We start from the raw sequence: 57202 nt of genomic DNA on the forward strand, positions 1-57202 counted from the left end.
GGGGGGAGGCGGGGGGGGCGGGGGGCCCCCGCGGGGCGGGGGGGGGGGGGCGGGGGGGTGGTGGGTGGGGGGGGGGGGGGGGGGGCCCCCCCCCCCCAACACTACTGATCGACAATCGAAAGGACACACGTTCCGATGAGCAGACTCGCTGAAGACTTCCTCTGGGGTGGCGCCGTCGCCGCGCACCAACTGGAGGGCGGCTGGGATGCAGGCGGAAAGGGACCGAGCGTCGTCGACGTGCTGACCGCAGGCGCCCACGGGGTGCCGCGCCGGATCACTGAGACCGTGGAACCCGCTGAGTTCTACCCGAATCACACCGCGATCGACTTCTACCATCGCTTCCGTGAGGACATCGCGCTGATGGCCGAAATGGGCCTGAAGTGCTTCCGGACGTCCATCCAGTGGACCCGCATTTTCCCCCGTGGCGACGAGGAGCAGCCGAACGAGGAAGGCCTGCGCTTCTACGACGAGATGTTCGATGAGTTGCTCGCCCATGGCATGGAGCCCGTCATCACCTTGTCGCACTTCGAGCTGCCGCTGCACCTGGCGCGTGAGTACGGAGGCTTCCGCAACCGCACGGTGGTGGACCTCTTCGCCCGCTTCGCGAGGGTGTGCTTCGAGCGCTACCACTCGAAGGTCAGGTACTGGATGACCTTCAACGAGATCAACAACCAGATGGACACCAACAACGCGCTGTTCTTCTGGACCAACTCGGGCGTCGTGCTGGCGCCCGAGGACAACCCGCGCGAGGTGCTGCTGAAGGTCGCGCACCACGAGCTGCTGGCCAGCGCGCTGGCCGTGAAGATCGGTCACGAGATCAACCCCGATCTGAAGATCGGCTGCATGGTCTCCCACGTGCCGATCTACCCGTTCTCCTGCAATCCGGACGACGTGATGGCGGCCCAGATTGCTAATCGCGAGCGCTTCTTGTTCCCCGACGTGCATGTGCGGGGGCGCTACCCCGGCTACGCGCGCCGCGAGGTCGAGCGAGAGGGCTACGACATCGGCTGGCAGGAGGGCGACGACGAGATCCTCGCCGCGGGCACCGTCGACTACGTCGGCTTCAGCTACTACATGTCGACGACGGTCAAGGCCGATGCTCACTCCGACGGCCCCCGCACCGACGGGGGACTGCCCAACTCGGTGGCCAACCCCTACGTGTCCGCCAGCGACTGGGGATGGGCCATCGATCCGGTGGGCCTGCGCTACACGCTGGCCACGCTGACCGAGCGGTACCAGCTGCCGCTGTTCATCGTCGAGAACGGCTTCGGCGCGATCGATCAGGTGGAGGCGGACGGCAGCATCGTCGACGACTACCGCATCGAGTACCTGCGCGCCCACATTGAGCAGGTCAAGCTTGCCGTGCTGGAAGACGGCGTGGATCTGATGGGATACACCCCGTGGGGAATCATCGACGTGGTGTCCTTCACCACCGGTGAGATGAAGAAGCGGTACGGCATGGTCTACGTCGATCGGGACAACGAGGGCAACGGCACGATGGCGAGGTCGAAGAAGAAGTCCTTCGACTGGTTCGCGGGGGTCATCGCCTCCCGCGGCGAAGAACTCTGACAGGCAAGGGGACTACACATATGCCTCGGCGCGAAGGCACCTTGATCAGGGTGCTGAACAACAACGCCGTCATGGTCGAGCTGGATGGCGCGCGCGTCATCCTGCTCGGCCGTGGGCTCGGCTTCGGACGCCGACTCGGCGACCCGATCGACTATGCCGACGCGTCCGAGGTCTTCACCCCCACCAGCCCCGACGGCTTCTTCGAACTGAGCGAGTTCGTCGCGCAGATCCCGCTGGAGGTGTTCAGAGTCTCGCGTCGGGCGGTCGACCTCGCTGCTGAGAAGTCGGGGATCAGGCCGAGCCAGGCTCTGCTGCTGTCCATCGCGGACCATCTCAACTTCGCCGTCCATCGGGCGCGGGAGGGGATCGTGATCGACTTCCCGCTCAGTTGGGAGGTGCGTCAGCTGTATCCGAACGAGGCCGCGCTCGGCGAAGCGACGGTGAAGATCGCCCAGGAGGAGTTGGAGGTCGTTCTCGACCCCGACGAGGCCACGGCATTCGCGCTGCATTTCGTCAACGCCCAGTTCGCCAGCCGCGACATGAGCGGCACCGTCGCCATGACCCGGCTGGTGCAGGGCGTGTTGCAGGCCGTGAAGACCGGGCTCGGGGCGCGCGCGGTGGCCGATCCGATGGCCATGGCCCGCTTCGTCACCCATCTGCGCTACCTTTACGCGCGCGTCGCCGATGAGAAGCAGCATCGCGACGACGGCCCCGTGCTGATCACCGCCAACTATGCGCCGGAGGTGGATGCGGCGGCGACCCTGGTACAGACGGTCCTGGAGCAGGACACCGGGCCGCTCACCCAGGCGGAGTTGAGCTATGTGAAGCTCCATATCGCGCGGCTCAACGCGGTGCAGGCTGATTCCTAATTTGGGAAACACCGACGCCGACCGGTAGAGTTGGCGGTCGGTCATGACGAGATCAGGCTCGGCTCCGGAGAAGGGAATCCTGCCATGAGAACCGAACATCGCCATCCCGACCGTCGCTCACCGTTGGTCCTCGAGACCCACGACGTGGTGCGCCAGGCCGGAACGATGAAGGAACTCACGGCGGTGGTACCGGCTCCTGCCGAACTCGGTACCGGCGTGATCGGAGTACCAGAGGGCTCGGACATCAGCTTGAATCTCAGGCTGGAGGCCGTGGTCGACGGCATCCTGGTGGGGGGAACCGCAGACGTGTTTTTGCACGGCTCGTGTTCCCGTTGCCTGGGCGACATCGATTACGATCAGAGCTTCGACCTCCGGGAACTCTACTTCTACCCCGGTAAAGCGGTGGATGAAGAGGATTCCCAGGTGGTCGAGGAGACGATCGATCTCGAAGTCGCACTGCGGGACGCCGTGGTACTCGAGTTGCCCTTCACGCCGCTGTGCGACGAGGATTGTTTGGGTCTGTGCCCCGATTGCGGGTTCAATCTGAACGACGATCCGGAGCATGGTCACGGGGACAAGATCGATCCCCGTTGGGAGAAGCTCTCGGGCCTCGCCGACGTGCAAGACAATTAGTTAGACGAATCACTCTCGTTCCAAGGAGAAGACCGTGGCCGTTCCGAAGCGGAAGATGTCGCGCAGCAACACCCGTTCCCGCCGTTCGCAGTGGAAGACGTCCGTGGTGCCCACCGTCACCTGCGTGAACCCCGCCTGCCGTGAGCAGCACCTCTCGCACACCGCCTGCCCGAGCTGCGGCCAGTACGGCCCGCGCGGCTCGCGCCGCCAGGTGCTCGAGGCCTGAGTAACACGCTGAAGAACCAGCTGGTTGAGCTGGGCGTCGAGGTCGACGCCCAGCTTTTCGAGTTGGCTTTGACCCACCGTTCCTACGCTTTCGAGAACGGCGGGATTCCCAGCAACGAGCGCCTGGAGTTCCTGGGCGACGCGGTGCTGCAGATCGTGGTGACCGAGCACCTGTACCACTCGTTTCCCGAGCTGGCCGAGGGTCAGTTGGCCAAGCTGCGCGCCAGCGTCGTCAACACCCAAGCCCTGGCGGGCGTCGCCCGCGGCCTTGGCATCGGTTCCCTGATCAAACTGGGTCGGGGGGAGCAGCTCACCGGCGGGGCCGACAAGGCCTCGATCCTGGCCGACACCACCGAGGCGATTATCGGCGCGATCCACGTCTCTCACGGTGCCGAGGTGTCGCATCGCTTCGTGCACGCGCTCTTCGATCCGCTGATGGAGGCCGCCGAGGCGCGCGCCGACTATCTGGATCACAAGACGGCGGTGCAAGAGGTGTGTGCGCGTCGTGGATGGGAGCCGCCGCGCTACGTGGTCGAGGGCACCGGCCCCGATCACATGCGCACCTTCACGGCCGAGGTGATCATCGATGGTGTTCCGCGCGGGCGGGGCGTCGCATCGTCCAAGAAACACGCTGAACAGTTGGCCGCGCGACAGGCCTATCAGAAACTCAGCGATGCCTGAATTGCCCGAGGTGGAGGTCGTCCGTCGTGGACTGACCACCCACCTGGTCGGGCGCCGCGTCGTTGGCACCGAGGTTCTCCACCCCCGCCCCGTGCGCACTCATCCCGGCGGTCCTGCCGGCTTCGTTCACGACGTGAGCGGCCGCGGCGTCGACGAGGTGCGCCGGCGTGGCAAATACCTCTGGCTCGTTCTCGGTGACGACGCCGTCATCGTGCATCTGGGCATGAGTGGGCAGTTCCGGGTCAATCAGCCCGGCGACGAGTTGGTGCCCAACACCCGCGTCCTCTTCCGGCTGGACGACGGCACCGAGCTGCGCTTCGTCGACCAGCGGATGTTCGGCGGATTGGAATGGCGTCCCGGCGAGGCGATCTGCCCGGTGCCGCACATCGCGCTCGACCCCTTCGATCCGGCCTTCGACGCGCGGGCCGCAGCGCAGAGGCTCCGCGCGCGTCGGACCACCGTCAAAAGGGCGCTCCTGGATCAGGGGTTGGTGAGCGGTATCGGCAACATCTACGCCGACGAGACCCTGTGGCGAACCCGCCTCCACTACGACACCCCGACGGCGACGCTGGGCCCCCGCAAGGCGGTGACGCTGCTGCGCACCGCGGGCGAAGTGATGGCCGAGGCGCTCGACCAGGGCGGCACGTCGTTCGATTCCTTATACGTCCACGTCAACGGTGAATCGGGCTACTTCGCCCGCTCGCTGGACGCCTACGGCCGGGAGGGCCTGCCCTGCAACAGGTGCGCCACCCCGATCGTGCGCCGCAGCTTCATGAACCGCAGCTCCTACCTCTGCCCGCGCTGCCAGCGGGTCCAGGAGCCTCGAGGCTTCTAGCTCGGATCCACCGATCCTCGCCTACTCAAGCAGGTAAGCTGCCCGAAACCGGCGTCGTCAAGGCAGGAACCCATGGACACCTCTCGCGCGCCCGCCCTTCTGATCCCCGTCGCAGCGTTGGCGTTCGTGATCGCCCAACTCGTGTTTGAGCATCTCAACGGCGGGGTGAAGACGCACTACCTGCTCGCGAGCGACGGGCTTCCTGGGTTCTCGAACTGGCTAGGACTAGCCATTTTGCCGCTGCTCGGAGTGGTTCTCTTTCTGAGGGTCCGCAGACTGCAGCGCGTGACGGGAGAGCCCCGCTTCCCGGTGTCGCTCCTGATCCCGTTGTTCGGGTCGCTCGCGTATGGAGCGGTTCTCGCGACCTCCTTTCATCTCGGCGCCTCCGACACGGTCCTCCTGGTCGTCGCCGGCTTGCTGGTTCCGATCGCCCTCGCGCTCCCGGTGTATCGCGCGGAGTACATCCTTGGTTTCGTCGTCGGTATGACGCTGGTCTTCGGCCCGGTCATCCCTCTGCTCATCGCGCTCGTGCTGGCCCTCGTATCGTTCGTGATTCGTGGGGCGGCGCGCTTCGTGGCGTCGGTGGTGCGTGGCCGGGCGCGACGACACACCACTAACATCGAGACATGACGATCGAGCTGCGCCCGCTGACCCACGAAGACGCCGAAGCCCACTGCGCCGGCGAGGACGAGGAGACCGTGCGGTGGCTCACCGGCGACTACGGCACCGTCGAGGGCACGCGCGCCTACTTCGATGTTCTGGCAGACAACGCGGCGGCGGGCCGCGGTAAGCGCGGCTTCGGCGTCTGGCGCGACGGGCGTCTCGCCGGGTATGTCGATTTCGATCCCGACAACGGCGACGGACTGGAGCCAGGGGATGTAAACCTCTCGTACGCCGTCCATCCTTGGGCTCGCGGAACGGGCGTGGCGTCCGAGGCGGTCCTGGCCGTCTGCCAGCGTCTGCGGGAGCAGGGGATCGGGAGTCGGGCGGCGATTCGCGTCGAGCCGGACAACGTCCCCTCGGTGCGCGTGGCGGAGAAGTGCGGCTTCCGTTACGTCCACCGCTTCGTATCCTCCACCGACACCCATGCCGACGGATCGCCCGCTCTCCTGAGCCTCTACGTTCTCGACCTCTGAGAGCCCTCCTGGCTGTTGCCGCACCTCCTCCACCACGACGGTTCGTGCGTAGATCGGCCCAAGGTCGGGCCACGAGCTTTTCGTGGTTCCGCTCAACGATGACTACTATTTCGTGGTGGCAAGCCGGCGATACCTCAGCGCGTCGCGGCGTCACGAACCGTCGTTGCTACCTGTGCCGGCGGTGTCACCGAGTCCCGAGGAGCATCCGATGAACGCGTTCGTCGCCAAGTACGGCCGGTCGATGCGCCAGTTCATCAAGTTCGGCATCGTCGGCGGCTCAGGTGTGCTGGTCAACATGATCGTCACCGTCGTGATGAACAAGCTGCACGGCGGGACGATCAACGCGCAGAACATCTTGTTCTCGATCCCCGGCACGCCGTTCAACGTGCGTTTCACAGCGGTGGTGTGGGTGGTCGCCTTCCTGGTGGCCAACCTCTGGAACTTCCAGCTCAACCGCGGCTGGACCTTTCGCTCCAGCAAGGCGGCCGGCTGGTGGAGCGAGTTCTGGCCCTTCCTCGCCGTGGGCAGCGTCGCCGCCGCCGTCGGCCTGATCATCAAGATCCTGCTCACCAACCCCGCCAGTCCGGTGTATCTGCCCGAGCCGTACTTCCACGAGGAGGCGGGTATTCACTCACGGGAGTACTGGTCGCAGCTGATCGCCATCGTGGTGACCATGCCGATCAACTTCGTGGTCAACAAGCTGTGGACCTTCCGCGCCGTGCGCAGCTCAGCGCTCGCGGCCGCAGCTGCGGCTGAGGCCGCGGAGGAAGCGCGCCCCTAACCATGTATCTCAAGAAGCTGACGCTGCGCGGATTCAAGTCGTTCGCCTCCGCGACGACGTTGGTCTTCGAGCCCGGCATCACCTGCGTCGTCGGTCCGAACGGATCCGGCAAGTCCAACGTCGTGGACGCCCTCAGCTGGGTGATGGGCGAGCAAGGCGCCAAGTCGCTGCGCGGCGGCAAGATGGAGGACGTCATCTTCGCCGGCACCTCTACCCGGGCGCCGCTCGGGCGAGCCGAGGTGGAGCTCACCATCGACAACTCCGACGGCGCGCTGCCGATCGAGTACACCGAGGTGACGATCACCCGGACGATGTTCCGCAGCGGCGGGTCCGAGTACGCGATCAACGGGGCGACCGCGCGCCTGCTCGACGTGCAGGAACTGCTGAGCGACTCCGGCATCGGACGCGAGATGCACGTCATCGTCGGGCAGGGGCAGCTCGACGCCATCCTGACCGCCACTCCGGAGAGCCGTCGCGGGTTCATCGAGGAAGCCGCCGGCGTGCTCAAGCATCGCAAGCGCAAGGAGCGAGCGCTGCGCAAGCTGGAGGCCACCAAATCCAACCTGGAGCGCATCGGCGACCTGGTCTCCGAGCTGCGTCGCCAGCTTCGTCCGCTCGGACGACAGGCTGAAGCCGCGCGGAAGGCGGCCGTCATCCAGGCCGAGCTGCGCGACGCCAAGGCGCGTCTGCTGGCCGACGATCTGTCCCAGGCCCAGCGCGAACTGGCCGCGGATCTGGCCGACGAACGCGTTCAGGCCGAGGCGATGGCACGGGCCGAGGCGGCGATGAAGGCTGCCGCGCGGGCCGAGGACGAGGCAGAGGAGCGGCTCAGGGAGTCCTCTCGCGAGTTCGATCGTGCGCAGGAGGGCTACTACGCGATGGCTGGGCTGCGGGAGCGCATCTCGACGACGCGCACCATCGCGGCAGAGCGCGCGCGCCTGGCGGTGGAGCCGGTCCAGGCTGCGACGGGCGGACGTGATCCCGAGTCCCTTGAACGCGACGCGGCGGAGATCCGGGCCAGGGAGCAGGAGCTGCGCGCCGCCGCGGAGGTGGCGCGAGAGCGCTTGGCTCGGGCCACGGAGTTCCGGGCCGAGGCGGAGCAGCGTCATGCCGCAGCGGAGAAGGCGTACAACGCCGCCCTGCGCGCCGTCGCGGATCGACGGGAAGGCCGGGCGAAGCTGGCGGGCCGGGTGTCGTCGGCCAAGTCCCGGGTGGAGGCCGCGGAGGACGAGATCGGCCGGCTCCAGGTGCGTCAGCAGGAGGCGCGGGACCGGGCTGTTCAGGCCGCTGATCGGTATCGCGGCACCGAGACGTCGCTGGCCGACCTGGGCCACAGCGAGTCCACGCTCGATTCCGATTATGAGGCGGCGCTCGCGGTGGCGGAGCGCATCGATGAGGAACTCGCCGCACTGCGGCAGGCCGAGGCGGAGGCCCAGCGGGCCAAGGCAGGGTTGGACGCGCGCGTCGAGGCATTGCGGCTGCTCACTGAGCGCCGCGATGGGGGAGCGGCGCTGCTGGAACGCGACGACGTGCTGGGATCGCTCAGCGGGCTGGTCGCCGTCGAGGACGGCTGGGAGGCCGCCATCGCGGTGGCCCTCGGCGCAGCCGCTGAGGCTGTCGTCGTCAGCGATCGCTCGCGGGCCGGGCGGGCGTTGACGGAGTTGGCCGACGGCGACCTGGGCCGGGCGACGATGCTCGTCGCCGGCCTCGAGGAAGCGCCGGAGCGTGCGGCAGCTGCGGGAGCATCCGCCGTGAGTCGGATCACGGCGCCCGCCGAGCTGAGGGGTGCGCTGTCGTGGCTGCTGCGCGACGTCGTGCTGGTCGAGGATTCAGAGGCCGCCGAAGAGGTGGTGGAACGGCACCCCGAGCTGACCGTTGTCACTCGCTCCGGTGACGTGTTCTCGGCCTGGCTGGTGGCGGGTGGAGCCGTGGAGGGGCCATCGCTGATCGAGGTGCAGGCACAGCTGGCCACGGCCGAGGAGGATCGCGACGCGCTGGGCCACGAGCTGGACCGGATGCGCTTCGCCTCGGAGAAGCTGAGCGACGCGCTGGCCGAAGCCCGAGGCAAGGAACAAGACCTGCTGGCCCAGTTGCACGCGTCGGATGCGGAGCTGGCGGCGGTGGCCGATCGGCTGAACGCGCTGCGCCAGGCCCAGGCCGCCGCCGAGCGCGAGGCCGAGCGTCACGGCACCGCGATCGAGGCTGCTGAGCGCAACCTGGCGTCGGCACGGGAGTCGCTGGCCGAGCTGGAGGCGAGGCTGGTCGAGGTGGAGTCGGAGGGCGAGGTCGCCGAGCCCGATTCGACCGAGCGAGACGAGCTGGCCGTCGGTGCGCGCATCGCCCGGCAGAAAGAGATGGACGAGCGCCTGGCGGTGAGCGCGGCCGAGGAACAGGCCAAGTCGCTCACAGGTCGGGCCGATGCGCTGCTGCGCGCCGCACGTCAGGAGCGCGACGCCCGGGCCAAAGCCAAGGCCAGGGCCGAGCGCCGGAGGGTGGAGGCGCAGATCGCCGAGGCGGTGCGCGAGGCCGCCACGGAACTCGCGGTCCGCGTCGGCGCGGCCGTGGAGCGCGCCCAGGAAGCGCGCGACGCCGCTGATCGCGCTCGAGGAGCGGCCGAGCAGGCGGCAGCCGAGACCCGGAGGGCCGCGAAGACGGCCAACGCCCAGTTCGACGAGCTGCAGCGCGGTGCCCACCGCGACGAGATGGCCCGCATCGAGCGCCGGATGCGCGTCGAGCAGCTCGCCGAGAAGGCGATGGGTGAGCTCGGCCTCGAGCCGGAGGAGTTGATCGCGGAGTACGGTCCCGAGCTGCCCGTGCCGGTGCTCACCCGCCCGGACGGCTCCGCCCTCACCGAGGACGACGAGACGCCAGAGCCCGTGCCCTACGACCGGGCCGAGCAGACCGCGCGGCTGCGTCGCAACGAGAAGGCGCTGGCCCTGCTGGGCCGGGTCAATCCGCTGGCGTTGGAGGAGTTCGACGCGATGTCGGAGCGCCATCAATTCCTCGCCGAGCAGCTCGACGACCTGCACCGCACCCGCTCCGACCTGATGGACATCATCGCCGAGGTCGACGCCAGGGTGCAGGAGGTGTTCGAGACCGCCTACCGCGACGTGGAGATCGCCTTCAACGAGGTGTTCTCGCGCCTGTTCCCCGGAGGCGAGGGGCGCCTGATTCTGACCGATCCCGGCGACTGGCTCACCACCGGGGTCGACGTCGAAGCCCGTCCGGCCGGTAAGCAGGTCAAGCGGCTGTCGTTGCTGTCCGGCGGCGAGCGCTCGCTGGTGGCGGTGGCCTTCCTCTTCGCCCTGTTCATCGCGCGCCCCAGCCCCTTCTACATCCTCGACGAGGTGGAGGCCGCGCTCGACGACACCAACCTCGGTCGGCTGCTCACCATCTACGAGGAGCTGCGCTCCAACTCCCAGCTTCTGGTGATCACCCATCAGAAGCGCACCATGGAGATCGCCGACTCGCTGTACGGCGTCAGCATGCGCGGCGACGGCATCTCCACCGTCGTCAGCCAGCGGCTGTGATCGTCCACGCTCTTTGAGGTGCGGAGGCGTAGGGCGAGGAACGAGCCCCGAAGTCGAAGCCTCGAAAAGAGCGTGGAGGAGGTGTTCCGCGCTCGCCCTGATTGTCGGGTTACTGGACGAAGGTCGGGGCGAGGAGAGGGGCGATCTGGACGAAGATCCAGACTTTGTTCGCCTTTACCACGCCACGCCGTGCGAGGGGTGGAAATCGGGAAAATCTCGGGCAGGATTGTCCCCGCTGTCCCCTCCGTCTCGGTCTCCCCTAGGAGTGAGTGCCATGTTCATGGCCTTCGTCGTACTGTTCTTCACCGTCGCCATCTCCTTGGGTTTGATGGCTGTGGTCGCCGTCTCCTCGGGACGGTTCACCCCCCGCAAGGAGAAGTGGGCGGAGGTCGCCGACAAGGCCAACGAGTACCTGAACGCCCAGGGCGAGACCCCGCGTTTCCTCGAGTCGCTGGACGCCGTCCGGGTGCAGCCGGGCTCCGTCGTCCCGCGGGAGATCCAAGGTCGCGGCCTCGTGCGCGCACTGGATACCCTTCGCGCGCAGCGCCGCTCCGTCTCCGCGGAGTAGTTTCAGCCAGTTTCTGTTCGCTCTAGTGGGAGATGTTCCCCCGTCTACGGGGGAACATCTCCCACTAGAGCGTTGTTCTGTTCAGCAGCCGGTGGCTGGGTGGCGGTGCAGGCCGGGAGAGTGGCTCGCGCGGGTGCCCGTAGAATGCAGCCGTGGAATTCTTCTGGATACTCATGGCCATCGCGGGCGTCGCGTTGCTCGTCGGTGGCATCGTCGTCGTTCGCTCCCGCTCCAACAAGCAGGTCGGCCCGCCGCCGGTCACGCCGGAGCTGCCGTCGCAGCCGAGCGCAGATGGGGATGCCGCAGAGGTCGAGAAGAAGCCCACGCCGGCCCCGAGGCCCTCCTTCGATCAGCCGGAAGCTCCTGCTTCTCGTTTCGCGCGCCTCCGCCGTCGGCTGGCCAACAGCAACAACGGCCTGGCCCGCGCTCTGGCCGATCTCCTGTCCGCCGACAAGATCGACGACGAGGTCTGGGACGACTTCGAGGCCATGCTCATCGCCTCCGACCTGGGCGTCGGCCCCACCACCGAACTCACCGACTCGCTGCGCAAGGAACTCGCCATCGACGGCGTGGCCGATCCGGCCAAGGCCAAGGAGGTTCTCGCGAAGGAGCTCACCAAGCTCGTCGATCCCAGCCTTGATCGTTCGCTCAACCTGACGGGCGAAGAGGGCAAGCCGGCCGTGGTGCTGGTGGTCGGCGTCAACGGAACCGGCAAGACCACCACCGTCGGCAAGCTCGCCCGTGTGCTGGTGGCCGAGGGCAAGACGGTGCTGCTGGGCGCCGCCGACACCTTCCGCGCCGCCGCCGGCGAGCAGCTCTCCACCTGGGGCGACCGGGTGGGCGTCGAGACCGTCCGCGGCCCCGAGAACGGTGACCCCGCCTCCGTCGCCTTCGACGCCGTGTCCAAGGGCACGGACGCCGGCACCGACGTGGTGCTGGTGGACACCGCCGGTCGTCTGCACACCAAGACCGGCCTGATGGACGAGCTGGGCAAGGTGAAGCGCGTCATCGAGAAGAAGGCCAAGGTGTCCGAGGTGTTATTGGTGCTCGACGCCACCACCGGCCAGAACGGCATGACTCAAGCGCGCATCTTCTCCGAGGTGGTCGACGTCACCGGCATCGTGCTCACCAAGCTCGACGGCTCCGCCAAGGGTGGCATCGTGATCCAGGTGCAGCGCGAGCTCGGCGTCCCGGTCAAGCTGATCGGCCTCGGCGAGGGCGTCGACGACCTGGCCCCCTTCGACGCGGACTCCTTCGTCCGCGGCGTCCTGGGGGAGTAGTCCCTCGGATTTCGCTGGGCATTCGGCGCGGCATGTGAAATAGGGACAGGTCGCGCCGGATAACCAGCGTTATCTTTGGCAACCGGGCGTTGGGCCACACCGGAGCGGCTCGGCGGGGGTTCAAGTATCCTTGTCCCCGATCACGCACATCTGCGAAGGGTTCACCCAAGTGTTCGACACGCTGCAAGACCGGCTGGCCTCCGTTTTCAAGGGCCTGCGCTCCAAGGGACGCCTGACAGAGGCCGACATCGACGCCACCATGCGCGAGATTCGCATCGCGCTGCTCGAGGCCGACGTGAACCTCTCGGTGGTCAAGGAGTTCGTTGCCGCGGTCAAGCAGCGCGCGCTCGGGGCCGACGTCAGTCAAGCGCTGAACCCCAGCCAGCAGATCGTCAAGATCGTCAACGAGGAGCTGATCGGCATCCTCGGCGGTCAGGCGCGGCCCATCCGCTACGCCAAGCAGCCGCCCACCGTGATCATGCTCGCCGGCCTCCAGGGCGCCGGTAAGACGACGCTGGCCGGCAAGCTGGCGCGTTACGTCAAGGAGAACCGGCACACGCCGCTGCTGGTCGCGGCCGACCTCCAGCGCCCCAACGCCGTCAACCAGCTTCAGATCGTCGGCGAGCGCGCCGGCGTGCACGTCTTCGCGCCCGAGCCCGGCAACGGCGTCGGCGATCCCATCCAGGTGGCGCGCGACTCCATCGCGCACGCTCGCAACAAGCTCTACGACGTGGTGATCGTCGACACCGCCGGCCGCCTCGGCGTCGACGCCGAACTGATGCAGCAGGCCGCCGACATCAAGGCCGCCGTCAACCCCGACGAGACCATCTTCGTGGTCGACGCGATGATCGGCCAGGACGCGGTCAACACCGCCAAGGCCTTCGACCAGGGAGTGGGCATCGACGGCGTCGTGCTCACCAAGCTCGACGGCGACGCCCGCGGCGGTGCGGCCCTGTCCATCGCGCGCGTGCTCGGCAAGCCCATCATGTTCGCCTCCAACGGCGAGGGCCTCGCCGATTTCGACCTCTTCCATCCCGACCGGATGGCCAGCCGCATCCTCGGCATGGGCGATGTTCTGACGCTGATCGAGCAGGCCGAGAAGGCCTTCGACGCCGAGCAGGCTCGTGTTTCGGCCGAGAAGCTGATGGACAGAGGCAAGTTCGGGCTTCAGGACTTCCTCACCCAGATGCAGCAGTTGCGCAAGATGGGCCCGATGGCCAAGATCCTCGGCATGCTGCCCGGCGCCGGCCAGTTCAAGGACGCCATCCAGGACATCGACGAGAAGGAGATCGACCGCGTCGAGGCCATCATCCAGTCGATGACCCCGGCCGAGCGCGACGACGTCTCGATCCTCAACGGCTCCCGCCGCGCGCGCATCGCCAAGGGCGCGGGCGTCCAGGTCTCCGACGTGAACAACCTGGTCAACCGCTTCGTGGACGCCCGCAAGATGATGGAGTCGATGGCCAAGGGCGGCGGAATGCCAGGTATGCCCGGAATGCCGGGAATGCCCGGCATGGGACGCCGCCCTGCCAAGCAGCAGGCCAAGAAGGCCCCCAAGCGCGGCAAGGGCATCTCCGGCAACCCTGCCAAGCGCCGCCAGCAGGAGGCCGACCGCGCGGCCGGGCTGAACCGCAAGCCGCAGCAGCAGGCGCCGCAGTCGATGGACGACTTCGAGTTGCCGATGGAACTCAAGAAGATGTTCGACCAGCAGCAGTAGACCAGTTCAATGGATGAGGGGCCCTCAAGAGGGCCCCTTACCCTTTGACGCCGCCGGCGCGCGGCCGCGTCAGAACGTGTGGTCGTCGTCGACGAGCGGCTCGAACTTTCCGGGCGACGAGTGCACCCGTCGAGGCGATGGCGTCCGTGTCCGACGGGGAACGTGCTCGATCGGGAGCCCCAGGCGTTCAGCGATCTCGCTCCTGAGCATTCCCGCAGCGTACATCTCGGCGTAGACCCCGAGAAGAGCGCGGTGGGCCTCCTGCCAGTCGGCGAGGAGATCCACCATTCTCAACTCCCGGGCTGCAAGGGCCTCGACGTGCTCTTGCGCCCACGGAGAACACTCACGCTCCTCGTCGCTGGATATGGGAGTCCCTCTTCCTTCCGGTGCCGGCAAAGCCACAGGCTCCCAGGCATTGGATAGGAAGGGATCCCCCTAATTCTCGGGACTAAGGGATCCTGCGGATCAGTCGTCGAGTTCCTCTCGCAGGATGTCGCCGGTGGTGGCGTCGAGCGAGTACTCGACGGAGCCCCGGCTGTCCTGCACCTGCACCTCCCAGGTCACGACGCCCTGCTGGGTGTCGAGATCGAGGTCACGGATCTGGGCGTCGGGCGCAGCGGCGAGGACGGCGTCGATCGCGTCGATGGCGGTCACCGCCGGAGCGGCGTCACGTGCCTCGCTCGGAACGGACTCCGGCTCCTCGCGCAGCACCTCGCCGGTGACGGGGTCGATGTACAGCTCGGTGCCGGCGGCGTCCGCCGTGCGGACCAGGACGCTCCAGGTCCCGTCGTCCTCCGCATCGATCTCGACGACGTCGCCGGGCACAGCGGCCAGAGCGGCTTCGATGGCCTGGGCGGCGGTGCCGGTCGAGGAGGGAGCGGGGGTGGTCGGGGTGTCGGTCGGCGTCTGGGTGGGTTCGACGGACGCCGTCTCCGTGGGGGTCGCCGCCTCGGTGGTCGGAGCGTCGGAGATCTGCGGCGTGGGAGTGTTCTCGGAAGGGGTGCCCGTCGTGTTGGGGCCGCCGCATGCGGTGGCGCCGATGGCGACGATCGCGCCGAAGGACAGGGTGGCAAGAAGTCGGGTCCGGGATGTCATGGGTACTTCTCCTCTATCGTCTGTTGAACCTGCGCTCCAGTCTTGCCAACGCAGATGGGGAGAGCATGAACTCTGCATGAGAGAGCTCTCATGTGAAGTCGGGCCCAAGCTCAAGCGAGGCTATCCTTACCGGTAGCAGGAGAGGCTTCCCGAAAATGAGGGAGGCGCACCGGATGCGTGGGGTGATAGATGCGAGTTGCGCAAGCGGCGCGGCGCGTCCTCGTCGTTGACGATCATCGGGTTCTTGCCGACCTCATCGCCCAAGCCGTCGACGCCAGCGACGACGCCGAATGCGTGGGTGTCGCCGGCGACGTCGACGACGCGCTGGCGCAGGCCAAGGACACCCGTCCCGACACGATCGTCATGGATGCCCAGCTGCCCTCCGGCGACGGAGTGGAGCTGCTGCCGCGGCTGCGGAAGGCGTTGCCCGACGTGCGGGTCATCGTCCTCACCGCTCGCCCTCGACCCGACCGGGAGCGGGTCGCCTTCCAGGCGGGCGCCGTCGGATATCTCGGCAAAGACGCCCCGCTGGCCACGCTGTTGACGGCGATCCGCGATGCCTCGCCGGAGACCCCGGCGCGCGATCCGCAGATGCAAGATCAAGCCGCTGCGGCCCAGCCGCTGGCGCTGTCGCCGCGCGAACGCGAGGTGCTGGCGCTGTTGGCGGAGGGTCGCTACGTGCAGCAGATCGCCGCGGAGCTGGGGTTGAGCGCCTACACCACGCGCGACCACGTGAAGGCCATCCTTGCCAAGCTCGGTGCCAGCTCGCAGTTGGAAGCAGTGGCCATCGCCGCGCGCGAAGGGCTCGTTCGGGTCGGTTGAGGATGAGCGTGTTTCGCCGACCCCTGGTGCAGTTCGTCTCCTCCGCGCTGCTCGTCCTCTTCCTCGTGGTGGGAGGCAGCGTCGCGTGGGTGACCTGGACCGCGAGAGAAGAGGCCCGCGACGATGCCGCCGACGCGGCAACCTCGTTCGCCCAGCTGGTGGTGTCGACGTTGCGCGTCGCGGAGCTGGAGCATCGCCCCGGCGTCGAGCCCGGCGCCCGTTCCCGGCTGGATGACACCGTCGCCAGGCTGATCGACGAGAGCCACCTCTACCGCGTGAAGATCTGGCAGATCGAGGACTCGGACACCGCCCGCATCGTCTACTCCGACCTGCCCGAGATCGAGGGCAAGCGGGTTCCGGTCAGCCGCTACCTGCGGGAGGCGCTCGATACCGGCCGGCCCGTCGTCCTGCCGGTGCCCGACGACGAGGCCCACGCCACCGAGCAGCGCGATGGGGCCGACTCGCTCGAGGTGTACCTCACCTATGAGGATGCCGACGGGGCGATGGCCGTCGCCGAGCTGTACCAGACGGCGCAGACCTCGCAACGGGTCAGAGAGATGCTCGCCCGCACGCTGCCGGTGGCCATCGGCGGCCCTGTTCTCCTGGCGGCGTTGAGCCTTCCCCTCACGTTGCGCTTGAGCCGCCGTCAGGCGAGGGCCGAAGAGGCTCGACGGCAGTCCGTCGAGCACGCTTTGCAGGCATCCGAGCGAGAGCGACGGCGGCTGGCGCGGCTTCTTCACGACGGGCCGGTGCAGGATCTCGCGGCGCTCAGCATGGCGCTCGAGCAGGGCACTGTGCCCGGTGTCGCCCTGGATGGGCGGGCCGCGGCCGAACGCGTCCGGGCCGAGGTGGGCAGGCTGCGCACCCTGCTCGACGACCTGGATCCGGTGGTGGAGAACACCGGTGACCTGCGCAACGAGTTGATCGCCCTGGCCCGAGGCATCGACGGGGGAGAGGTGGGAGTCTCGATCGAGGGCGACGACCTCGCGTGGCTCGATGAACGCACCTCCGGGCTGGCTCGGCGGTGCTCGGAGGAGCTGTTGCGCAACGCCCTCACCCACGCTCGTGCGAGCGAGATCACGGTGCGATGGGGCCTTCGGGGTGACGCCGTCTGCGTCGAGGTCGTCGACGACGGCGTGGGCTTCGATCCCTCGGTGGTGAGCCCGGGGCATCACGGACTCCGGCTCGTGCGGGCCGCCGTCCAGGAGGCGGGCGGCGCGATGTCGGTGGAGAGCGGCAGCCGGGGGAGCATCGTCACGCTCCTGCTCCCCTAGAGATCGCACCCCTCAGATTGGGGATGTCTCATTTGTCGAAACAAAGTGGGGTGGGTGCTTGCGCCGCGACCCCATCTGAGTAAGGTGTGGCTCGCCTTAATAAAAGGTTTTGTTGCGTAAATCGGAGGACGATGTTTCTTGCGTCATTCCTGATCGGGCTCCGTGAGGGCTTGGAGGGAGCCCTGATCGTCGGCATTCTCGTGGCGTTCGTCATCAAGCGCGATCGCCGCGACGTGCTGCGCAAGATCTGGCTGGGCGTCGGTCTCGCCATCGGGGGAGCGGTGCTGCTGGCGGCGCTGTTCACCTTCGGCCGCTATGGACTGAGCTTCGAGGGGCAGGAGCTGATCGGCGGCTCGATGTCCTTGCTCGCGGTGGGCATGGTCACGTGGATGGTGTTCTGGTCGTTGAAGGCCGGCAACAAGATGAAGGGCGAACTGGAGTCCAGCGCCGACGACGTGCTCAAGCTCGGCAGCGGCTGGGGGATGTTCTGGCTGGCCTTCATCTCGGTAGGCCGCGAGGGTATCGAGACCGGGCTGATCCTGTGGGGGTGGGCGATGCAGCCTGCGGCCTTGTTGGGCGCGATCTCCGGCCTGCTCGTCGCCGCCGTCCTCGGCTATCTCATCTACCGGGGCATGATCAGGATCAACTTCGGCGTGTTCTTCGCCTGGATGGGCGGCTTCTTGATCGTGGTCGCCGCGGGCATCCTCGCCTACGGGATTCACGACCTCCAAGAGGCGCGTTTCCTTCCCGGCCCGTTCTCCGGCGCGCCGATCACGCCCACCGACTTCCGCACCGGCGACGTGCTGGTCGGCTTCTTCACCGAACGTCCGTACTGGGGTGCCGCCTATCCCTTCGGCTGGGCCTTCGATCTGCAGGATTCCATCGACCCCGCCGGAGCGGCGGCCGCCTTCCTCAAGGGCACCGTCGGCTTCACCCCGCTGATGACCTGGCTCGAGGTGACCGCGTGGTTCCTCTACATGGCCATCGTGCTCCCGCTGTTCCTGAGCCGAGTGCGCCTCCAGGCCAAGGCGCGCCGAGCGGCCGCTGCGGCCAAGGCCGCGATGGCCACCGCATGACCTTTCTTTTCCATCCCCATCCGAAACCATAAGGAAAACCCATGAATACTCGAGCCAAGTCCTGGTTCATGGCGCTGCCGGTCGGCGCGCTGCTGCTCACCGGATGCGTGGAGAACGCTCCGGCCCCCTCCACGCCGTCCAGCAGTGGTACCGCCTCCCAGGCCGCTCCGGCCACCTCGGCCGCGCTCACCGTGTCCTCCACTGCCGATGGGTGCGCCGTCTCGGCCGCCGAGGCCGTCAGCGGACCGGTGACCTTCTCCATCACCAACGAGGGAGACAAGACCACCGAGTTCTATCTGCTGGGCTCCGACGGCCTGCGCATCGTCGCTGAGAAGGAGAACATCGCTCCCGGCGCCAGCGCCGACCTCAGCGTGACGCTGCAGCCCGGCTCCTACTTCACCGCCTGCAAGCCCGGCATGCGCGGCGCCAACGTCGGCGAGACGGCGTTCACCGTCACCGGCGAGCCCGTCGAGCTGTCCGGCGAGGATCAGGAGCTCTTCGACAAGGTGGTGACCGACTACATCAGCTTCGTGAAGAACGAGGTGGCCGAGCTGCAGCCCAAGGTCGACGAGCTGGTCGCCGCGTACCAGGCCGGCGACGACGCGAAGGCCAAGGAGCTGTTCGCGCCCGTCCGCGTGCACTACGAGCGCATCGAGCCCATCGCCGAGGCCCTTGGCGTGCTGGATCCGCGCATCGACTACCGCGAGATCGACTACCTCGCCGAGGCCGATCTGTTGGCCGAGGACGACCCCACCTTCACCCAGTGGCTGGGCTTCCACCGCATCGAGAAGGATCTGTGGCCGCCGGCGGAGGGCGACGTCCAGCCCGACGGCTCGCCGGCCACCGAGGGCTGGGCCCCGTCGACGCCCGAGCAGCGCAAGGAGATCGGCGACCTGCTCGTCGCCGACATTGCCGCGCTCTACGACGCGGTGCACGCCGAGGACTTCATCGCCACCAACGAGATCAGCATCGCCACCGTGTCCAACGGTGCCTCGGGCCTGCTCGAGGAGATCGCTGTCGGCAAGGTGACCGGTGAGGAGAACTGGTGGTCGCACTACGACCTCTACGACTTCCAGGCCAACCTGGAGGGCGCGCGGATCGCCTTCGACCTGGTGGCCCCGATCGCGGAGCGCAAGGGCGAGGAGGGCGTCGCCCTGGTCGCCGAGATCAACGAGCAGTTCGACGCGCTGCAGGCAGAGCTCGACAAGTATGGCAACCTTGACGAGGGCTTCGTGCTCTACGACACCGTCACCACCAAGCAGCAGCGCGACCTGACCGCCCGCATCGACGCCCTGCGCGAGCCGCTGTCCAAGCTGACCAGCTCGGTGCTCGGCATCGCCTGACCCGACCATCCAAGGAAACAACAATGGCTGAGGTATCTGGTCTCTCTCGTCGCGGCTTGTTCGCATGGACGGGAGGGGCCGGTGCCGTCGGCCTGGCCGCCGGTGCAGGGGTGGGCTTCTTCGGGGGCTCCGCCCTGTCCGGCGGTGGAAACCCGCTCGAGGATCTCGAGTACCCGTTTCATGGGGAGCGGCAGGGCGGCATCGTCACGCCGGCCCAGGACCAGATGCACTTCGCCGCCTTCGACGTCATGGACGGCGAGTCCCGCGAGGATCTGATCGAGCTGCTGACGGACTGGACCTACGCGGCCAGTCGGCTCGTGATGGGCCTCGAGGTGACGGCCAGCGGAGCCTTCGACGGCGACCCGCTGGCACCACCCGGCGACACCGGCGAGGCCGCCGACCACGGTCCGGCCGGGCTCACCATCACCTTCGGCTTCGGTCGCAGCCTCTTCCTCACCGACGAGGGAGCCGATCGCTTCGGCCTCGCCGGCCAGCTGCCTGAGGAGTTCGAGCCGCTGCCGAAGATGGTCAACGACTTCATCGAACCGCGGATCTCCGGCGGCGACCTCTGCGTGCAGGCCTGCGCCAACGACCCGCAGGTGGCGGTGCACGCCATCCGGAACCTCACCCGCCTCGCGTTCGGGCGCGCCCGCCTGCGCTGGTCGCAGCTGGGCTTCGGACGCACGTCGTCCACCTCCACCGAGCAGCAGACGCCCCGCAACCTGTTCGGCCAGAAGGACGGCACCAACAATCTGAAGGCTGAGGAGCCCGACAAGCTGGACGAGCACGTCTGGATCGACTCCGGCCGCGCCTGGAGCCACGGCGGCAGCTATCTGGTGGCGCGCAAGATCGCCATGACCATCGAGGTATGGGACGGCGTCCGCCTCGAGGAGCAAGACCGGGTGCTCGGCCGCGCCAAGGGCACGGGAGCCCCGCTGTCCGGCGGCGACGAGTTCACCGCGCTCGACTTCGCCGCCACCGGGGACGACGGCAAGCCGCTCATCGACGAGCGCTCGCACGTCGCGCGGACCCACCCCGACAACAACGACGGCATCCACATGCTTCGTCGTGGCTATAACTACGTCGACGGCAACGACCAGACCGGACGTCTGGCGGCAGGTCTGTTCTTCATCGCCTATCTGAAGTCACCCGGCCGCTTCGCTCAGGTGCACAAGAACATGGCGCGCGACGACATGTTCATCGAATACCTGAAGACGCAATCCTCTTCGGTGTTCCTGGTGCCGCCCGGCATCGCCGAGGGCGGCTACGTCGGTCAGGCCCTCTTCGAGTCCGAGGCCCCGTAGCGCCACCCCGGCAGGCTACGCTGTGGTCGGCGGGCGGAGCGTCCGCATGGTGGGCCGAGCACCGTTGCTCGGCTTGAGCTAGGGAGTTGCTCATGGGCGCAGACCGGCAAGAGGATCGCCAGGTGCATCCGTCGAGGTTCATTCGACGCGCGTGGCGTCGCGTTGCGGCGGTGGTGCTCGCTGCTGGAGTGGCGCTAGGAGGTGCTGTGGCTCAGACTGCGACGGCGGACCCGAAAGCGATCGTCGAAATAGGCCTGCCTGTTGGCCCTGTCGACGGCACCTCTTGGCTCGTCGGATCGACTGGACTGGCCGTGGAGACGAGCGATGACAAGTGGTTCGCTGCGGAGGACGGCTCCTCGTGGCATGAGGTCGAATTTCCCGGTAGCCGCAAGTATCTCGTTGAGGGTGCTGATGGCAAAGGCTATCTCGCGTACAACGGAGACGATGGTGAAAGGGGTTGGATCTCCTTGGTGAAGGGGGCCAGGCAGCAGCGGGTGGTACGTCCTGATACGGAGTCAGAGCCGGTCTTCCAAGCCTCGGGCTACGCCTATGTGTTGCGCAGCTCTACTGACGACGTGTATTTCCAGCCCTTCGCTGGGGATCCGATCCTGCTCTACGCCCCGGTGGGAAACGAACGTGTCGATGATCTGAGCCATGTCGATAGTTGCAAGATCTCGTGGACGCTTAGGGAGCAGATTCCGAGAGAGGAGGCGGGTGCGTCCGGCACGGAGCGTTTCAAGACTCACATCTACGACACCTGCGCGATGAAGTCCGTCTTCGCCGCAGACGAGGAACTCGATGTCGTCTCTGTCTTCGACGGGGATGTCGCCTACAGGCGTCATGATGATGACGACACGGATGCCGTGTGCCTCCGTCGGCCGGGTGGTGGTGAGGACGACTGCCTCTGGCTGAGCGAGGACGATTGGGGATTGCTCGCCGGGCCCGGGTTGCTCCTGTGGAAGGACTACGTCGGCGGAATCGACAATTGGGAGTACAGGAGCTTCGCCAACGGGAGAGAATGGGAAATCACAGGCGAGTGCCGTGTATCGGAGAACGTGAGAATCGTCTGCACAGATGACTCGGGAGTGATCTACCGCGTCAGCCTGAGCGGGAAGAAGACCAAGATCGGCATGATGCCTGTGGCGCCGTTGCCGAGCGTCCCGACCATCTCGGGTGGAGACCTCATTCTGACCACCACGGCCGACATCGCGTCTTACCGAATCTCGGCTGACGGCAAGAGTCTCGGGAAACCGAGGCCCTTGTGGATACCAGGGCGAGTGACCGCTGTGCTGGGCTCTGGAAGCAGACTGCTTGCGAACACCACGCTCGTGGATGGTGAGAAGGTCGTGACGCACGACCTCTTCGGGTGGTACGACAGAGCGCTGGCGCTCTCAGGTCCCTACTACGCACTGGAGACTGAACGCGGCGACCGTCTCGTGAAGCACATGGATGGGAGGGAAATGCTCAGGACGTCAGATCGGATCGGTGGTCTATTCGGGTCACGCGTCCTGACCAGTACCTGGGAGACGGTCAAGGTTGTTGATCTCGAGAGTGGCAAGACGATTGCCACCCGGGCTCTGGATGCGTTTGTGCTGGGAATGTGGGGAGATGTCGCCTACTTCATGGACTACGCGAACGCAGGTGGGACGAAGCACACGCTCTATGCGTGGAACTACGTGACGGGCACGTTGACGACGAAGCACTTTACGGGCCTCTCCGACGAAGGGCAGGTCACCGACGGGGTGGTGCTGTCGGGGGATCGGCTGATCAATCCCAAAGACTGGACCTCGCGTTGGGTCGGTTCTGTCGCGCCGGCGGACCGGGCCTCGAGCTGGATCGATTCTGTCGCGTCGGTGGAGAACAACAGGCTCGCCTACACGCCTTACGACAAGCGATCTGTCGTTCGGGTGGAGACGCTTGAGTTCGGTGGGAAGTCGGCTCCTCGAATGTTGGGCGTGCTGGCGAAGACGTCGCTGAAGCTGGGGGAGAAGTGGAAGGCCGATATCGACTTCACGAAGCCGCTGGTGAAGGGCACCTTGGAGATCCGCGACGCGAAGAAGCGGCTCGTGCGGTCGATCACGCTTCCGGCGACGGCTGACGGGTCGTATCGCGGTATCACGTGGGACGGCAAGGACAAGAAGGGCAGGCGGGTTGCGGCTGGCACCTACACCTGGACGGTGAACGCGAAGGATGACCCGAAGCGGACCGGGCTGAAGAAGGGCCAGACAGCGAAGGCTCTGGACGGCAAGTCGGCGGCGTCCGGCAAGATCAAGATTCTCAAGAAGCTCACCTCGACGCCGACGCCGAAGATCTCGGGAACGACCAAGGTGGGCAAGAAGCTGACGGTCAAGCCAGGGTCGTGGAAGCCAGCGAAGGTAACGCTGAGCTACCAATGGCTGCGCGACGGTTCGAAGATCAAGGGGGCGACGAAGTCGACCTACAAGCTGGTCAAGGCCGACAAGGGCAAGAAGATCACCGTGAAGGTGAAGGGATCTAAGTCTGGCTACACCTCAGTGACGAAGACCTCGAAGTCCACCTCCAAGGTCAAGTGACCCCGACGACGGCGGCGGGGATCACCACCAGTACGCTGTGCTCGGCGGGCGGAGCGCCCGCATGATGGGCCGAGCGCTGGTGCTCGGCTTGAGCTAGGGAGTTGCTCATGGGGGCAGACAGACAAGAGAGCGGCCAGGTGCGGCCGCTGAGACTCGATCGAGGCATGTGGCGGCGCTGTGCGGCCATGATCCTTGCCGGTGGCGTCGCGCTGGGAGGTGTCCTTACGCAACCCGCGACCGCAGCACCGAAGGCCAAGGTTGACATCCCCGTCGCCCCAGTGCCAGGTCAGGGGATGCCAATCCCGATCAGCGATAAGGCATTCGTGGTCCGGCTTTACGGCGGTAGCTGGATGAGGACAGACGACGGTACCTCCTGGGATAGCGTCCAAGGAAATGGCCGTCTCGTTGAAGGCGCAGATGGCGATGGCTATCTGCTGCGCGAGAACGATCACGGCTGGGAGCGGGTCGCTTTGACTAAAGGCGCAAAGCCGCAGACCTTTACGCTGCCGTACGAGGGCATGTATCCCAGCTTTCAAGCCGACGGCTACGTGTACAGGTCGCAGGAAGCGGATTCAGGTCTGTACTTCCAACCGTTCTCAGGGGCGAAGCAGCTGTTGTATGCGCCGAGTGATACTGAGCGTGTAAACGACCTGACAGACCTAGACAGCTGTCGGGTCTCGTGGACCGTTCGCAAGCGAGAGCCTGTCGAGGAGAACGAAGAAGAGCCCGAGGAGTGGAGCGAAGAGGACGTTGACGAGTGGAGCGAAGAGGATCGCGAGACCTACGAGACTCGGGTCTACGACACCTGTGCAAAGAAACTGCTCATCGCGTTTGACGAGGCCGTTGATGTGCGCGCCGTCCGTGGTGGGGAGATCATATACGCGCGCTATGACGACACTAGCGATCACTCTCGCCCCTGCCGACGGCCCCTTAACGGAGGTCAGGAGACGTGCATTCAAGGCGACTGGTACGCCAACTGGGTTGAGGAAAGCTGGTCCTGGAGCCCGCGCTTCGCTGGATCAGGGCTGCTTCTACAGACAAAGCAGGAGGTCTGGGAGTATCGGGATTTCGAAGGAACCTTGAAATGGGCTGTCGAAGGGCAGTGTGAGGTCTCAGAGGCTGGCAAACTCACGTGTACCGACGACGCGGGCATCATCTATCGGGTGAGTGAAGACGGCAAGAAGAGCAAGGCGGGAATCATGCCGATGCTCGTTCCTTACGCTCGGATCGCATTGGCAGGTGGCAGCGTCTTCGTCGCCTCCGAATCGGGGGCGACGCTCTCGCAGTTGCGGCTGGACGGCAAGAAGGTCGAGAAGACGATGGCCCTTCCCCTGCGCGCCACGTCGGTGAACGCGTCCGCTGGGCGAGCGGTCGTAGACCGGGCACTGCTGGATCGGGGCACGATTGCGGACAAGGGATTTCTCCCGAAGCGGGCCACAGCCGGACGGATGTCAGGACCCTATCTGTCGTTCCGGGCTCCCGAGAGCGATGAGCACTACGTGAAGCGGGCTGACAACAAGATCGTGTTCGAGACCAAGGATGACATCGCTGCGCAGTTCGGCCCGCTGAGTCTGTTGGTGAAGCAGCCTACTTCCAAGGGTAAGAAGCTGGAAGTGGTCGACGTGGAAACGGGCAAGACCGTTGCTTCCCGCACGATAGCCAAGAAATACTCCTACACCCAGGGCATGTGGGGTGACTTCGTGTACTTCGCCGAGTACAACAAGAAGGATGTCCTGGAGCTCTTCGAGTGGAACTACGTCAAGGATCCGAAGGGCAGCAAGAAGGCCAGGAAGATCGGCGCGAGCAATGATCAGAACCTGTGGATGGCGCTCGGCGGGGTGACGTGAAGTGGACGTACCTCCCGAGCAAGGATCGAAGTCCATGCAGTTCTGATCAGGGTCGGCGTTGGCGCGCCGGCTCGGGAAGGTACGTCCATGCTCAAGGTAGTTCACGACGCTTCGGCGTCCAACGAGGCGGCCGGTGGGTCGCTTCTTGATGAGATCGTGCGCGATGGTGCACGCAAGATGCTGGCTGCGGCGTTGGAAGCTGAGGTCGCCGCCTATATTGAGGCGTTCACCGACGAGCTCGACGAGGCGGGTCGGCGGTTGGTGGTCCGTAACGGTCACCACCAGCCGCGGGAGGTCGTCACGGCGGCGGGCATGATCGGGGTGCGGGCGCCGCGGGTCAATGACAAGCGCATTGACGAGACCACCGGGCAGCGGAAGCGGTTCGCGTCGGCGATCCTGCCGGCCTGGGCGAGGAAGTCACCGAAGGTGGCCGAGGTGTTGCCCCTGCTGTATCTGCACGGCCTGTCCAGCGGCGACTTCGGTCCGGCGTTGGAGCAGTTCCTCGGCACCGGAGCGGGTCTGTCGGCGGCCACGATCACCAGGTTGACCAAGGACTGGCAAGACGAGGCGGCCGCGTTCAACCAGCGGTCCCTGGCCGGCACCGACTACGTGTATGTGTGGGTCGATGGCATCCATCTCAAGGTCCGCCTGGAGCAGGACAAGGTGTGCCTGCTGGTGATGATCGGGGTGCGTGCTGACGGCACCAAAGAACTGATCGCGCTCGATGACGGGTTCCGCGAATCGAGCGAGTCCTGGGCTGACCTGCTCCGCTCGTGCAAGCGTCGCGGCATGCAGGCCCCGGTGCTGGCCGTGGGCGATGGTGCGCTCGGGTTCTGGAAGGCGATCCGGGAGGTGTTTCCCGACACCAAAGAGCAGCGCTGCTGGTTCCATGCCGGCGGTAACGTCCTCGCCGCGCTGCCCAAGTCGGCACACCCCGGCGCGAAGGCCGCTCTGGCCGAGATCTGGAATGCCGAAGACAAAGACCACGCCCTCACCGCAGCGAAGGCGTTCGCCGACCTCTACGGCGCCAAATGGCCCAAAGCGGTCGCGAAGATTACCGACCACCTCGACGTGCTGCTGGCGTTCTACGACTTCCCCGCCGAACACTGGATCCACCTGCGCACCACCAACCCGATCGAGTCGACCTTCGCCACCGTCCGGCTCCGCCAACGGGTCACCAAGGGACCCGGGTCGAGAGCTGCCGGGGTCGCGATGGCGTTCAAACTCATCGAGTCCGCCCAAGCCAGGTGGCGGGCCGTGAACGCACCCCACCTCGTCGCCCTCGTCCGGGCCGGCGCCAAGTTTGAAAAGGGCAAACTCATCGAACGACCCAACGACTCAGGAGGTGATCAACAAGCCGCGTGACACACCCATCCACAGGTCTTGACAATTCCTCGATCGGCGCCAATGGCTCTGACTACGGGGTTCTGGTGGGCGACGGCATCCTCGTCGTCGGTGACACCGTCATCGACACGGCGACCGGCAAGACAAGCAAGATCGATGGCTGGGGCAGCGCCCTCGACAACAATCGCGTGGCCTATCAGGTGGAGAAGAACGACCGGCCTGCCGACGTTCGGGTGGAGACGTTGGACTTCGGTGGGAAGTCGGCTCCTCGGATGTTGGGCGTGATCGCGAAGACGTCGCTGACATCGGGGGACAAGTGGAAGGCCGATATCGACTTCACGAAGCCGTTGCTGAAGGGCAAGCTGGAGATCCGGGACTCGAAGAAGAAGGTGATCCGTTCGATCACGCTTCCTGCTACCTCTGATGGTTCCTACCGTGATGTGACGTGGGATGGCAAGGACTCGAAGGGCAAGCTGGTTCCCGCCGGTAGCTATACCTGGACGGTGAACGCGCAGGATGACCCGAAGCGGACTGGTTTGAAGAAGGGCCAGACGGCCAAGGCGCTGGATGGGAAGTCGGCGGCTTCGGGCAAGATCAAGGTCTCGACGAAGAAGCTGGCCAAGACCTCGACTCCGAAGATCTCGGGTTCGGCGAAGGTGGGCAAGAAGCTCACGGCGAAGCCGGGGTCGTGGTCGCCGAAGCCGACGTTCTCGTACCAGTGGTACCGGAATGGCTCGAAGATCAAGGGGGCGACGAAGTCGACCTACAAGCTGGCCAAGGCGGACAAAGGTAAAAAGATCACTGTGAAGGTGACCGGCAAGAAGTCGGGTTACACGTCAGTGACAAAGACCTCGAAGTCCACCTCCAAGGTGAAGTGAGGTCGCGATAGCGACGAATGAGGCAGCCGATCCCCGTCCCACCCGGCCTATTGCGGCAGGCATCGTGGTGTGGGCGGGGATCGTGCTGCTCCCGTTGGCCGAGTGGCGGTGGGGAGCCGACGCCGGCGTTCCCCTCCGGCTGGTTGTCGCGGCGCTGGTTCTCGTCGCTGCTGTTGTGGCGATGCACTCCACGCGGGTCTTCCTCGATCGCCGGCTCCTCGTCGCCGCCGGCGTCGTGCTGGGTTTCTTTTTGATCTCAGGGCTAATAGGCCCCACGCCGTTGCTTTCGGTTCTCGGGCGCTTCCCTCGCTACGAGGGCCTCGGCATGTTGTTGCTCTATCTGGCGCTAGCAGCGGCCGGGGCGGTCGCCATCGGAGGGACTCACCTCGTCCAGCAGGCGCTCCTTGCCCTCACTGTGCTCCAGGTGATCTTGGCGGGACAAGCGCTGTGGGATCTCGCCCAGGGGACCGTTCGTGTGGTCACCGCGGTGGGCAATGCCTCAGACCTCGGTGTAGTCGGAGTGACGGGGTTCGCGCTGCTGCTGTGGCATGCGCTCGAACACCGCTTTGCCTGGCTGTGGGTCGGCAGCGGTGCGGCGGCTCTCGTCGTGGTGGTGAGTGCGTCACGTGGCGCCTGGCTGGGACTCGTCGTCGTGGTGGCGGGTGCGGCCGTCACGCTGATGATCAAGAAGCGAGTCAGAGCCGCAGCGCTGCTGGGAGCTCTGCTCGTCGGACTGGGGCTCCTGGTGATCGCCATTCCCGCGACCCGTGAGCGGCTCCTCGGCGTCGGATTGGCCTCGCGCACGGTGGAAGGCCGGCTGCTGATGTGGCAGGACGCGCTCAGGCTCGGAGCCGAACAGCCTTGGTTGGGCATCGGGCCCTCCCGGTTCGTCGACGAGGTCGGGGCGCTTCAGGCCGAACAGTGGTCAGTGCTGGTCGGGCCTGAAAACCCGCCGGACTCGCCGCACAACGTATTGCTTCAGGTCTGGGCATCCACCGGTGTTCCGGGGCTGCTGGCGTTCGTTGCGTTTGCGGTGCTGGTTGCCGTGTTGTTGTGGCGGCGAGGCACGGTGTGGTCGACTGGTGCGCTTCTTGCGGCAGTTGGTGTCGGCGTTGCCCTCTGCTTCCACTTCACGACACTCTGGGCGCTTGGCCCGGTTTTGCTCTGCGTCGGGGGAGGGTTGGCTGTACCACTTGCCAGGCGCTTGACCGCGCAGGCGGGTGTCGCGATCGTCGCGACATGGGCCGCGATGTTCGGCGTCCTCACCATGAGCGCCGAGTTCCGCCTTCTCCGTGACATCGAAGCGGCATCGGCGGGATATCTCGGTGCGGTGGACAGCCTGGAGAAGACGTTGTCGTCGAGAAGCTGGGATCCCGACTTCGTGCGACGCGGCGGATACGCGATCTTGGCCCTTGCCGAACAAGGGTTGGCCGACACTCACTCGGTGGTACCCCTCCTGGAGTCTGCCTGCGCGCGCCTGCCTCGCTCGACGGAATGCGCGCAGACCCTCGGAAATGCTCAATTCCTGAACGGACAAAGCGAGGACGCTGTCCGCACCTTTGAGAGAGCGCTCGACTATGCACCAGCCAATGCGGACACTTGGCTCTGGCTTGCCGACGCACAGGCGGGTTCCGGCGACCTCGAGTCCGCGGTCGCCAGCCTGACGAAGGTGACCGAACTCCGACCAGAGGATTCCACCGCGTGGGACGGCCTGAGCGCTGCCTTCGAGCGGATGGGCGATGCCCACCGGGCTGCCGAGGCGCAGGCTGAGGCCGAAGCGCGTCGTTGAGAGCCGGTCGGTAGGCTGGCAGCATGAGTGAGGGTGTGCTCCATGTCCGCGGCCGTGTTCTTCCGTCCGACGAGATCGTCGACCTCTGGATCGCCGACGGGGTGATCCAGCCGGAGCCGTCGGCGAACGCGGAGACGGTTGTCACCGACGGGTACATCCTGCCTGGGCTGGTCGACGCACACTGCCACATCGGGCTCGGTCCGGCCGGACCGATCGACGCGGAGGGCGCCCGCGCGCAGGCCGAGGCCGACCTGGCCGTCGGCGTGATGCTGGTGCGCGACGCCGGATCGCCGTCGGACACCCGATGGATCGATCAGGAGGCGGGGCTGCCGAAGGTCAAGCGCGCGGGCCGGCACATCGCCCGGGCGAAGCGCTACATCCGCTACCTCGCGGCCGAGGTGGAACCCGAGGATCTGGTCGACGAGGTGCGCACGCAAGCCCGAGCCGGAGACGGCTGGGTGAAGCTGGTCGGGGACTGGATCGAGCGCGAGGCCGGCGACCTGGCCCCGCTCTGGCCGGCCGATGTCGCGGCCCAGGCGATCGCCGCCGCGCACGAGGAGGGGGCGCGCGTCACGGCGCACTGCTTCCAGGAGCAGTCCGTGGCGGAGCTGGTGGCGGCGGGCATCGACTGCATCGAGCACGGCACCGGCCTCGCGCCCGACGTCATCGAGGAGATGGCGCGACGGGGGACCGCACTGGTGCCGACCATGATCAACCTGGCGAACTTCCCCACCTACGCCTCGCAGGGCGCCGCGAAGTTCCCCACCTACAGCGCGCACATGCTCGATCTGCATGCGCGTCGCTACGAGACGATCGGCATGGCCGTCGAGGCGGGCGTGCAGGTCTACAGCGGCACCGATGCCGGCACCGTCGTCGCCCACGGACGCACGCCCGACGAGATTGTCGAGCTGGCAAAGGTGGGCGGCGCGGAGTTCGCGCTGGGAGCCGCCAGCTGGCGTGCCCGGCCTTGGCTGGGGGAGCAGAATCTCACCCCGGGAGCCAGCGCCGACCTCGTCGTCTACGCCGAGGATCCGCGGGTGAACCTGCAGATTGTCCACAGCCCCGCGGTCAAGATCTTGCGCGGACGCCTCGTCTAGAGCAGAGTCGAATCCCCTTCAACAGGAGTTCCCATGACAGAAGCCCATGGTCCGTCCCAGCCGCAGGGGATGCCTCCCCATCATCCGTCCGATCACGGCCAGCAGCCACAGATTGGCGCGTACTCGTATCAACCGCTCACGCCTCCAGGCACGGTGGCGGTGCCCGCCAAGCAGCCGGGCGGGTTCGGTCGCGGCTTCGGGCTGGGCATGGGACTGGCTCTCGGTCTCGGTGTCGTGGGCGTGGTGGCTTCTGTCGTTCTGGGTATCGTCATGGCGGCGAGCATCGGCTCGATGGCGGCCGTCGCCGGCGGCACCGCGACCACCGGCCTCTACACCATGTGGGGCGACCCATCCGCGCCCAAGCAGGTGCGGGTCATCGACATCTCCGGTGCGATCATGGCCGACGGCGCCGATGGGGCGCTGCTCAGCTCCGGCACCTATGGCTACGAGGTGGCGTCGATGCTGGACGAGATCCAGGCCGACGATGCCGAAGCCGTCGTCCTGCTGGTCAACACCCCGGGTGGGAGCATCGCTGGATCCAAGGCGATCGCCGATGCCGTCACGAGGTATCGGGACGACACCGGCAAGCCGGTGTTCGTGCACATCTCCTCGATGTCGGCCTCCGGCGGCGTGTACTCCACCGCAACCGCCACCAAGATCTTCGCCGACCACGGCTCCATGGTCGGAAGCATCGGCGTCACCTCGGGACCGTTCTACTACTACGACTCGGTGACCGGAATCAGCGGCTCGTTGTTCGAGAGCGGCGTGGAGACCTCCGGTGGGGTTCACGCCCAGATGCTCACTCAAGGGCGTGGCAAAGATTTCGGCTCGCCCTGGCGGGAGATGACGGAGGAGGAACGCTCGGTCTGGCTGGGTGGGCTGAAGAAGGAGTACGACGCCTTCGTCGGCATCGTCTCGGAGAACCGGGGCATCCCCACTAAGACGATCGTCGACGAGATGGGAGCGATGATCTTCGACGCCGAGACAGCCAAGGACTACGGCCTGGTCGACGAGATCGTCACCCGTGCGGACTTCTTCTATCGCGTGGCGGATGAGATCGGCGTCAATTCGGATCAGCTCCGCTTCGACGGCATCGCGGCGCCCACCGCGTGGGAGTCCTTGCTCGGCGCCGAGCGCGCCTATGGTACCTCGCTGCCCGCCCACCAGGCGGAGGGCACGGTGCCCGTGCTGAGTCAGAACTTCTGCGGAACCACTACGCCGCTTGCTTTCGACGGCGACCTCGTCTCCGTCTGCGGCGGTTGATCAGCCGAGTGTAGATATAGAACGGGCCCCGCCTTGGACGGATCGGCGGGGCCCGCTCGGGAGCCCAGTCCGGCAGCCGGCGACAAGGGTAAGGGACCGGCTGCCCATTGGGCCGCTTCTGGGGCGTCGATCAGAAAGATGCCGGCCGGAACTGGGCCGCTCAGGAAACGCTCGCGCGGAGCTGGATCGGTCAGGAGAGCCGTGCCACTTCTGATACAGATGGTCGACGGCATGCGAAAGCTGGAGATTCAGCTATACGACAACCCGTAGACCACGACGGGATTCACTTTGTCAGAGTCGGTCAGGCGATCCGGCTGCAGGCCCTTTGGGAGGGCCCTCACGGTTGCGGGTCAGCTCTGGATTCTCACCAGAATTCCCCTGAATTCGATTCTTCCCACACCCTAGCAGAGGCCCCCTGACCGGGCCAGGGAGGGGTCGTCTTGTCTCCGGTAGATCCAGGCTTAACCCCAGCCCAGTTCGTGCAGTTGCTCCTCGTCGATGCCGTGGTAGTGGCCGAGCTCATGCACCAGCGTGATCTCGATCTCGTCGAAGAGCTCGTCCTCGTCGCGGCAGAACCGGGTCAAGGGGCCTTTGAACAGCACGATCCGGTCGGGGAGCTGGCCGTAGCCGTAGGCGTCCCGCTCGGTCAGCGCCACTCCGTCGTACCAGCCGAGGGTGTCGGAGCCGTCCTCCGGCTCGTCCTCGACGACGAACACCAGGTTGTCGACGCCCTCGACGAGAGCGTCGGGCAGACCGAGCAGCGCCTCCTCGACCAACTCGTCGAAGCGCTCGTCGCTCACGTCCATGGTGTGCGATTCTATCGGGAGCCTTGAGGGCCCCGCGATATTAGGCGGGCCGCGGGCGATCTGGCACAATGGCCCATGCACCTTGTCCGTTGGCGCCCTCTAACCCTGGCGGACAGGATCCTTCAGATGTGCGAGCATCGTGTCCCCACGCGGTGAGCGTCATCCACCCGGCTTACAACCAACAGGAGTACCACAACAGTGGCAACCAAGATTCGTCTGAAGCGGATGGGCAAGATCCGCCAGCCGCACTACCGCATCGTCGTGATGGACTCGCGCAAGAAGCGTGACGGCCAGGCCATCGAGGAGATCGGCATCTACCACCCGAAGAACGATCCTTCGGTGATCCGCGTCGACTCTGAGCGCGCTCAGTACTGGCTCGGTGTGGGCGCCCAGCCCACCGAGGCCGTCGTCGCCATCTTCAAGCGCTCCGGCGACTGGCAGAAGTTCACCGGCGACACCACGCCGGCCGGCATCGACCCGCAGCCCGAGCGTCGCGACCGCGAGGCCGAGTTCGCCAAGGCTCTCGCCGAGGACGCGGGCGCCACCGCCCCGGCCATCTCCAAGGCTCGCAAGGCCAAGGAAGAGGCGCCGGTCGAGGCCGCCGAGGCTCCCGCCGAAGAGGCGTGAGCATGCTGGCAGAGGCGCTGGAGCACCTGGTCGCCGGCATCGTGAGCAATCCTGACGACGTCGTCGTCAAGGACAAGACGTTGCGCCGCGGACGCCTGCTCGAGGTGCGCGTGCACCCCGACGACGTCGGCAAGGTGATCGGCCGCCAGGGACGCACCGCGCAGTCCCTGCGCACCGTCGTCGGCGCCCTCGCCGGCCAGGAGCAGGTGCGCGTCGATTTCGTCGACGTCGACCGGCCCCGCCGGCGCTGAGCCAGTCTCAACGATCAACGGGTGAATGCCCCGGGCGGTCTGCCCGGGGCATTTGCTTTACGCTGAACCATCAACACCATCAACGCTTCGAGAAGGTGACTGCAATGGCTGAGCTAGTAGACGTCGTCGTGGGGGTCGTGGGGAGAGCGCACGGGATCCGGGGTGATCTCGCCATCGATGTGAAAACCGACGAGCCGGATCGTCGCTTCAGGGTCAGCACCCGGCTGAGGTTGGAGAGTGGCCGCTCGCTCTCGGTGACGGCGGTGCGCTGGCATCGCGGCCGGCTGTTGGTGACCTTCGACGGCGTCTCGGACCGCACGGCCGCCGAGCAGCTCACCGGGCAGCGGCTCTTCTTGTCGGTGCTCGCCGACGAACGGCCCAGCGATCCCGACGAGTACTTCGACCGACAGCTCGTCGGCCTCGCGGTGCGCGACCACACCGGGGCCAGGGTGGGCACCGTGTCGGCGGTGGAGCATCCGCCGGCCCAGGATCTGCTGATCGTCTCGGTCGACGGCGAACCGAGGATGATCCCGTTCGTGTCGTCCCTGGTGCCCACCGTCGACCTGGACGAGGGCTACCTGCAGCTCGCCGATGTGGGCGGGCTGCTGGAGGACATCGAATGAGGCTAGACATCGTCACGATCTTCCCCGACTACTTCGCCCCGTTGCAGCTCAGCCTGGTGGGCAAGGCGATCTCATCGGGCATTCTCGACGCGCACGTGCACGATCTGCGGGGCTGGACCCACGACCGGCACCGCACCGTCGACGACACGCCCTACGGCGGGGGTGCGGGCATGGTGATGAAGCCGGAGCCGTGGGGTGAGGCGCTGGATGCGCTGGAGGCGGCGGAGCCCGCTCCGATGACCATCGTGGTGCCGACGCCGGCCGGCATTCCCTTCACTCAGCGCACGGCCCAGGAGCTGGCCACCAGGCAGCGGCTGGTGTTCGCCTGCGGACGCTACGAGGGCATCGACCAGAGGGTCATCGATCATGCGCACGATCGCTACGAGGTGTTCGAGGTCAGCCTTGGCGACTACGTGCTCAACGGGGGAGAGGTGGCGGCGCTCGCCGTCATCGAGGCGGTCGCACGGCTGCTGCCCGGCGTCATCGGAAATCCCGATTCGCTGGTCGAGGAGTCGCACTCCGACGGCCAGGAACAGCTGCTCGAGTACCCCAGCTATACGAAGCCTCCGCAGTGGCGGGAACGGGCCGTGCCGGAGATCCTGCTGAGCGGCAACCACGGCGCGATCGCGGCCTGGCGACGGGAACAGTCGGAGCGTCGCACGAGAGCGCGCAGGCCCGACCTGCTGCCTGGCGAATAGGCCTCCGTCGCGATGTTTTTGAATAGCAAAAAGTAGCCTAAATGCCCTAGTGGAGCGCCTTTTTGGGGTATTTTCTTCTAAGTCGCCCCCGGTGCCGACAATGGGGTGACGGTTGGCTAGAGTGACGACGTGGCAACAACACTCACCATTCATCAACGAGCGTTGCGATCAACGGTCATCAAGAAGGTCATCATGGCGGTGTCCGGCTTGATCATGATCGCCTTCCTGCTCATGCACATGTACGGCAACCTCAAGATGTTCGTCGGCCCCGAGTCGTTCGATCACTACGCGCACTGGCTCAAGGGCCTGGCCGAAGACGGCGTCACCAAAGAGGGCGGCCTCATGTACCCGATCATGCCGGCCGGGCAGTTCATCATCGTCTTCCGGGCGGCCCTGGGACTTGCGGTGATCCTGCACATCTGGTCGGCGGCGACGCTGGCCAGGCTGTCGCGCAAGGCGGCCGGCCCCGGCTACCAGCACAAGGCCAACCAGGTTCGCACCTACTCCTCGCGCACCATGCGCTGGGGCGGCGTGATCATGCTGGCCTTCATCATCTTCCACCTGCTGCAGTTCACCGTCATTCCGGCGCAGTTCGGTGAAGCCGACCCGGCACATCCCCACGTCATGGTGATCTACGCCTTCGAGCAGTGGTGGATGGTGTTGATCTACCTGGTCTGCATGGTCCTGGTCTGCATGCACGTCCGGCACGGCATCTGGAGCGCCCTCACGACGCTCGGCGCGAACACGTCGCCGAACGCTCGCAAGGTGCTCAACATCGTGGCCTTCGTCGTCGCCGTCGTGCTGTTCGTCGGCTTCATGGCACCGCCGCTGGCCATCTTCTTCGGAATTGTTTAGGTGATATCCAGATGACGACTACAACTGAGACTCCGCTCGACTTCTACTCGGTGGGCGAGGACATCGCCGACACCAAGGCGCCCGATGTTCCCATCGAGCAGAAGTGGAAGACCCGGCAGTTCCAGGCTCGCCTGGTCAACCCGGCCAACCGACGCAAGCTGAGCATCATCGTGGTGGGCACCGGTCTCGCAGGCGGCGCCGCCGCCGCGACGCTGGGCGAGGCCGGCTACAACGTGCTCAACTTCTGCTACCAGGACAGCCCCCGTCGCGCCCACTCCATCGCGGCCCAGGGCGGCATCAACGCGGCAAAGAACTACCGCAACGACAACGACTCGACGTTCCGGCTGTTCTACGACACGGTCAAGGGCGGCGACTACCGCGCCCGCGAGACCAACGTCTACCGCCTCGCCGAGGTTTCGGCCAACATCATCGACCAGTGCGTCGCTCAGGGTGTGCCGTTCGCCCGTGAGTACGGCGGCCTGCTCGACACCCGCTCCTTCGGTGGCGTGCAGGTGCAGCGCACCTTCTACGCCCGCGGCCAGACGGGTCAGCAGCTGCTGATCGGCTGCTACCAGCAGCTGGAGCGCCAGGTCGCCGCAGGCACGGTGAAGATGTACACCCGTCACGAGATGGTCGAGGTGATCGTCGTCGACGGTCGTGCCCGCGGCATCGTGACGCGCAACATGGTCAACGGGAAGGTCGAGACCTGGACCGCCGATGCTGTCGTCCTTGCCACGGGCGGCTACGGCAACGTCTTCTTCCTGTCCACCAACGCGATGGGCTGCAACGTGACCGCCGCGTGGCGTGCACACCGCAAGGGTGCCTACTTCGCCAACCCCTGCTACACGCAGATTCACCCCACCTGCATCCCGGTGCACGGCGACACCCAGTCGAAGCTCACGCTGATGTCGGAGTCGCTGCGCAACGACGGTCGCATCTGGGTGCCGAAGAAGGCGGAGGACTGCGCGAAGGATCCGCGTCAGATTCCCGAGGACGATCGCGACTACTACCTGGAGCGCATCTACCCGGCGTTCGGCAACCTTGTCCCTCGTGACATCGCGTCGCGCCAGGCCAAGAACATGTGCGACGAGGGTCGCGGCGTCGGCCCGGCCGTCACCGAACGCGGTCCCGATGGTGTCGAGCGGCAGATGCGCCGCGGCGTCTACCTCGACTTCTCCGACGCGATCAGTCGCCTCGGCGAGGCCGCGGTGCGTAACAAGTACGGCAACCTCTTCGACATGTACGCCCAGATCACCGGCGAGAACCCGTACCAGACCCCGATGCGCATCTATCCCGCGGTGCACTACACCATGGGCGGCGTCTGGGTGGATTACGACCTGATGACCTCGATCACCGGCCTGTACGTCACCGGTGAGGCGAACTTCTCGGATCACGGTGCCAACCGCCTCGGTGCCTCGGCACTGATGCAGGGTCTGGCCGACGGCTACTTCGTGCTGCCGAACACCATCAACGACTACCTGGCCGACGCGCCGTTCGAGAAGCTGCCCGCCGATCACCCGGACGTGGTCGAGGCTCGGGAGTCCGCTCAGGCCCGCATCGACAAGCTGCTCAGCATCCAGGGCACCCGCTCGGTCGACTCCTTCCACAAGGAGCTCGGCAACATCATGTGGGAGTACTGCGGAATGGAGCGCACCGAGGCCGGCCTGATGAAGGCCATCGGCCTGATCCGCGCGCTGAAGGAAGAGTTCTGGAACAACGTCCGGGTCACGGGCGTCAACGAGGACTTCAACCAGGCGCTGGAGCGGGCCGGCCGCGTCGCCGACTTCTTCGAGCTGGGCGAGCTGATGTGCATCGACGCCCTGCATCGTCGCGAGTCCTGCGGCGGTCACTTCCGTGGGGAGTCGCAGACCGAGGACGGCGAGGCGCTTCGCCACGACGACGAGTTCCTCTACGTCGGCGCGTGGGAATGGGCTGGTGAGGGCAACAAGCCCGTGCTGCATCGCGAGCCGCTCAACTACAAGGCCATCGAACTGAAGCAACGGAGTTACAAGTGAAGCTCAAGCTACGGATCTGGCGTCAGGCCAGCAGCAACTCGGCTGGCAAGCTCGTCGAGTACAACATCGACGGCGTGTCCGAGGACATGTCGTTCCTGGAGATGCTCGACCTGCTCAACGAGCAGCTCACGGAGCGCAACGAGGAGCCGGTGGCCTTCGACCACGACTGCCGCGAGGGCATCTGCGGCATGTGCGGCGTCGTGATCAACGGCGTCGCGCACGGCCGGGGTGAGTCGGCGGTGCCGACCACCACGTGCCAGCTGCACATGCGATCCTTCCAGGACGGTGCGACCATCGACGTCGAGCCTTGGCAGGCCGGGCCGTTCCCGGTGATCAAGGATCTCGTGGTCGACCGCACCGCCTTCGACCGGGTCATCGCCTCCGGCGGCTTCATCTCGTCGAACACGGGTTCCGCGCCCGACGCGCACGCCACCCCTGCGCCCAAGCGCGAAGCCGACATCGCGTTCGACAACGCCACCTGCATCGGCTGCGGTGCCTGCGTGGCAGCCTGCCCGAACAGCTCCGCCATGCTGTTCACCTCGGCCAAGATCAGCCACCTGGCCATGCTGCCGCAGGGCCAGCCCGAGCGATACCGTCGCGTGAAGTCGATGGTCGCTCAGCACGACGAGGAAGGCTTCGGCAACTGCACCAACATCGGTGAGTGCGCCGCGGTCTGCCCCAAGGGCATCCCTCTTGAGTCGATCGCTCGCCTCAACCGCGATCTCATCAAGGCGATGTTCAAGGGCGACGGCAAGTAGTCACTGCTCCGTCTGCTCCCGGCTCGGGCCACCTCTCCGCGATTTTGCGGGCAGGTGGCCCGCTGCCATAATTGGTTGCTGCTGCCCGTTGGGCGGCGCCGGTGTGTTCGGCTCCTGCCACAGGGGGGTCGTTCGGGCGCATCGGTGAAGATTAATAACGCGGTGTCCTGTGGCACTGACGAGGACATAGTCATGACTAATCCGATCATCAAGGAACTCGACAAGGCGTCGCTTCGCGACGACATCCCCGCGTTCCGCGCTGGCGACAGCGTCAAGGTCCACGTGCGAGTGATCGAAGGCAACCGTTCCCGCGTCCAGGTGTTCGCCGGCGTCGTGATCGCCCGCAACGCCGGTGGCGTGCAGGAGGCCTTCACCGTGCGCAAGGTGAGCTTCGGCGTGGGTGTCGAGCGCACCTTCCCGCTGCACAGCCCCATCATCGAGAAGATCGAGGTGGAGCGTCGCGGTGACGTGCGTCGCGCCAAGCTGTACTACCTGCGCGGCCTGCGCGGCAAGGCGGCGAAGATCAAGGAAAAGCGCTGAGCTTCGGCGATCAGCTGATAATTCCCGCAAAGGCGGGGCCCGGGACACCGGGCCCCGCCTTTGTCGTGCACCGGGCTATGATCGGGTGGGCAGAATGACGGAAGGTCGAACACGTTGAGCGAAACTGATACCCCGAAGCAGCGCCCGTCCTTCGGACGGCGAGTCCTGGGCTGGCTTGCAGAGGGAGCGATCATCGTCGTAGGCGCGGTGATCATCGCGACGCTGCTGCGCACCTTCGTCGGCCAGATGTTCTTGATCCCGTCGGGGTCGATGGAGAACACGCTGCTGGTCAACGACCGCGTGCTGGTGCTCAAGTTCGGCGGCTTCGACCGCGGCGACGTCGTCGTCTTCGAGGATCCCGCTCGTTGGCTCAGTCCGCAGCCTCGCGACCCCAACGTCATGCGGGATGCGCTGGAGTTCATCGGGGTGCTGCCCAACTCGAGCACCGAGCACCTCATCAAGCGGGTGATCGGTATGCCGGGCGATCACGTGATGCTGGATGCCGAGGGCAAGATCGAGGTCAACGGCTACCCCTTGGATGAGTCCGCCTACCTGTACACCGAGGCCGGCGTGCAGGTCGCCCCGGCCACGGTGCCGTTCGAGATCGTGGTCCCGGCCGATCGGCTGTTCGTCATGGGCGACCATCGCAACGAGTCCAACGACTCGCGCTGCCTGCTGCAGGACATCCGCGCCGGCCAGCCCGAGGGGATGGCCGCCTTCGTGCCGATCGACCATGTGGTGGGCAAGTCCGTCGCCATCCTCGCGCCGCTGGATCGCTTGGCTTCCTTCAAGACCCCCGAGACCTTCGCGGGGGTTCCCGATGCTGTGGATCCCGCCCCTGATCGCCCGGAGTTGATCCATGTCGAGGACGGCTGCTGATCGGCGGCTGCCCCGGGAAACGGAACACACGACGGTTCGTCTCGGGCGCGGCACTTATGCCTACGAGCGGGCCCTGGCGCGCGCCGGTCTGGGGCCGGTCGCCGGCGCCGACGAAGCCGGCCGGGGTGCCTGCGCGGGGCCGCTGGTGGCCGCTGCGGTGGTGCTGAACCCCAGCCGCCCCATTCCGGGCCTGGACGACTCCAAGGCGCTCTCCGCCGCGGCCAGGGAGCGTCTCTACGACCAGATCCAGGATCATGCGATCTCGGTCGCCGTCGCGATCGTCACGCCGCAGGAGTGCGACCGCCTGGGCATGCACCATGCCGACCTGCACGGCCTGCGACGCGCCGTGCGGCGACTCGACCTCGAGCCGAGCTACGTGCTGACCGATGGCTTCGCCGTCGACGGCCTCGGCGTCCCCGGGCTGGCGGTGTGGAAGGGGGACAAGGTCTCGGCCTGCGTCTCGGCGGCATCGATCATCGCGAAGGTCACCCGCGACCGGATGATGGTCGAGTTGCATGAGCGCTACCCGGAGTACGGCTTCGCGGTGCACAAGGGCTACTGCACCTCGGTCCATCAGCGTGCGCTCGACGAGTTCGGACCCACCCCGGAACACCGCTGGTGCTTCGACAACGTGGTTCGGGCGTCGGAGACCCTCGCCGCGAGGCGGTCGGCCGAACAAGGGTAGAGTGGCCTCACCATGAGCGTTGAAGACCTTGACGAATACGAGAGCCGACTCGAGCTAGACCTGTACCGCGAGTACAAGGACGTGGTCGGGATCTTCACCTATGCCGTGGAGACCGAGCGGCGCTTCTACCTGTGCAACGCGGTCGACCTGAAGGTGCGCACCGAGGGCGGCGATGTCTACTACGAGGTCTCGATGGGCGACGCCTGGGTCTGGGACATGTACCGCCCAGCGCGCTTCGTGAAGTCGGCCAAGGTGCTGACTTTCCGCGATGTCTCCATCGAGGAGATCGCCCATTCCGACTCCCAGTTCCAGGTTCCCAAGTAGACGCTCCTCCCCTCGAAAGAGCCTCCCCGAAAAACTCACCCTGTGGAAAACGGTAAATCCGGCTGTCCGCTGACTATCACGTCAGTGGAGGTTGGAGATGGTACGCAAGGGAAAGCCGGCTCAGAGCCTGGGTAGACGGGGCGAGCAGCTCGCCGCGCAGTACTTGATGGCTCGTGGCTGGGAGGTGTTGGAGCGCAACTGGCGCTGCAATGAAGGCGAGATCGACATCATTGCCGTCGATCCTGACGGAATCCTGGTCTTCGTCGAGGTCAAGACCCGCTCGGGGCTGTACTACGGGCACCCGCTGGAGGGGATCACGCTCGAGAAGGCCCGGCGGCTTCGCGGGCTGGCCGTGCGCTGGGTCCGCGAGCACGCAGCGACGACGCCCAGGATCAGGGTGGACGGCGTCGGTGTCGTCCTGCCACCCGGCGGACGGCCGGAGCTGCGGCATCTGATCGGAGCGGATCCGTGGTGACCGCAGCCAGCTGGTCGGTGGCATTCCTGGGGCTGGAAGGAGCCTTGATCGAGGTCGAGGCTGCGGCGTCGGGCCAGGGGACGCCCAGAACCGTTCTGGTGGGCCTGCCGGACGCGGCCCTGAACGAGGCGAAAGAAAGGGTGCGAGCCGGGCTGGCCAGTGCCGGCTACCGCTGGCCCGACTCGGCACTCACCATCAATCTTTCGCCGGCGCACTTGCCGAAGAACGGCACGCACTACGACGTGCCCATCGCGGCAGCCGTGCTGGGGGTGGTCGGGGCTGTCGGCGCGCTCACCCATCCGGGCACCGTGATGCTGGGAGAGCTGGGCCTCGCAGGGCATGTGCGCCCCGTGCGGGGCATCCTTCCGGCACTCCTGGCCGCCTCGAAGGCAGGCTTCGAACGAGCCATCGTGCCGGCTGAGCAGGCCGCTGAAGCAGAGCTGGTCGGGGGCATGACGGTGTGGGGCGTCTCGCACGTCGGCGAGCTCGTTGACGCGCTGAACGGGGTTCCGGTGAGTGCGGCGCCGCAGGCGCGCGACCAGGTCATGCCGGGGCCATCGCACCAGCCCGACCTCGCGGATGTCAGGGGTCATGCCGACGCCAAGTTCGCCCTGGAGGTCGCGGCGGCGGGGCGGCACCACCTTTTCCTGCATGGCGCGCCTGGCATCGGAAAGACGATGCTGGCCTCGCGGCTGCCGTCGATCCTGCCAGAGCTCGATCTGGAGGAGGCCGTCGAGGTGTCGGCGTTGCATTCGTTGGCCGGCGTGCCGCTCGACGGGCTGATCACCCGGCCGCCCTACTCCGATCCGCATCACACGTCGACGCTCATCAGTCTGATCGGCGGAGGGGCGCGCGAGATCCGGCCCGGGGCCATCTCGCTTGCGCACCGGGGAGTGCTGTTCTTAGATGAGGCGCCGGAGTTCGGAGCGCGCAGCCTCGAATCCCTACGGGTTCCGCTGGAGAGCGGCATGGTGACCATTGGGCGCGCGATGCATCAGGTGCGCTTTCCTGCCAGCTTCCAACTCATCCTGGCCGCCAATCCTTGTCCCTGCGGACATTCAGGGGTCGCAGGGAAAGAATGCCGGTGCCAGCCGTTGAGCGTGCTGCGCTACCAAGAACGGATCAGCGGGCCCATTCTGGACCGTATCGACATCCGGCATCAGCTATCGGCTCAGACGCGGCTGCTGGGAGCCGCCGACGAGGAGTCAGAGGAGACCAGCGCCGTCGTGTTGGCTCGGGTCACTGAGGCGCGCGCCCGGCAGAGGAAGAGGCTGGCGGAGAGCCCGTGGCGCACCAACGGCGAGGTGTCCGGGGCCTACCTGCGCAAGCACCTGCCCTTGCCCACGGATCTCCGGCCGCTCAACTCGGCGCTGGCCAGGGGGCTGATCAGTGCCCGCGGGGTGGACAAGGTGCTCCGGATCGCCTGGACCCTTGCCGACCTGGCCGGCCACGACCGGATCGGTCCCGTCGAGGTGCGCGCCGCCATGCAGTTGCGGCTGGGCGAGCAGGCGGTGGCGGCATGACGGCGGTGAGCAGGAGTGAGCGCAGGGCCCGTATGGGCTTGTGCGGCCTCGTCCCCATGGCCACCCCAGCCCTCGCGGAGGTCGTCGAACAGTATGGCGCCGAAGCGGTGTGGGGCGCGGTGATGGGGGATGGCCCTGACACGCGCTGGGGCCGGAAGGCCGCCGCGGTGGACCTGGACGGGCTGGAGGCGGCCACGCGGGCCTGTGGGGCGCGCTTCCTTGTGCCCGGCGATGAGGACTGGCCGGCACACGTCGCCGGTCTGGCCGCCGTCGAGGTGAACGATCAGGGTGGCGCGCCGTTCGGCCTGTGGGTCCGGGGGCAGATGCCGGCCTTCGATGGGGCCGTCGCGATGGTCGGTTCGCGCGCCGCGAGTTCCTATGGCACCCACATCACCACGGAACTCGCCGCCGATCTCGCAGGACACGGCCGCTGCGTCGTCTCCGGTCTCGCCTACGGCATCGACGCGGCGGCGCACCGTGGGGCCCTGGGTGTGGACGGAGTCACCGTCGCCTGCCTCGCCGGAGGTGTCGACGTGCCCTACCCGGCCATGCACACGAGGCTCGCAGAGGCGGTGCTCAGACGTGGCGCGCTGATCAGCGAGCAGCCGCCAGGCAACCGGGCCATGAAACACGCCTTCCTGGCGCGCAACCGCCTGATCGCGGCGCTCGCGGGCGGCGTGATCCTCGTCGAGGCGGCGCTGCGCTCCGGGGCGCGCAACACGGCCGCCTGGGCCAGTGCCTTGGGCCGGCCCCTCATGGCGGTGCCCGGGCCGGTCACGTCCTCGCTTTCCGCCACCCCGCACCGGCTGATCCGTGAAGCGCAGGCGGTGTTGGTGACCTCGTCACGCGACGTGGAGGAACTTCTGAGTCCGCTGGGCTCTGTGCCCGACGCACCCGACCGTGCGCCGGACCGGCCTCTCGACGTGCTGCCCATCGCCTTGCGCGAACTACGCGAGGCCGTCGCGACCGGAGAGGAGGTGGGGGCTGCGGAGCTGTCCAGCCGAACGGGGCAGCCCATGATGGCGTGTCTCGCGGGGGCCGACGAACTAGCGGAGCAGGGATGGCTGGTCGCCGGCGACAACGGCGGCTGGCGCCTGCCGAGCCGCCCGCGATGAGGCCATCGTCTCGCTCAGCGGAGCGGCACGAACAAGTAGGCGCCCAGTCGGTCGATGCTGCGCTTGCGGTTCTCGTCGAGCGTCACGCGCCACATCTGGGAGGCGACGGGGATCACAAGAATGCCTCCAGGAGCCAGCTGCTTCACCAGCTCCTCCGGAAGCTTGCGAGCCTGGGCGGACACCAGGATCCGGTCGAACGGGCCGTCCGCGGGAGCGCCCACACGTCCCTTGGTGGCCTGCCGGATCTCGGCCCACGGACGCTCGGCCTTCGCAAGATTGCCGGTGCCGAACTCGACCAGCTCCGGCTCCAACTCGACGCCCAGCACGCTGCCCTCAGGCCCCGTCAGGTGGGCGAGCAGGGCGGTCGTCCAGCCGGAACCAGCTCCCACGTCGAGCACCTTGGCACCTTCGGGAACCTCCAGCAGCCAGAGCATGTCGCGCACCGTCGACGGCTGAGAATTGGTCTGGTTGCGGGGAATGGGCAACGGTCGATCCTGGCCGGCGCGATCGCGGACCTTCTCCGGCAGATAGTCGGCCCTGGGGGTCGCCTCGAACGCGGCGTCGAGGCGAGCCTCTAGCAGGTCGTCTTGGATTGGTTCAGTCATGCCTACAGTGTGCCTGAGTCAGGACTGCCAGACGGTCTGGCGGCCGAGCGTTCCGAGCAGGCGCTCGTGCGCCTTCTGCGGATCCTCGCTCAGCACGCTTCGCGCCCACTCCAGCTTCCGGGCGATGCCCAGTCGCTCCGCGGCCTCGGCATTCCTCGGCTCGGAGATGAAGTGCTCCATGGCAGCGACGGAGTTTCGCGCCTGACGCAGTTCCTCCTCGCGCGCCGCCCGCACCCGCTCCGCGTACCAGGACGATGCCAGCACCGACTCGCGGGTGAACATGGCACGGAACTCGGGGGAGTCCAGAGTGAGCCCACCGTCGGCGCCGAAGGCCATGATCGACAGCAGCGACCTCACCGGCGGGATGGCCAGCGCGATGGTGCCGTCGTCGAAGTAGGTCTGGGCCACGCGCTGGTGGGTCTTCACGATCGTGTCGATCGACGCCACATAGATGCCCAGATCCTGAAGCTCAGGACGCAGCATGTTCTCGGAGAACACCACATGCGGGTGCATGAAGATGCGGCCGAAATACTTGGTCATGAACTTCTCGGTCATCCGGTAGCCCAGTCGGCTGCCCTGGATCACGCGACCCTCATGGTCGAAGTCGGGCACCGGTTCCAGGGAGCCCTCCTCGATCAGGCGCTGAGCGTCGCGCTCCTCCGGGGACATCCGGGAGAACACCTCCGGCACCAGCAGCGAGATGTCGTGATCGACGCGCACATTCGGCCCCACCGTGCCCGCGCTCGAGAGCCAGCCGTCGTAGCCGGTCAGCACGAAGCTGAGCAGCGCGGCGTTCAGGTCGATCACCGAGGGGAGCGGGTTGAAGGGGCCCTTCGTCATCGCGCCCTCGGATCCCGCACCGGTGGTGGACGGCGACTTGCCGGTCATGGAGGAGATGAACTCCATGAACAGCTCCGGCAGTTCCATGTAGTGCAGAGGGGCGTACGCGCAGAGCGCGGGCACGGAGTCCTCCGGACCGTTGTTGCGGCGTCCGGCAGCGACCACGTCGACGCTCAAGCGCAGCGGAGCCGACATCGGCAGCTTGCGCTGCACCCGAAGCGCCAGCTCCACGGCTGCGGTTGCCTTCGGCTTGGAGATGTCGGGCCGCACCTGGAGGTAGCGCGGGTTCTTCGACCGCGCGCCGTTCACGATGCGCGGGTGCGCGGAGGAGACGAAGTAGTCTGCCTGGTCGGCGTCGCTGGAGGCCACACGCGAGATCAGGTCACGCATGGGCTCCGAGAACGAACTGAATGCGACGGCGTCCTCGACGAAGTCCCGGGCGTCCTCACGGGTGAGCGGCTCGAAGTTGCTCAGGAAGGTGCCGGGCGACGCGATGTCTGCTTCGGCCTGCTTGTCGTAGCCCCGGTGGATGGCGTCGTCGGGACGCTGGAACAGCAGCGACTCGCAGTTCGTCACGTACTTGCGCGAGAGGCCGTCGTCGCGGCCGTTGAACGCCGCCGGAACCACGATGCTCGCCGTGATGTCGTCTTCGGTCTGAACCTTCTCGGAGGGCTGGAAGTCGTGCCGGAGCCCGAACAAGCGCCAGGATCCATCGGCGGCATAGCCCACCCGCAACATGTTGACTTTGATCTTCTGACCGTCCAAGCGCAGCGAGTTGCCGCCGCGGCCGTTGATCCGGCCGACGGAGAAGTGGCTGGCCCAGTCGTCGCCCCACGCGGGACGGTAGAACCGCTTGACGACGTACACGAGCTCCTTGATGTGGTTGGGGATCTGCTCCACCCAGGCGTTGTACTCGTCGGTGTAGTCGATCGACGGCGTGAGCAGTTTGATCACGGAGCCCACGCTGCGCTGATCCGACAGCAGCGGCCGTGGGAACTCGCTCTGCTTCGACCGATCGATGTAGCGGTCGCTGTAGTCGCGGCTGATGATCTCGGCCACGCGCTCCATATCTTCCACGAAGTTCGGGGTGTAGGCATCGCCGTGGATGAACGCGTCGGTGATCGCCTTCGAGATCTCCGATTTGCCGCCACCGGAGACAGTGGCCGGCTTGTGGCACTGAGTGGGGGTCGGCACGAAGCTGACGATGCTCCACTGAGAACCGTCGACGTCCTGATGCAGGAGCTCGACGACGTTGCCGTCGGGGGTGAGGTAGCGCCGGTCGGCGCGCAGCCGGATGCTGCTGTCGCCCCACGTGATGGTGCTGTTGCGCAGCGAGAACCTCGCTGCGGCCGGAACCAGCACGATGTTGTCCAGCTCGGCGTCGAGCGCGTGGCCCTCGGGCTGCATGACGAAGCGCTCAGGATCGCGCGCGACGACGTCCTCGATCTGGTAGCCGGGCAGGTCGGGGGCGACGTAGGTCTGGCCCTGGTTGTAGCGCGGCAGGCAGATGGCGCCGCCCGCATGCTCTTCCTCGACCAGGCCGAGCAGGTTGGCCGAGTAGCTGATCTGGGCCTTGACCTCCTTCTTGCAGTAGCCGAAGTAGTTGTCCGCGATCACGGTGACGATCACGCCGCGCTCGTCGCGGGCGCAGAGCTTGAACGCGGTGCCGTTGTTATACAGCTCGTCTTCGTCGCTCCAGCACTGGCCGTCGCGACGCTGACGCTCAGTGGCCTCGTCGTAGTGGGGCAGGCCCAGATCCTTCTTTCGCAGCTTCGTCAGGTGCGGTGCGAGGATCACGGCGCCGCTGGTACCGGTCCAGTGCTCGGGATCGAGCGTTGCATCGTTCTCGGGCAGGTACGGGTCGCCGCCATTGCCGAAGATGCCCTCCACGAAGTCGAGGTTGGCGATCAGCGACGCGGGCGCGAAGAAGCGCACCTCCATGCTGCGTTCCTGGGTGTACCCGGGCACCGCAGGCACGACGATGGGTCGCAGCTGCAGAGAAACCCAGCAGCGGGGCGGATCCTCGAAGTTGGCGCCGTAGGGGAGCACCATCGTGTCCTCGGGCGGGGTCATGGCCGCCTCGAGCACGCGGCCGAAGACCTCTCGGGGCACAGCGATCTTGTCATCCTGGATCGGCAAACCGCCTTCCGCGATGTGGAAGACACCCTTGGTGGTGCGCCGGTCGTTGGTGGGGTTGTGCAGCACGCCGTTGACCAGCCGATAGCTGGTCAGATGTTCGGAGGCCACGTAGTCGCCGTCCTTGGGCAGGGACATGTTCCGTGCCAGGCCGGCTTGATCGAGCACGAGTGTGCGGTTGGGCAATTGAGGGGAGGCATCGGTGCCTTCGAGATAGGCATCGATGAAGGCCTGGATGCGTCCGTCCACCGCAGGCAGGCGATAGGAAAGCCGTCGGTTCAACTCCCGTTGACGGGTCAGTACCGGGCGCACGAGCGCTGCGGCCATCTCGTCCTGGGCGGTCGGCGTGGGCGGGGTGATGCCCAGCAGGCCCAGTCGTAGGTTGATCGCGGCTGTGTCTTCTAGTTTCGCCATACCTACACTCTGTCGTACTTGCCCAAACCCGTAAGAGGGGGCCCAGCAGATGAACAGCCGAGTGCGTCTGCGTAGACTATGCGTGCCTAGCGCTTGTTTCGTCCATGGCGACGCTCGAGCGTCTTATTCTCCGTCGGCAGGGGCGTAGAGCGCCTCGATGGCTCGCTGAACCCGACTGTTCTGCTCGGTGAGGTGCTGGTAGTGCTCGGGCGCGGCGCCGCGGTACAACGGTCGGATGCTGCACAGCACCTCGTTCAGGTCGTCGTGAGTGAAGTCCCTCTTGGTGAGGCTGGCGACGTCGACGCGCGCCCCGGCGAAGTCCTTGACTCTGCCCATCCACCCAGGGTTGTTCACAGGGTTGCCGTCCTCCAGCATCGCCTCGCGAAGAGCGCCGAGGGCAGCGCTGAGCTCGACGAGCTGCTCGCGTCTGATCTGGAGGTTGATAGGACGGGGAGTCGACTCCTCCGTCGTGTCGTCTGCATCGTCGCCTTTGCCGAACAGCTTGCTGAAGAATCCCATGCAGCAGATTCTGCCAGCGCGAGGGATCGCTGGGAGGGGAGAACCGCGATAACCGACCCCGAGAGTTAATCCAATTTCTTCGTGACTAAAGTGCTGGGCATGGAAGAACTACCTGTTGTGGAACGCCCGACGTGCGGCTGCGGATGCAGCAACGAAGACCTGCCGGAGCTGGATGCCCGCGCGATCCCGCATGCCATCCGCCATGCATCGATCTTCGGCGCAGTCGATTCACTGGCCTCTGGAGCCGCGTTGGTGCTCATCGCCCCCCACGACCCGCTCCCGCTGCTCGCCCAGTTCAAGGACCGCTACGGCGAGGACGGGCTGGCCGTCGAGTATCTGGAGCGTGGACCCGAGGCCTGGCGGCTCAAGCTGACGCGCGCCTGAGGTGTTGACCGGACGCACTGCGCCTCGCACGTCGCCCAGGGTGGGCTTGCTCGCCCTGGGCGGTTTGTCGATGCTCGGCGGATTGAACGCGGCGCTCGTGCTGCTCGGCGTGCGGGCCCCTGTCCAGGAGCCGCGGATGGGGGCCGTCCACGGCATGGTGATGGTGCTGGGGTTCATGGGCACCGTGATCGCGCTCGAGCGGGCGCAGGCGCTGCGCAAGCCGTGGGCCTACCTCGCCCCCGCCTTGTTGGGGGCCGGCGGCGTCAGCCTCGTGATCGGGCTTCCGGTGGTGTTCGGCCAGTTGCTGCTGCTTCAAGGCGCATTGATGCTGGTGGCGGTCTACACCGCGTTGTGGATGCGGGCCCCGCTGCCGCTGGTTGCGGTTCAGGTGCTGTCCGCTGCTGCTGCGGCGATCGCCGCCACCCTTCTCCTTCGGGTCGAGATCGCGGTGCTCGTGCCCTGGCTCGCCTGTTTCCTGATCCTGACCATCGCGTCGGAGCGCGCAGAGCTGGCGCAGCTCGCGATGGGGTCTCGGGCGACTCCGGTCCTGCTCAGGCTGGCCGTGGGATTGACGGTCGGCGCCGCGTCGACGTTGTTGTGGCCCGATGCGGGCTCGCGTCTGTTCGGTGCCTTCGTGCTGGCCACGGCGCTCTGGCTGCTGCACGACGACGTCGCCCGTCGCATGGTGCGCACCACCGGTCTTCGCCGGTACAACGGGGTCGCGTTGCTGCTCGGCTACACCTGGCTGGCGCTGGCCGGCCTCACCTGGCTCGCCGTCGGATCGCCCGTCGATCAGGGCGCCTACGATGTCGTGATCCACGGCGTGTTCCTAGGATTCGGAGTCTCCATGATCATGGCGCACGCGCCCATCATCTTCCCGACAGTGCTCGGGCGCCCGCTGCCCTATCGGCCGTCGTTCTGGGTGCCGCTGGTGATGCTGCATTCGGCCATGCTGTTGAGGGTGCTCGGCGACCTCACCGGCGCGATCTGGCTCTGGCAGGTGGGCGGCGCCGGCGGCGTGTTGTCGATGGTGGCGATGGTGCTGGTGATCGTGACGACAGCGGTGCGGCGATGATGCGTGCGACCCGTCGCCGCAACCCGATGCGCGACTATCCGGTCGTCGTGTGGCTCCTGGGTGCCGCCGTGGTGGCCGTCTGCCATCGCTGGGTTCCCGAGGCCACCTGGCTGATGGTGCACTTGATCCTCCTCGGCGCGCTGACCCACGCCGTGATGGTGTGGAGCCGGCACTTCTCGCAGGCCTTGCTGAAGGTGCGCCTCGACGAGGCCGCCGAGAGTCGGCACACGCTGCGGCTGTGGCTGGTTTCGGTCGGCGCGCTCCTGGTGTTCATCGGTGTGCCCACCACCTGGTGGTGGGTGACACTGGTGGGCGCCGTCGTGGTGACCGTCGCCGTGGTGTGGCACGGAGCGGAGCTGTGGAGCGCACTGAGGAAGGCGCTCCCGGGGCGGTTCCGGGTCTCGATCCGCTACTACATCGTCGCCGCGCTGTCGTTGCCGATCGGCGTCGGTTTCGGCGTCGCGCTGGCCTGGGGCTTGTCCGACGAATGGCACGCCCGGCTGCTGGTGGCGCATTCGATGACCAACCTGCTCGGCTGGTTCGGCCTCACCGTCGCCGGCACCTTGGTCACCTTCTGGCCCACCGTGCTGCGCACCAAGATGGATCCGCGCGCCGACAAGCTGGCCCAGGACGCCCTGCCGATCCTGCTGATCGGTTTGGCGATCCTGGTGACCGGATCCCTGCTGGGCATGCGTCCGCTGGCCGTCGGCGGGTTGGCCTTCTACTTCATCGGCCTGCTCTGGTGGGCGCGCGCCCTGATCGGGCCGGCCCGCACGAAGCCGCCGCGCTCCTACGCCGGGGGAGCGATCGGCGCCGCCGTGGTCTGGTTCGCCGTCGCGATCGTGTGGCTGGGCTCTCTGCTGCTCACCACCGACGACTTGCAGCTGGCCACCTCCTACCCTTTGCTGGCAGGGGTATTCGCCGCGGGTTTCGGGGCTCAGATCCTGACCGGCGCGCTCAGCTACCTGATCCCGTCGGTGCTCGGCGGCGGTCCGTCGGTGGTGCGGATCGGTAACTCATGGTTCGACAAGGGCGCCGGCTTCAGGCTGGTGGTGATCAACGGCGGCATCGTCGTCTTCCTTCTCGCGACGCCCAGCTGGGTGAAGGTGGTGGTCTCCGTGCTCGTGCTGGGGGCCATGGTGAGCTTCATTCCGCTCATGTTCCAGGCCATCCGGCACACGATCGCCGAGCGGCGCCGACTCGCCGACGGGGGTGAGACCCGGCCCTTCGAGGAGCCCCGCAGCATCTGGACGGCGGGGCAGGTGCTGGCCGCGGTGGCCGCGTTGTCCGTCGCAGTCGCCGCCGGCGTAGGCATTGATCCCGCCGCAGCAGGGGTGGGACAGCCGCAGCAGTCCCAGGCGGCGATCGAGCCCACCGGTGAGGTGGTGCGCGTCGAGGTGAAGGCGCTGGATATGGCTTTCGAGCCCAGCGTGATTGAGGTGAATCCCGGTGATCGGCTGATCATCGACCTGGTCAACGAGGATCCCACCAACTTCCACGATCTGATGGTGGCCGGCGTGCGCAGCCCGCGCCTCGGGGTCGGAGAGCGCGTCGAACTCGACCTGGGCGTCATCTCCGAGTCCACCGAGGGCTGGTGCACCGTCACGGGTCATCGGCAGATGGGCATGACGCTGCAGATCGTCGTCGGCGATGCGCCCGCACCCAGCGGTGACGGTGGGCATCAGGGGCATGAGACTCGTCCCCGGGTGATGGCGGATCCCGACGCGCGCATCGATGGCGTCGTCGATCCCGTGTTGGCCCCGCTGACCGACGAGACCGTGCATGAGCTCACCATGACCGTCACCGAGGTGCCGCTCGAGGTGGCGCCGGGCGTCTGGCAGAAACGCTGGACGTTCAACGGCAGCTCCGTCGGCCCGACGCTGCATGGCCGGGTGGGCGATGTGTTCGTGATCACGCTGGTCAACGACGGCACGATGGGGCACTCCATCGACTTCCACGCGGGCGCGCTCGCCCCCGACGAGCCGATGCGCACCATCGCCCCGGGGGAGTCGCTCACGTATCGCTTCACCGCGGAGCGTGCCGGCGTCTGGATGTATCACTGCTCGACCGCCCCGATGAGCGCGCACATCGCGGCGGGCATGCACGGCGCGGTGATCATCGAGCCGGAGGGTCTGCCCGAGGTGGATCACAGCTATGTCCTGGTGCAGTCGGAGGTCTACCTCGACGGTGCCGCGGGCAGCGCGGACGAGGCCGCCGAGGTGAACGTCGACGCGGTGAGCGCGGAGAAGCCCGACTTCGTCGTCTTCAACGGGGTGGCCAACCAATACGACCAGCGGCCCTTCGAGGTGAAGACGGGGGAGCGCGCCCGGTTCTGGGTGCTCGATGCGGGCCCTAACCGGGCGAGTTCGTTCCACATCGTCGGAGGCCAGTTCGACACGATGTATCTGGAGGGCAGCTACCTGCTCAAGGACGGCCGCGACGCCTTCGGCACCGAGAACGGCGGTGCTCAGGCGATGGGCTTGGAGGCCGCTCAGGGCGGCTTCGTCGAGCTGACCTTCCCAGAGGCGGGCCACTACTCCGTGGTCTCGCACTCGATGGTCGACGCGGAGCGCGGCGCCCACGGCATCGTACGCGTCACCGACTAACGCTCTCTGCCCACGCTCTTCGAGTGCGACGATGTCTGCTCGAGAAGAGCCGACATCCACGCTCATTGAAGTGGGAGGTACGAGCCTGTTACGAAAAACCCCGGTTGTCTGCCCCACGCCGGGACGGCCGGCCCTTGGGAGCTCGAAAAGAGCCGACATCCACGCTCTTTGAGGTGCGAGGAACGAGCCTCGAAAAGAGCCAGCCGATAGCCGAAGAGCCGAACCCGACCATAGGCCACCGGCTAGGCTCGTCTCGAAACCGAGCCTGAGGAGAACGATGTCCGTCGTCAAGATCAATGCCATCGAGGTGCCGGAGGGCGCTGGCCCAGAGCTGGAGGCCCGCTTCGCCGCGCGCAAGCACGCCGTGGACTCTTCGCCGGGTTTCCAGGGGTTCCAGCTGCTGCGCCCGGTGGCAGGGGAGACTCGCTACTTCGTCGTGACCACCTGGGACTCGGAGGAGTCCTTCGCCGCCTGGCGGGATGGCGGCTCCAGGGAGGCGCATGCTCCTGGCCGCAAGCCGGTGGCGACTGGCGCTCAGCTGCTGGAGTTCGAGGTCGTCGAGCTGTAGCTCGCCGTCCTATCTCAGGATGCGCTCAGGCAGAGTGAACCAGGCCGGCAGCAGGGGGTAAGGCCGGCAATGCCGAGACTGCAGATCCCCACGCTCTTTGAGGTGCGAGGCCGCTCGCGGCCGAGCCTCGAAAAGCGCCCCCGCAAGAACCCCTAACAGCACAACCACCGTCACCGGCCCCCAGTGAATTCTCGCGCTGGGTCTTTTCGAGGCTCCGCTGCGCTCCGCACCTCAAAGACCGTGAATGGGAGCGCCCTTGCCCGGAGTCTCCGCACCTCAAAGAGCGGTAGTGAGGCTTCGTGCTGGTCTTGATTGTCGAGGCGGCACGTCAAAGCGCGTGATCCGCGAGTCCATCTGTCGAGGCCCGGGCCACAACGGGCCTGTCCTGCGACGCGAGGCCCCTCAGCGCGGCGTGGAGTACAGGGGCGTCGCGTCGGCGGTGGCGTCGGCCACCTCCAGGTCGCGGGTGCGACCGCGCTCCCGCAGCCCCGAGACGACGCCCTGGCGGTCGACCTCGGTGCGGTTCTGGGACAGCTTGAAGCGGCCGACCACCTCGGCGATCTCCAGGTCGAGCCCGACGATGCCCTCCAGCATGGCCTCGAGGAAGCCTTGTGGCGCCTCGGCGGCCGACCAAGGACCGCGGGCGGCATCGGAGGCCCCGTCGTGGAGGCGCTGGGCGTCGAAGTGTTCCGCCTGACCCAGCACCTCGTCGCGTAGCCGAGCGGCATCGCGATGGACGCGCAGCCAGCCTGCGAACTGCACCTGACGGTAGTTCCAGGTGCCTACCGCTCGGCCTTCCGCGCGGCCCCTGGCCTTGCCGCCGTGTTCAGCGGATTGCACGCTGGGATACCAACGGGGACTGATGTAGGCGTCCGATCCCTGCACCACGACGCGGCACGGCACCGCCTCGTCGGAGAGCGGGAACTGCTCGTTGTGCGCCGACGCGTGGGCCAGCAGGTGATTGCCCTCCCAGGCAGTGGGCAGCAGCGTCGCGGACGGCACCCCGTCACCCGTGATCCACAGCGCGGCCCCGACATCGGCCAGCAGCGCCCGACACTCGGCCTCGTCGGTCGTGAGCTGGCTGGATGGGCAGTACACGTAGCTGCGGGGGTCAGTGGTCACGGCTCCACAATAGACAGGAGCGATCCCGCCCTTCTGTCGAGGTCCTACCCCGTTAGGATTCGGGGCATGACGAGACCAACGTTCGACCAACTCGGCCTGGCCACGGCCCGGCTGTGGGCGTCGCGCAGCGCCGACGCGAAGGTGCAGGTGGGGGCGTGTCTGTTGGATCGCTGGAACCGCGTGGTGGGCGTCGGCTACAACGGTCGTGCCGCCGGCGAGCCCAACGAGCGCGAGAGCATGGACCAGGGGCACAGCGGCTTCATCCATGCGGAGGTCAATGCGCTTCTGGCCGCCAACTGGAACGGTGAAGGGCACACCATGTTCGTCACCCACGAGCCCTGCGCCACCTGCGCGCGCCTCATCGTCAACTCCCGCCGCGTGACCCGCGTGGTCTATGAGCGCGAGTACACCGAGACCGCGCGACGCGACGCCGGTCTGCCCTCGGGTGCGGCCATCCTTCGCGACGCGGGCCTCACGGTGGTCGCCGCGCCCTGATCTGATTTTTGGCCTCCTGTGGTGCGCAGGCGTCGACTCAGCCGTCAAGGAGATCGAGTATCTCCTTGACGACGCGGGCAGCGGCTGCGTGGAGCTCATAGTTCTCCGGCCAGGTTGTCACCAGTGGATTGAGATCTGAACAGAAGACGGGATCCTTAAGCTTCTTGGCGAGATTCTCGCGGGCTTTGCTCGCCGTCAGCCCCTCGGGCCGATAAGGCTCGAACGCAGCGAGCACCGTCGATCCATCCAGTCGGAGGTGTTCAAGTGCTAACCAAAGATCGAAGAGATCGCGACCTTTGGAGCGTTGGTAGAGCGCACGGATCTTCGTCGCCATGAGTTCTGGCAGCTGGAATGTCTGGATGGTCGCTTCGCCTGCCCACCAAGGGGAATCGATGCGATGGGGGAGGAAGACGACCGGAAGGGCAGGAGAACGTTCGTGGGTGTTTACCTCAATTTTGAGTCGAAGTGAGACACCCGATGCGGCAGTAGTGCGCCAATAGACTTTCGGGTGCTGGCTGACGCGAGTTCGCACGGTGTAACCGAGATCGGTGCCGAGCTTTGACAGCGCCTGAGTCAGCGGAGCGATGCCCGAAGCGGAGCTGCGGACGTAGTCGAGATCCTCGCTGTATCGATATGGTCGCCCAAGATGGAGCTTATGCAGGGCGGTTCCGCCACGAAAGATAAGTTCATCGCGCAGGTAGTCGTCCTCGGCGATCGCGCAGATTGCCTGTGACAGCAGGAGATCCTGCTCGACTTGCTCCGGAGTCGGCCATGGATGGTCCGCGCCCCAGGCGGTGACGGCGTTGATCGGAATCATACGTCGGGTTCCACTTCTCGGTTTATGGTGAGCATCCATTCATCATCTAGGGCGCCTCTGACATTCGAGTAGGGATCAAGTCGTGAAGGTGAGGATGCAACATCGCGGACGACAGCTCGGAGCGGAGCGAGGTCCGCCCTTTCGGTGAACCGCGAGAGCAGCCACCCGACGCGTCGGCCGGCCGCGGCGGGAAAGAGGGCCGCGAGGCGTGCGAGTTCCTCCACACGGAAGGATGCATGCTCCGACAGCTCGATGATGATCGTGGCGGCGTTGTCGATACCTGCTGCCCGCATGAGGTCATCGGCTACGTCGAGCATGGTGGCCTCGACGGTGGAGATGCGGGCAGAGCCGTCGCGTGTGGGGTGGTGAACCGTGGGAATCCGTGCGACGTCCCGTTGCGCAAACACGAATCTCGTGCGTCCTACGACGCGATCCCGGACCTGGCGATCCACAGCAACCTGGAAGACCTGGGGGGCCTGGTGTGCCGCGCCGTGGAGCGCAGCTGCACTGATCCAGCCGACGTAGTAGTTGATGTCTCGATGACGCATGATCATGTCCACCACTTCAATGCCGGGCGGTGCACCCCATGCGTGGTATTCCGGCGGCACAGGAACCCAAAGGCCTCGGGTTGGTTGAACCCATTCGCCGCGTCGAGCAGGGGCATGTAGGCGTCGACGCACTTGGTCTTCGTCGACGCGTAGCAACTGTGCGATCTCAGTAGTGGTGAGAGCGCCGCGCCCGCGGGCTAGTGCCCAGTTAGCGAGCTCTGGCGCTCGGACGTGGGGAAGGGTCATATTGACAATCGTCACAGAAAGCGTGACGTTCTGCAATATCAAACTGAGTCCAGAGAAGGTCAATCCGGAGCGACGTGCCTGGATGTAGTCCCCCTCCGGGGGTGTTGTCGCTTGCGAGAGGTGGGGGTGAGTCACTGTCGCCGAACGCTGCGACAAGCACTGGCAAGGGGACGAGTGTGAATCGTGGGTGCTCTCGTAGCAAAGAAGAAACCCCGTCTGACACTTTGCCTTGTCAGACGGGGTTTCCGTCGGTGTCCGAGAGAGGACTTGAACCTCCACGCCCTTAACGGGCACTAGCACCTCAAGCTAGCGCGTCTACCTATTCCGCCACCCGGACGGGTGAGCTTCCCACTTGGGGGAGCGACAAGGAACTCTAGCAAGGATTCCGGGAACACGCATAATCGAGTCTGGCTACGCGCCCTGGGGCGTGGGGCGCAGCGCGTTCGCGCCACCTGAGACGTCGTCCAGCGCCGACGCGATGGGCGCCAGCAGGGTCTTGTGGGTGGTCTCCAGCAACTCGTCGAGCTGGTCGACGGTGCGGGGTCCGATGAGCGCAGAGGCCACCTGCGGGGCGTCGCGCACCCAGAGCAGCGCAACCTGGGCCGGCGTCATACCGAGCCCCTGAGCGGCGTGGGCCACCGCGTCGACGATGGCTGCCGACCGCGACTGCAGGTAGGGCTCGATGAACCAGCCGAAGTGATTCGACGCGGCTCGCGAGTCGCGGGGCACTTTCCCTCCCCGGTACTTCCCGGTGAGCACTCCGCGCCCGAGGCCGGACCAGGCCAGCAGCCCCAGCTCGTGGTAGCGGGCGGCCGAGACCACCTCGACCTCCGCCCGGCGAGCCAGCAGCGAGTACTCCACCTGAGTGCTGACCAGACGCGCCCGGCTGGGAAGCGCGGCCTGCCAGGTGGCGGCGGTGGCCGTCTGCCAGCCGACGAAGTTCGACACCCCGACGTAGCGCGCGAGCCCCCGGGACACGGCGGAGTCCATCGCTGCCAGCGTCTCCTCGAGGGGGGCGTCACCCCACGCGTGCACCTGCCAGAGGTCGACGTGGTCGGTCTTGAGCCGATGAAGCGATTGTTCGAGATCGCTGAGCATGGCTGCACGCGAGGTGTCGATCACGCGGTGGCCGTCGCGCACCACGA

The 57202-nt window shown here is 66.6% G+C and carries 54 protein-coding genes and 1 tRNA gene (1 of these 55 cut by a window edge); 44 read left to right on the forward strand and 11 right to left on the reverse strand.

The window, feature by feature from the left end; genetic code table 11:
• Positions 1–135 precede the first annotated feature (135 nt).
• The 13 genes from P0D62_RS15610 to ffh all read left to right on the forward strand — a co-directional run bounded on the left by P0D62_RS15610 (position 136) and on the right by ffh (position 13824).
• Positions 136–1569 (forward strand): 6-phospho-beta-glucosidase, encoded by a 1434-nt coding sequence (locus tag P0D62_RS15610; protein WP_275703471.1) that lies wholly within the window; start codon positions 136–138, stop codon positions 1567–1569.
• A 20-nt stretch (positions 1570–1589) separates the two neighbouring features.
• Entirely contained in the window at positions 1590–2438 is an 849-nt protein-coding gene (locus tag P0D62_RS15615; protein WP_275703472.1) for a PRD domain-containing protein, read from the forward strand.
• An 84-nt stretch (positions 2439–2522) separates the two neighbouring features.
• Complete coding sequence (locus tag P0D62_RS15620) at positions 2523–3071, forward strand: YceD family protein (RefSeq protein WP_275703473.1); 549 nt, start codon at positions 2523–2525, stop codon at positions 3069–3071.
• Positions 3072–3105: 34 nt separating this feature from the next.
• On the forward strand, positions 3106–3297 hold the full coding sequence (gene rpmF / locus P0D62_RS15625; protein ID WP_275703474.1) for a 50S ribosomal protein L32: 192 nt from the start codon (positions 3106–3108) through the stop codon (positions 3295–3297).
• Between the two features lie 29 nt (positions 3298–3326).
• Positions 3327–3977, forward strand: coding sequence for a ribonuclease III (gene rnc / locus P0D62_RS15630; RefSeq protein WP_275703544.1), 651 nt, complete (start codon positions 3327–3329; stop codon positions 3975–3977).
• Positions 3970–4812 (forward strand): bifunctional DNA-formamidopyrimidine glycosylase/DNA-(apurinic or apyrimidinic site) lyase, encoded by an 843-nt coding sequence (mutM, locus tag P0D62_RS15635; protein ID WP_275703475.1) that lies wholly within the window; start codon positions 3970–3972, stop codon positions 4810–4812. Before rnc ends, mutM begins: the two co-directional genes overlap by 8 nt.
• A gap of 72 nt (positions 4813–4884) precedes the next feature.
• Complete coding sequence (locus P0D62_RS15640; RefSeq protein ID WP_275703476.1) at positions 4885–5442, forward strand: hypothetical protein; 558 nt, start codon at positions 4885–4887, stop codon at positions 5440–5442.
• Positions 5439–5948, forward strand: a complete 510-nt coding sequence (locus P0D62_RS15645) for a GNAT family N-acetyltransferase (protein WP_275703477.1) — start codon at positions 5439–5441, stop codon at positions 5946–5948. Before P0D62_RS15640 ends, P0D62_RS15645 begins: the two co-directional genes overlap by 4 nt.
• Positions 5949–6156: 208 nt before the next feature.
• Positions 6157–6729, forward strand: coding sequence for a GtrA family protein (locus tag P0D62_RS15650; RefSeq protein WP_275703478.1), 573 nt, complete (start codon positions 6157–6159; stop codon positions 6727–6729).
• A 2-nt stretch (positions 6730–6731) separates the two neighbouring features.
• Positions 6732–10259, forward strand: coding sequence for a chromosome segregation protein SMC (smc, locus tag P0D62_RS15655; RefSeq protein WP_275703479.1), 3528 nt, complete (start codon positions 6732–6734; stop codon positions 10257–10259).
• A gap of 274 nt (positions 10260–10533) precedes the next feature.
• Positions 10534–10827 (forward strand): hypothetical protein, encoded by a 294-nt coding sequence (locus P0D62_RS15660; RefSeq protein WP_275703480.1) that lies wholly within the window; start codon positions 10534–10536, stop codon positions 10825–10827.
• A gap of 173 nt (positions 10828–11000) precedes the next feature.
• Complete coding sequence (ftsY, locus tag P0D62_RS15665; RefSeq protein WP_406708264.1) at positions 11001–12107, forward strand: signal recognition particle-docking protein FtsY; 1107 nt, start codon at positions 11001–11003, stop codon at positions 12105–12107.
• Positions 12108–12276: 169 nt separating this feature from the next.
• The gene (gene ffh, locus P0D62_RS15670; RefSeq protein WP_275703481.1) at positions 12277–13824 is read left to right on the forward strand and encodes a signal recognition particle protein; all 1548 of its coding nucleotides are present in this window, start codon (positions 12277–12279) and stop codon (positions 13822–13824) included.
• Between the two features lie 69 nt (positions 13825–13893).
• Here ffh and P0D62_RS15675 read toward each other — a convergent pair whose 3' ends face one another.
• Complete coding sequence (locus tag P0D62_RS15675) at positions 13894–14220, reverse strand: hypothetical protein (protein WP_275703482.1); 327 nt, start codon at positions 14218–14220, stop codon at positions 13894–13896.
• A 69-nt stretch (positions 14221–14289) separates the two neighbouring features.
• Positions 14290–14919: a PepSY domain-containing protein gene (locus P0D62_RS15680; protein ID WP_275703483.1), complete on the reverse strand. Its 630-nt coding sequence runs from the start codon at positions 14917–14919 to the stop codon at positions 14290–14292.
• A 189-nt stretch (positions 14920–15108) separates the two neighbouring features.
• On the opposite strand from P0D62_RS15680, the gene P0D62_RS15685 reads away from it, so the two are divergent.
• The 12 genes from P0D62_RS15685 to P0D62_RS15740 all read left to right on the forward strand — a co-directional run bounded on the left by P0D62_RS15685 (position 15109) and on the right by P0D62_RS15740 (position 31508).
• Positions 15109–15741, forward strand: coding sequence for a response regulator (locus tag P0D62_RS15685; protein ID WP_275703484.1), 633 nt, complete (start codon positions 15109–15111; stop codon positions 15739–15741).
• Between the two features lie 8 nt (positions 15742–15749).
• A complete protein-coding gene (locus P0D62_RS15690; RefSeq protein ID WP_275703485.1) occupies positions 15750–17015 on the forward strand; it encodes a sensor histidine kinase in 1266 nt (421 codons plus the stop codon).
• Between the two features lie 131 nt (positions 17016–17146).
• Complete coding sequence (gene efeU / locus P0D62_RS15695; protein WP_275703486.1) at positions 17147–18091, forward strand: iron uptake transporter permease EfeU; 945 nt, start codon at positions 17147–17149, stop codon at positions 18089–18091.
• A 41-nt stretch (positions 18092–18132) separates the two neighbouring features.
• Entirely contained in the window at positions 18133–19434 is a 1302-nt protein-coding gene (gene efeO / locus P0D62_RS15700) for an iron uptake system protein EfeO (RefSeq protein ID WP_275703487.1), read from the forward strand.
• 23 nt (positions 19435–19457) lie between these two features.
• Entirely contained in the window at positions 19458–20738 is a 1281-nt protein-coding gene (gene efeB / locus P0D62_RS15705; RefSeq protein ID WP_275703488.1) for an iron uptake transporter deferrochelatase/peroxidase subunit, read from the forward strand.
• Positions 20739–20944: 206 nt separating this feature from the next.
• Positions 20945–23290, forward strand: coding sequence for a FlgD immunoglobulin-like domain containing protein (locus P0D62_RS15710; protein ID WP_275703489.1), 2346 nt, complete (start codon positions 20945–20947; stop codon positions 23288–23290).
• Between the two features lie 107 nt (positions 23291–23397).
• The gene (locus P0D62_RS15715) at positions 23398–25137 is read left to right on the forward strand and encodes a hypothetical protein (RefSeq protein WP_275703490.1); all 1740 of its coding nucleotides are present in this window, start codon (positions 23398–23400) and stop codon (positions 25135–25137) included.
• A gap of 87 nt (positions 25138–25224) precedes the next feature.
• Positions 25225–26502 carry an IS256 family transposase gene (locus P0D62_RS15720; RefSeq protein WP_275703491.1) on the forward strand — a complete coding sequence of 426 codons (1278 nt, stop codon included), beginning with the start codon at positions 25225–25227 and terminating at the stop codon, positions 26500–26502.
• On the forward strand, positions 26499–27359 hold the full coding sequence (locus P0D62_RS15725; protein ID WP_275703492.1) for a FlgD immunoglobulin-like domain containing protein: 861 nt from the start codon (positions 26499–26501) through the stop codon (positions 27357–27359). The genes P0D62_RS15720 and P0D62_RS15725 overlap by 4 nt, the downstream gene beginning before the upstream one ends.
• Before the next feature lie 82 nt (positions 27360–27441).
• A complete protein-coding gene (locus P0D62_RS15730) occupies positions 27442–29148 on the forward strand; it encodes an O-antigen ligase family protein (RefSeq protein ID WP_275703493.1) in 1707 nt (568 codons plus the stop codon).
• Positions 29149–29171: 23 nt separating this feature from the next.
• Positions 29172–30245, forward strand: coding sequence for an amidohydrolase family protein (locus tag P0D62_RS15735; protein ID WP_275703494.1), 1074 nt, complete (start codon positions 29172–29174; stop codon positions 30243–30245).
• A gap of 33 nt (positions 30246–30278) precedes the next feature.
• On the forward strand, positions 30279–31508 hold the full coding sequence (locus tag P0D62_RS15740) for a S49 family peptidase (protein WP_275703495.1): 1230 nt from the start codon (positions 30279–30281) through the stop codon (positions 31506–31508).
• A gap of 461 nt (positions 31509–31969) precedes the next feature.
• Here the strand turns inward: P0D62_RS15740 and P0D62_RS15745 are convergent, their stop codons facing one another.
• Positions 31970–32314, reverse strand: a complete 345-nt coding sequence (locus tag P0D62_RS15745) for a metallopeptidase family protein (RefSeq protein ID WP_275703496.1) — start codon at positions 32312–32314, stop codon at positions 31970–31972.
• A 198-nt stretch (positions 32315–32512) separates the two neighbouring features.
• Between P0D62_RS15745 and rpsP the strand changes: the two genes are divergently transcribed.
• From rpsP to dprA, 14 genes are all read left to right on the forward strand, one after another.
• The gene (gene rpsP, locus P0D62_RS15750; protein WP_275703497.1) at positions 32513–32941 is read left to right on the forward strand and encodes a 30S ribosomal protein S16; all 429 of its coding nucleotides are present in this window, start codon (positions 32513–32515) and stop codon (positions 32939–32941) included.
• A 2-nt stretch (positions 32942–32943) separates the two neighbouring features.
• Complete coding sequence (locus P0D62_RS15755; protein WP_275703498.1) at positions 32944–33192, forward strand: RNA-binding protein; 249 nt, start codon at positions 32944–32946, stop codon at positions 33190–33192.
• Positions 33193–33296: 104 nt separating this feature from the next.
• On the forward strand, positions 33297–33815 hold the full coding sequence (rimM, locus tag P0D62_RS15760; protein ID WP_275703499.1) for a ribosome maturation factor RimM: 519 nt from the start codon (positions 33297–33299) through the stop codon (positions 33813–33815).
• Positions 33812–34513 carry a tRNA (guanosine(37)-N1)-methyltransferase TrmD gene (trmD, locus tag P0D62_RS15765; protein ID WP_275703500.1) on the forward strand — a complete coding sequence of 234 codons (702 nt, stop codon included), beginning with the start codon at positions 33812–33814 and terminating at the stop codon, positions 34511–34513. The genes rimM and trmD overlap by 4 nt, the downstream gene beginning before the upstream one ends.
• A 129-nt stretch (positions 34514–34642) precedes the next feature.
• Positions 34643–35368 carry a succinate dehydrogenase cytochrome b subunit gene (locus P0D62_RS15770; protein ID WP_275703501.1) on the forward strand — a complete coding sequence of 242 codons (726 nt, stop codon included), beginning with the start codon at positions 34643–34645 and terminating at the stop codon, positions 35366–35368.
• A gap of 11 nt (positions 35369–35379) precedes the next feature.
• Positions 35380–37383: a fumarate reductase/succinate dehydrogenase flavoprotein subunit gene (locus P0D62_RS15775; RefSeq protein WP_275703502.1), complete on the forward strand. Its 2004-nt coding sequence runs from the start codon at positions 35380–35382 to the stop codon at positions 37381–37383.
• The gene (locus tag P0D62_RS15780) at positions 37380–38141 is read left to right on the forward strand and encodes a succinate dehydrogenase/fumarate reductase iron-sulfur subunit (protein WP_275703503.1); all 762 of its coding nucleotides are present in this window, start codon (positions 37380–37382) and stop codon (positions 38139–38141) included. The genes P0D62_RS15775 and P0D62_RS15780 overlap by 4 nt, the downstream gene beginning before the upstream one ends.
• Before the next feature lie 192 nt (positions 38142–38333).
• Positions 38334–38681, forward strand: a complete 348-nt coding sequence (rplS, locus tag P0D62_RS15785; RefSeq protein ID WP_275703504.1) for a 50S ribosomal protein L19 — start codon at positions 38334–38336, stop codon at positions 38679–38681.
• Between the two features lie 114 nt (positions 38682–38795).
• A complete protein-coding gene (gene lepB / locus P0D62_RS15790) occupies positions 38796–39560 on the forward strand; it encodes a signal peptidase I (protein ID WP_275703505.1) in 765 nt (254 codons plus the stop codon).
• Positions 39541–40245, forward strand: a complete 705-nt coding sequence (locus P0D62_RS15795; RefSeq protein WP_275703506.1) for a ribonuclease HII — start codon at positions 39541–39543, stop codon at positions 40243–40245. Before lepB ends, P0D62_RS15795 begins: the two co-directional genes overlap by 20 nt.
• A gap of 12 nt (positions 40246–40257) precedes the next feature.
• Positions 40258–40569 carry a DUF2469 domain-containing protein gene (locus tag P0D62_RS15800; protein WP_275703507.1) on the forward strand — a complete coding sequence of 104 codons (312 nt, stop codon included), beginning with the start codon at positions 40258–40260 and terminating at the stop codon, positions 40567–40569.
• 97 nt (positions 40570–40666) lie between these two features.
• The gene (locus P0D62_RS15805) at positions 40667–41044 is read left to right on the forward strand and encodes a YraN family protein (RefSeq protein WP_275703508.1); all 378 of its coding nucleotides are present in this window, start codon (positions 40667–40669) and stop codon (positions 41042–41044) included.
• Entirely contained in the window at positions 41038–42567 is a 1530-nt protein-coding gene (locus tag P0D62_RS15810) for a YifB family Mg chelatase-like AAA ATPase (protein ID WP_275703509.1), read from the forward strand. The genes P0D62_RS15805 and P0D62_RS15810 overlap by 7 nt, the downstream gene beginning before the upstream one ends.
• Positions 42568–42623: 56 nt before the next feature.
• The gene (dprA, locus tag P0D62_RS15815) at positions 42624–43682 is read left to right on the forward strand and encodes a DNA-processing protein DprA (protein ID WP_275703510.1); all 1059 of its coding nucleotides are present in this window, start codon (positions 42624–42626) and stop codon (positions 43680–43682) included.
• 14 nt (positions 43683–43696) lie between these two features.
• Here the strand turns inward: dprA and P0D62_RS15820 are convergent, their stop codons facing one another.
• The 3 genes from P0D62_RS15820 to P0D62_RS15830 form a co-directional block, all read right to left on the reverse strand.
• Positions 43697–44287, reverse strand: a complete 591-nt coding sequence (locus P0D62_RS15820) for a protein-L-isoaspartate O-methyltransferase family protein (protein WP_275703511.1) — start codon at positions 44285–44287, stop codon at positions 43697–43699.
• An 18-nt stretch (positions 44288–44305) separates the two neighbouring features.
• Positions 44306–47677, reverse strand: a complete 3372-nt coding sequence (locus tag P0D62_RS15825; RefSeq protein ID WP_275703512.1) for a hypothetical protein — start codon at positions 47675–47677, stop codon at positions 44306–44308.
• Positions 47678–47800: 123 nt separating this feature from the next.
• Positions 47801–48196, reverse strand: coding sequence for a hypothetical protein (locus P0D62_RS15830; RefSeq protein ID WP_275703513.1), 396 nt, complete (start codon positions 48194–48196; stop codon positions 47801–47803).
• 90 nt (positions 48197–48286) lie between these two features.
• Here P0D62_RS15830 and P0D62_RS15835 point away from each other — a divergent pair, with 90 nt between their 5' ends.
• From P0D62_RS15835 to P0D62_RS15850, 4 genes are all read left to right on the forward strand, one after another.
• Entirely contained in the window at positions 48287–48580 is a 294-nt protein-coding gene (locus P0D62_RS15835; protein ID WP_275703545.1) for a DUF2249 domain-containing protein, read from the forward strand.
• A gap of 70 nt (positions 48581–48650) precedes the next feature.
• Positions 48651–49655: a hypothetical protein gene (locus P0D62_RS15840; RefSeq protein WP_275703514.1), complete on the forward strand. Its 1005-nt coding sequence runs from the start codon at positions 48651–48653 to the stop codon at positions 49653–49655.
• Positions 49652–52261, forward strand: a complete 2610-nt coding sequence (locus P0D62_RS15845) for a multicopper oxidase domain-containing protein (RefSeq protein WP_275703515.1) — start codon at positions 49652–49654, stop codon at positions 52259–52261. The genes P0D62_RS15840 and P0D62_RS15845 overlap by 4 nt, the downstream gene beginning before the upstream one ends.
• Before the next feature lie 277 nt (positions 52262–52538).
• Positions 52539–52829: an antibiotic biosynthesis monooxygenase family protein gene (locus P0D62_RS15850; RefSeq protein ID WP_275703516.1), complete on the forward strand. Its 291-nt coding sequence runs from the start codon at positions 52539–52541 to the stop codon at positions 52827–52829.
• Between the two features lie 402 nt (positions 52830–53231).
• Here P0D62_RS15850 and P0D62_RS15855 read toward each other — a convergent pair whose 3' ends face one another.
• Positions 53232–53951, reverse strand: a complete 720-nt coding sequence (locus P0D62_RS15855; protein ID WP_275703517.1) for an FMN-binding negative transcriptional regulator — start codon at positions 53949–53951, stop codon at positions 53232–53234.
• 66 nt (positions 53952–54017) lie between these two features.
• Between P0D62_RS15855 and P0D62_RS15860 the strand changes: the two genes are divergently transcribed.
• A complete protein-coding gene (locus P0D62_RS15860) occupies positions 54018–54446 on the forward strand; it encodes a deaminase (protein WP_275703518.1) in 429 nt (142 codons plus the stop codon).
• A 37-nt stretch (positions 54447–54483) separates the two neighbouring features.
• Here the strand turns inward: P0D62_RS15860 and P0D62_RS15865 are convergent, their stop codons facing one another.
• The 4 genes from P0D62_RS15865 to P0D62_RS15880 form a co-directional block, all read right to left on the reverse strand.
• Complete coding sequence (locus P0D62_RS15865; RefSeq protein ID WP_275703519.1) at positions 54484–55263, reverse strand: nucleotidyl transferase AbiEii/AbiGii toxin family protein; 780 nt, start codon at positions 55261–55263, stop codon at positions 54484–54486.
• Entirely contained in the window at positions 55260–55817 is a 558-nt protein-coding gene (locus P0D62_RS15870) for a type IV toxin-antitoxin system AbiEi family antitoxin domain-containing protein (RefSeq protein ID WP_275703520.1), read from the reverse strand. Before P0D62_RS15870 ends, P0D62_RS15865 begins: the two co-directional genes overlap by 4 nt.
• Positions 55818–56309: 492 nt before the next feature.
• Positions 56310–56394: transfer RNA gene (locus P0D62_RS15875), tRNA-Leu, on the reverse strand.
• A 74-nt stretch (positions 56395–56468) separates the two neighbouring features.
• Positions 56469–57202: the 3' portion of an aldo/keto reductase gene (locus P0D62_RS15880; RefSeq protein ID WP_275703521.1), read on the reverse strand. It continues 247 nt past the right edge of the window; only the last 734 of its 981 coding nucleotides appear in the window; the start codon falls outside the window, past its right edge; it ends in the stop codon at positions 56469–56471.

The sequence above is a fragment of the Tessaracoccus caeni genome (assembly GCF_029211185.1).
Lineage (GTDB): Bacteria > Actinomycetota > Actinomycetes > Propionibacteriales > Propionibacteriaceae > Arachnia > Arachnia caeni.

Bases quoted from the DNA above. Each gene is read 5' to 3' on its own strand.
- P0D62_RS15865 (WP_275703519.1), bottom strand. From the start codon at position 55,263: ATGATTCCGATCAACGCCGTCACCGCCTGGGGCGCGGACCATCCATGG.
- ftsY (WP_406708264.1), top strand. From the start codon at position 11,001: ATGGCCATCGCGGGCGTCGCGTTGCTCGTCGGTGGCATCGTCGTCGTT.
- P0D62_RS15735 (WP_275703494.1), top strand. From the start codon at position 29,172: ATGAGTGAGGGTGTGCTCCATGTCCGCGGCCGTGTTCTTCCGTCCGAC.
- P0D62_RS15640 (WP_275703476.1), top strand. From the start codon at position 4,885: ATGGACACCTCTCGCGCGCCCGCCCTTCTGATCCCCGTCGCAGCGTTG.
- P0D62_RS15755 (WP_275703498.1), top strand. From the start codon at position 32,944: ATGCTGGCAGAGGCGCTGGAGCACCTGGTCGCCGGCATCGTGAGCAAT.
- P0D62_RS15860 (WP_275703518.1), top strand. From the start codon at position 54,018: ATGACGAGACCAACGTTCGACCAACTCGGCCTGGCCACGGCCCGGCTG.
- P0D62_RS15870 (WP_275703520.1), bottom strand. From the start codon at position 55,817: ATGATCATGCGTCATCGAGACATCAACTACTACGTCGGCTGGATCAGT.
- P0D62_RS15775 (WP_275703502.1), top strand. From the start codon at position 35,380: ATGACGACTACAACTGAGACTCCGCTCGACTTCTACTCGGTGGGCGAG.
- rplS (WP_275703504.1), top strand. From the start codon at position 38,334: ATGACTAATCCGATCATCAAGGAACTCGACAAGGCGTCGCTTCGCGAC.
- efeO (WP_275703487.1), top strand. From the start codon at position 18,133: ATGAATACTCGAGCCAAGTCCTGGTTCATGGCGCTGCCGGTCGGCGCG.
- P0D62_RS15745 (WP_275703496.1), bottom strand. From the start codon at position 32,314: ATGGACGTGAGCGACGAGCGCTTCGACGAGTTGGTCGAGGAGGCGCTG.
- P0D62_RS15720 (WP_275703491.1), top strand. From the start codon at position 25,225: ATGCTCAAGGTAGTTCACGACGCTTCGGCGTCCAACGAGGCGGCCGGT.
- P0D62_RS15660 (WP_275703480.1), top strand. From the start codon at position 10,534: ATGTTCATGGCCTTCGTCGTACTGTTCTTCACCGTCGCCATCTCCTTG.
- P0D62_RS15840 (WP_275703514.1), top strand. From the start codon at position 48,651: ATGCTCGGCGGATTGAACGCGGCGCTCGTGCTGCTCGGCGTGCGGGCC.
- P0D62_RS15820 (WP_275703511.1), bottom strand. From the start codon at position 44,287: ATGACTGAACCAATCCAAGACGACCTGCTAGAGGCTCGCCTCGACGCC.
- P0D62_RS15805 (WP_275703508.1), top strand. From the start codon at position 40,667: ATGGTACGCAAGGGAAAGCCGGCTCAGAGCCTGGGTAGACGGGGCGAG.
- P0D62_RS15830 (WP_275703513.1), bottom strand. From the start codon at position 48,196: ATGGGATTCTTCAGCAAGCTGTTCGGCAAAGGCGACGATGCAGACGAC.
- P0D62_RS15740 (WP_275703495.1), top strand. From the start codon at position 30,279: ATGACAGAAGCCCATGGTCCGTCCCAGCCGCAGGGGATGCCTCCCCAT.
- P0D62_RS15610 (WP_275703471.1), top strand. From the start codon at position 136: ATGAGCAGACTCGCTGAAGACTTCCTCTGGGGTGGCGCCGTCGCCGCG.
- P0D62_RS15680 (WP_275703483.1), bottom strand. From the start codon at position 14,919: ATGACATCCCGGACCCGACTTCTTGCCACCCTGTCCTTCGGCGCGATC.
- P0D62_RS15620 (WP_275703473.1), top strand. From the start codon at position 2,523: ATGAGAACCGAACATCGCCATCCCGACCGTCGCTCACCGTTGGTCCTC.
- smc (WP_275703479.1), top strand. From the start codon at position 6,732: ATGTATCTCAAGAAGCTGACGCTGCGCGGATTCAAGTCGTTCGCCTCC.
- P0D62_RS15795 (WP_275703506.1), top strand. From the start codon at position 39,541: ATGTCGAGGACGGCTGCTGATCGGCGGCTGCCCCGGGAAACGGAACAC.
- dprA (WP_275703510.1), top strand. From the start codon at position 42,624: ATGGCCACCCCAGCCCTCGCGGAGGTCGTCGAACAGTATGGCGCCGAA.
- mutM (WP_275703475.1), top strand. From the start codon at position 3,970: ATGCCTGAATTGCCCGAGGTGGAGGTCGTCCGTCGTGGACTGACCACC.
- P0D62_RS15800 (WP_275703507.1), top strand. From the start codon at position 40,258: ATGAGCGTTGAAGACCTTGACGAATACGAGAGCCGACTCGAGCTAGAC.
- P0D62_RS15650 (WP_275703478.1), top strand. From the start codon at position 6,157: ATGAACGCGTTCGTCGCCAAGTACGGCCGGTCGATGCGCCAGTTCATC.
- trmD (WP_275703500.1), top strand. From the start codon at position 33,812: ATGAGGCTAGACATCGTCACGATCTTCCCCGACTACTTCGCCCCGTTG.
- P0D62_RS15825 (WP_275703512.1), bottom strand. From the start codon at position 47,677: ATGGCGAAACTAGAAGACACAGCCGCGATCAACCTACGACTGGGCCTG.
- P0D62_RS15850 (WP_275703516.1), top strand. From the start codon at position 52,539: ATGTCCGTCGTCAAGATCAATGCCATCGAGGTGCCGGAGGGCGCTGGC.
- efeU (WP_275703486.1), top strand. From the start codon at position 17,147: ATGTTTCTTGCGTCATTCCTGATCGGGCTCCGTGAGGGCTTGGAGGGA.
- P0D62_RS15645 (WP_275703477.1), top strand. From the start codon at position 5,439: ATGACGATCGAGCTGCGCCCGCTGACCCACGAAGACGCCGAAGCCCAC.
- P0D62_RS15845 (WP_275703515.1), top strand. From the start codon at position 49,652: ATGATGCGTGCGACCCGTCGCCGCAACCCGATGCGCGACTATCCGGTC.
- rimM (WP_275703499.1), top strand. From the start codon at position 33,297: ATGGCTGAGCTAGTAGACGTCGTCGTGGGGGTCGTGGGGAGAGCGCAC.
- P0D62_RS15715 (WP_275703490.1), top strand. From the start codon at position 23,398: ATGGGGGCAGACAGACAAGAGAGCGGCCAGGTGCGGCCGCTGAGACTC.
- efeB (WP_275703488.1), top strand. From the start codon at position 19,458: ATGGCTGAGGTATCTGGTCTCTCTCGTCGCGGCTTGTTCGCATGGACG.
- P0D62_RS15685 (WP_275703484.1), top strand. From the start codon at position 15,109: ATGCGAGTTGCGCAAGCGGCGCGGCGCGTCCTCGTCGTTGACGATCAT.
- P0D62_RS15615 (WP_275703472.1), top strand. From the start codon at position 1,590: ATGCCTCGGCGCGAAGGCACCTTGATCAGGGTGCTGAACAACAACGCC.